Annotated in this window: 52 protein-coding genes and 1 tRNA gene (1 of these 53 only partly in view); 15 read left to right on the forward strand and 38 right to left on the reverse strand. The window is 66.4% G+C overall.

Annotated elements, in window-relative coordinates; translation table 11 throughout:
• Positions 1–3,523: the 3' portion of a PAS domain S-box protein gene (locus tag QX070_RS30140; RefSeq protein ID WP_315740786.1), read on the forward strand. The gene continues 89 nt to the left of window position 1, outside the view; the window shows 3,523 of its 3,612 coding nt (coding positions 90–3,612); the start codon falls outside the window, past its left edge; the stop codon is at positions 3,521–3,523.
• A 99-nt stretch (positions 3,524–3,622) separates the two neighbouring features.
• On the opposite strand, the gene QX070_RS30145 is transcribed toward QX070_RS30140, so the two are convergent.
• From QX070_RS30145 to QX070_RS30190, 10 genes are all read right to left on the reverse strand, one after another.
• Positions 3,623–4,258 carry a response regulator transcription factor gene (locus tag QX070_RS30145; RefSeq protein ID WP_315717165.1) on the reverse strand — a complete coding sequence of 212 codons (636 nt, stop codon included), beginning with the start codon at positions 4,256–4,258 and terminating at the stop codon, positions 3,623–3,625.
• 459 nt (positions 4,259–4,717) lie between these two features.
• Positions 4,718–5,227, reverse strand: coding sequence for a response regulator (locus QX070_RS30150; RefSeq protein WP_315740787.1), 510 nt, complete (start codon positions 5,225–5,227; stop codon positions 4,718–4,720).
• Positions 5,228–5,424: 197 nt separating this feature from the next.
• Positions 5,425–5,748 (reverse strand): PilZ domain-containing protein, encoded by a 324-nt coding sequence (locus QX070_RS30155; RefSeq protein WP_315740788.1) that lies wholly within the window; start codon positions 5,746–5,748, stop codon positions 5,425–5,427.
• Positions 5,749–5,782: 34 nt separating this feature from the next.
• Positions 5,783–6,652 carry a protein-glutamate O-methyltransferase CheR gene (locus QX070_RS30160; RefSeq protein ID WP_315740789.1) on the reverse strand — a complete coding sequence of 290 codons (870 nt, stop codon included), beginning with the start codon at positions 6,650–6,652 and terminating at the stop codon, positions 5,783–5,785.
• A gap of 29 nt (positions 6,653–6,681) precedes the next feature.
• A complete protein-coding gene (locus tag QX070_RS30165; protein WP_315716971.1) occupies positions 6,682–7,071 on the reverse strand; it encodes a response regulator in 390 nt (129 codons plus the stop codon).
• A 30-nt stretch (positions 7,072–7,101) separates the two neighbouring features.
• The gene (locus QX070_RS30170; protein WP_315740790.1) at positions 7,102–7,575 is read right to left on the reverse strand and encodes a chemotaxis protein CheW; all 474 of its coding nucleotides are present in this window, start codon (positions 7,573–7,575) and stop codon (positions 7,102–7,104) included.
• Positions 7,576–7,601: 26 nt separating this feature from the next.
• On the reverse strand, positions 7,602–10,397 hold the full coding sequence (locus QX070_RS30175) for a hybrid sensor histidine kinase/response regulator (protein WP_315734104.1): 2,796 nt from the start codon (positions 10,395–10,397) through the stop codon (positions 7,602–7,604).
• Positions 10,398–10,655: 258 nt separating this feature from the next.
• Positions 10,656–11,051: a flagellar biosynthesis repressor FlbT gene (flbT, locus tag QX070_RS30180; RefSeq protein ID WP_315740791.1), complete on the reverse strand. Its 396-nt coding sequence runs from the start codon at positions 11,049–11,051 to the stop codon at positions 10,656–10,658.
• 226 nt (positions 11,052–11,277) lie between these two features.
• Positions 11,278–12,828 carry a flagellin gene (locus QX070_RS30185; RefSeq protein ID WP_315740792.1) on the reverse strand — a complete coding sequence of 517 codons (1,551 nt, stop codon included), beginning with the start codon at positions 12,826–12,828 and terminating at the stop codon, positions 11,278–11,280.
• A 297-nt stretch (positions 12,829–13,125) separates the two neighbouring features.
• Positions 13,126–13,875 carry a histidine kinase dimerization/phospho-acceptor domain-containing protein gene (locus QX070_RS30190; RefSeq protein ID WP_315740793.1) on the reverse strand — a complete coding sequence of 250 codons (750 nt, stop codon included), beginning with the start codon at positions 13,873–13,875 and terminating at the stop codon, positions 13,126–13,128.
• 652 nt (positions 13,876–14,527) lie between these two features.
• Between QX070_RS30190 and QX070_RS30195 the strand changes: the two genes are divergently transcribed.
• The 5 genes from QX070_RS30195 (at position 14,528) to QX070_RS30215 (ending at position 19,464) form a co-directional block, all read left to right on the forward strand.
• The gene (locus QX070_RS30195; protein WP_315740838.1) at positions 14,528–15,250 is read left to right on the forward strand and encodes a Crp/Fnr family transcriptional regulator; all 723 of its coding nucleotides are present in this window, start codon (positions 14,528–14,530) and stop codon (positions 15,248–15,250) included.
• 244 nt (positions 15,251–15,494) lie between these two features.
• Positions 15,495–15,884, forward strand: a complete 390-nt coding sequence (locus QX070_RS30200) for a response regulator (RefSeq protein WP_008968243.1) — start codon at positions 15,495–15,497, stop codon at positions 15,882–15,884.
• Between the two features lie 223 nt (positions 15,885–16,107).
• Positions 16,108–16,422: a response regulator gene (locus QX070_RS30205; protein WP_315740839.1), complete on the forward strand. Its 315-nt coding sequence runs from the start codon at positions 16,108–16,110 to the stop codon at positions 16,420–16,422.
• A gap of 6 nt (positions 16,423–16,428) precedes the next feature.
• On the forward strand, positions 16,429–18,978 hold the full coding sequence (locus tag QX070_RS30210) for a hybrid sensor histidine kinase/response regulator (protein ID WP_315740794.1): 2,550 nt from the start codon (positions 16,429–16,431) through the stop codon (positions 18,976–18,978).
• Positions 18,979–19,218: 240 nt separating this feature from the next.
• Positions 19,219–19,464 (forward strand): hypothetical protein, encoded by a 246-nt coding sequence (locus tag QX070_RS30215; protein WP_315740795.1) that lies wholly within the window; start codon positions 19,219–19,221, stop codon positions 19,462–19,464.
• Between the two features lie 127 nt (positions 19,465–19,591).
• On the opposite strand, the gene QX070_RS30220 is transcribed toward QX070_RS30215, so the two are convergent.
• Positions 19,592–20,197 (reverse strand): LuxR C-terminal-related transcriptional regulator, encoded by a 606-nt coding sequence (locus QX070_RS30220; protein WP_315740796.1) that lies wholly within the window; start codon positions 20,195–20,197, stop codon positions 19,592–19,594.
• A gap of 315 nt (positions 20,198–20,512) precedes the next feature.
• Here QX070_RS30220 and QX070_RS30225 point away from each other — a divergent pair, with 315 nt between their 5' ends.
• Positions 20,513–21,664: a hypothetical protein gene (locus QX070_RS30225; protein WP_315740797.1), complete on the forward strand. Its 1,152-nt coding sequence runs from the start codon at positions 20,513–20,515 to the stop codon at positions 21,662–21,664.
• Between the two features lie 33 nt (positions 21,665–21,697).
• Here QX070_RS30225 and ipdC read toward each other — a convergent pair whose 3' ends face one another.
• The 4 genes from ipdC to QX070_RS30245 form a co-directional block, all read right to left on the reverse strand.
• Positions 21,698–23,335 (reverse strand): indolepyruvate/phenylpyruvate decarboxylase, encoded by a 1,638-nt coding sequence (gene ipdC / locus QX070_RS30230; RefSeq protein ID WP_315740798.1) that lies wholly within the window; start codon positions 23,333–23,335, stop codon positions 21,698–21,700.
• A gap of 156 nt (positions 23,336–23,491) precedes the next feature.
• Positions 23,492–23,683, reverse strand: a complete 192-nt coding sequence (locus tag QX070_RS30235) for a hypothetical protein (protein ID WP_315740799.1) — start codon at positions 23,681–23,683, stop codon at positions 23,492–23,494.
• 141 nt (positions 23,684–23,824) lie between these two features.
• Positions 23,825–24,736, reverse strand: a complete 912-nt coding sequence (locus tag QX070_RS30240; protein ID WP_315740800.1) for an acyl-CoA acyltransferase — start codon at positions 24,734–24,736, stop codon at positions 23,825–23,827.
• A 197-nt stretch (positions 24,737–24,933) separates the two neighbouring features.
• Positions 24,934–26,154, reverse strand: coding sequence for a hypothetical protein (locus QX070_RS30245; protein WP_315740840.1), 1,221 nt, complete (start codon positions 26,152–26,154; stop codon positions 24,934–24,936).
• Between the two features lie 147 nt (positions 26,155–26,301).
• Here QX070_RS30245 and QX070_RS30250 point away from each other — a divergent pair, with 147 nt between their 5' ends.
• Complete coding sequence (locus tag QX070_RS30250; protein WP_315740801.1) at positions 26,302–27,486, forward strand: glycosyltransferase family 4 protein; 1,185 nt, start codon at positions 26,302–26,304, stop codon at positions 27,484–27,486.
• Here QX070_RS30250 and QX070_RS30255 read toward each other — a convergent pair whose 3' ends face one another.
• From QX070_RS30255 to QX070_RS30295, 9 genes are all read right to left on the reverse strand, one after another.
• Positions 27,487–28,665: a glycosyltransferase gene (locus QX070_RS30255; protein WP_315740802.1), complete on the reverse strand. Its 1,179-nt coding sequence runs from the start codon at positions 28,663–28,665 to the stop codon at positions 27,487–27,489.
• Positions 28,658–29,680 carry a polysaccharide deacetylase family protein gene (locus QX070_RS30260; protein ID WP_315740803.1) on the reverse strand — a complete coding sequence of 341 codons (1,023 nt, stop codon included), beginning with the start codon at positions 29,678–29,680 and terminating at the stop codon, positions 28,658–28,660. Before QX070_RS30260 ends, QX070_RS30255 begins: the two co-directional genes overlap by 8 nt.
• Positions 29,677–31,197 carry a lipid II flippase MurJ gene (locus QX070_RS30265; protein WP_315740804.1) on the reverse strand — a complete coding sequence of 507 codons (1,521 nt, stop codon included), beginning with the start codon at positions 31,195–31,197 and terminating at the stop codon, positions 29,677–29,679. The genes QX070_RS30260 and QX070_RS30265 overlap by 4 nt, the downstream gene beginning before the upstream one ends.
• On the reverse strand, positions 31,194–31,382 hold the full coding sequence (locus QX070_RS30270; RefSeq protein ID WP_315740805.1) for a hypothetical protein: 189 nt from the start codon (positions 31,380–31,382) through the stop codon (positions 31,194–31,196). Before QX070_RS30270 ends, QX070_RS30265 begins: the two co-directional genes overlap by 4 nt.
• A complete protein-coding gene (locus tag QX070_RS30275) occupies positions 31,379–32,536 on the reverse strand; it encodes a glycosyltransferase family 4 protein (RefSeq protein WP_315740806.1) in 1,158 nt (385 codons plus the stop codon). Before QX070_RS30275 ends, QX070_RS30270 begins: the two co-directional genes overlap by 4 nt.
• The gene (locus QX070_RS30280; RefSeq protein ID WP_315740807.1) at positions 32,533–34,797 is read right to left on the reverse strand and encodes an exopolysaccharide transport family protein; all 2,265 of its coding nucleotides are present in this window, start codon (positions 34,795–34,797) and stop codon (positions 32,533–32,535) included. The genes QX070_RS30275 and QX070_RS30280 overlap by 4 nt, the downstream gene beginning before the upstream one ends.
• Before the next feature lie 27 nt (positions 34,798–34,824).
• Positions 34,825–35,979: a glycosyltransferase gene (locus QX070_RS30285; protein WP_315740808.1), complete on the reverse strand. Its 1,155-nt coding sequence runs from the start codon at positions 35,977–35,979 to the stop codon at positions 34,825–34,827.
• A gap of 327 nt (positions 35,980–36,306) precedes the next feature.
• Positions 36,307–36,999, reverse strand: coding sequence for a DUF2848 domain-containing protein (locus tag QX070_RS30290; RefSeq protein ID WP_315740809.1), 693 nt, complete (start codon positions 36,997–36,999; stop codon positions 36,307–36,309).
• 69 nt (positions 37,000–37,068) lie between these two features.
• The gene (locus QX070_RS30295) at positions 37,069–38,394 is read right to left on the reverse strand and encodes a DUF3422 domain-containing protein (RefSeq protein ID WP_315740810.1); all 1,326 of its coding nucleotides are present in this window, start codon (positions 38,392–38,394) and stop codon (positions 37,069–37,071) included.
• 511 nt (positions 38,395–38,905) lie between these two features.
• Between QX070_RS30295 and QX070_RS30300 the strand changes: the two genes are divergently transcribed.
• From QX070_RS30300 to QX070_RS30310, 3 genes are all read left to right on the forward strand, one after another.
• Positions 38,906–39,154: a type II toxin-antitoxin system Phd/YefM family antitoxin gene (locus tag QX070_RS30300; protein ID WP_315740811.1), complete on the forward strand. Its 249-nt coding sequence runs from the start codon at positions 38,906–38,908 to the stop codon at positions 39,152–39,154.
• On the forward strand, positions 39,154–39,582 hold the full coding sequence (locus QX070_RS30305; protein WP_315740812.1) for a type II toxin-antitoxin system VapC family toxin: 429 nt from the start codon (positions 39,154–39,156) through the stop codon (positions 39,580–39,582). Before QX070_RS30300 ends, QX070_RS30305 begins: the two co-directional genes overlap by 1 nt.
• Positions 39,583–39,725: 143 nt before the next feature.
• Positions 39,726–41,027 (forward strand): sorbosone dehydrogenase family protein, encoded by a 1,302-nt coding sequence (locus QX070_RS30310; protein WP_315740813.1) that lies wholly within the window; start codon positions 39,726–39,728, stop codon positions 41,025–41,027.
• 59 nt (positions 41,028–41,086) lie between these two features.
• Here the strand turns inward: QX070_RS30310 and QX070_RS30315 are convergent, their stop codons facing one another.
• A complete protein-coding gene (locus QX070_RS30315; RefSeq protein ID WP_315740814.1) occupies positions 41,087–41,335 on the reverse strand; it encodes a hypothetical protein in 249 nt (82 codons plus the stop codon).
• A 186-nt stretch (positions 41,336–41,521) separates the two neighbouring features.
• Between QX070_RS30315 and QX070_RS30320 the strand changes: the two genes are divergently transcribed.
• A complete protein-coding gene (locus QX070_RS30320) occupies positions 41,522–41,695 on the forward strand; it encodes a hypothetical protein (protein ID WP_315740815.1) in 174 nt (57 codons plus the stop codon).
• A gap of 124 nt (positions 41,696–41,819) precedes the next feature.
• Here the strand turns inward: QX070_RS30320 and QX070_RS30325 are convergent, their stop codons facing one another.
• The 6 genes from QX070_RS30325 to QX070_RS30350 are packed head-to-tail and all read right to left on the reverse strand — an operon-like array spanning position 41,820 to position 47,377.
• Complete coding sequence (locus QX070_RS30325; protein ID WP_315740816.1) at positions 41,820–42,635, reverse strand: NAD-dependent protein deacetylase; 816 nt, start codon at positions 42,633–42,635, stop codon at positions 41,820–41,822.
• Positions 42,636–42,693: 58 nt separating this feature from the next.
• Positions 42,694–43,605, reverse strand: coding sequence for a polysaccharide deacetylase family protein (locus QX070_RS30330; protein ID WP_315740817.1), 912 nt, complete (start codon positions 43,603–43,605; stop codon positions 42,694–42,696).
• Positions 43,606–43,609: 4 nt separating this feature from the next.
• Complete coding sequence (locus QX070_RS30335; protein ID WP_315740818.1) at positions 43,610–44,410, reverse strand: ABC transporter permease; 801 nt, start codon at positions 44,408–44,410, stop codon at positions 43,610–43,612.
• Positions 44,407–45,273, reverse strand: a complete 867-nt coding sequence (locus QX070_RS30340; protein WP_315740819.1) for an ABC transporter permease — start codon at positions 45,271–45,273, stop codon at positions 44,407–44,409. The genes QX070_RS30335 and QX070_RS30340 overlap by 4 nt, the downstream gene beginning before the upstream one ends.
• 2 nt (positions 45,274–45,275) lie before the next feature.
• Positions 45,276–46,346: an ABC transporter ATP-binding protein gene (locus QX070_RS30345; protein WP_315740820.1), complete on the reverse strand. Its 1,071-nt coding sequence runs from the start codon at positions 46,344–46,346 to the stop codon at positions 45,276–45,278.
• A complete protein-coding gene (locus tag QX070_RS30350; protein ID WP_315740821.1) occupies positions 46,343–47,377 on the reverse strand; it encodes an extracellular solute-binding protein in 1,035 nt (344 codons plus the stop codon). The genes QX070_RS30345 and QX070_RS30350 overlap by 4 nt, the downstream gene beginning before the upstream one ends.
• Positions 47,378–47,585: 208 nt before the next feature.
• Here QX070_RS30350 and QX070_RS30355 point away from each other — a divergent pair, with 208 nt between their 5' ends.
• A complete protein-coding gene (locus tag QX070_RS30355; RefSeq protein ID WP_315740822.1) occupies positions 47,586–48,326 on the forward strand; it encodes a GntR family transcriptional regulator in 741 nt (246 codons plus the stop codon).
• A 19-nt stretch (positions 48,327–48,345) separates the two neighbouring features.
• Here the strand turns inward: QX070_RS30355 and QX070_RS30360 are convergent, their stop codons facing one another.
• From QX070_RS30360 to QX070_RS30370, 3 genes are all read right to left on the reverse strand, one after another.
• Complete coding sequence (locus QX070_RS30360) at positions 48,346–49,965, reverse strand: hypothetical protein (RefSeq protein ID WP_315740823.1); 1,620 nt, start codon at positions 49,963–49,965, stop codon at positions 48,346–48,348.
• Positions 49,966–50,116: 151 nt separating this feature from the next.
• Positions 50,117–51,625, reverse strand: a complete 1,509-nt coding sequence (locus QX070_RS30365; protein WP_315740824.1) for a bifunctional class I SAM-dependent methyltransferase/glycosyltransferase family 2 protein — start codon at positions 51,623–51,625, stop codon at positions 50,117–50,119.
• A gap of 365 nt (positions 51,626–51,990) precedes the next feature.
• Positions 51,991–52,488: a YchJ family protein gene (locus tag QX070_RS30370; protein ID WP_315740825.1), complete on the reverse strand. Its 498-nt coding sequence runs from the start codon at positions 52,486–52,488 to the stop codon at positions 51,991–51,993.
• Between the two features lie 502 nt (positions 52,489–52,990).
• On the opposite strand from QX070_RS30370, the gene QX070_RS30375 reads away from it, so the two are divergent.
• Positions 52,991–54,019 carry a hypothetical protein gene (locus QX070_RS30375; RefSeq protein ID WP_315740826.1) on the forward strand — a complete coding sequence of 343 codons (1,029 nt, stop codon included), beginning with the start codon at positions 52,991–52,993 and terminating at the stop codon, positions 54,017–54,019.
• A gap of 41 nt (positions 54,020–54,060) precedes the next feature.
• Here QX070_RS30375 and QX070_RS30380 read toward each other — a convergent pair whose 3' ends face one another.
• Entirely contained in the window at positions 54,061–54,396 is a 336-nt protein-coding gene (locus QX070_RS30380; protein WP_315740827.1) for an MmcQ/YjbR family DNA-binding protein, read from the reverse strand.
• A gap of 190 nt (positions 54,397–54,586) precedes the next feature.
• Between QX070_RS30380 and QX070_RS30385 the strand changes: the two genes are divergently transcribed.
• A complete protein-coding gene (locus QX070_RS30385) occupies positions 54,587–55,195 on the forward strand; it encodes a hypothetical protein (protein WP_315740828.1) in 609 nt (202 codons plus the stop codon).
• A gap of 110 nt (positions 55,196–55,305) precedes the next feature.
• On the opposite strand, the gene QX070_RS30390 is transcribed toward QX070_RS30385, so the two are convergent.
• The 3 genes from QX070_RS30390 to QX070_RS30400 all read right to left on the reverse strand — a co-directional run bounded on the left by QX070_RS30390 (position 55,306) and on the right by QX070_RS30400 (position 57,103).
• Entirely contained in the window at positions 55,306–56,064 is a 759-nt protein-coding gene (locus QX070_RS30390) for a DUF2786 domain-containing protein (RefSeq protein ID WP_315740829.1), read from the reverse strand.
• A gap of 49 nt (positions 56,065–56,113) precedes the next feature.
• Positions 56,114–56,203, reverse strand: a tRNA-Ser gene (locus tag QX070_RS30395).
• A 240-nt stretch (positions 56,204–56,443) separates the two neighbouring features.
• A complete protein-coding gene (locus QX070_RS30400; protein WP_315740830.1) occupies positions 56,444–57,103 on the reverse strand; it encodes an outer membrane protein in 660 nt (219 codons plus the stop codon).
• Positions 57,104–57,368: the final 265 nt, after the last annotated feature.

Below are 57,368 nucleotides of genomic sequence, written 5' to 3' on the forward strand. Positions count from 1 at the left end.
CATCACGCTGACGACGCGACTGGCTGTCGCGATGATCCTGCTGGTCGCGATCGCGGTGTTCGCCGTCGGCTGGCTCGGCTACCGCAGCCTCGAGCGGGCGCTGCTGCCGCGCGCGCTCGATCGAATCGAGTCGCATTCGCGCCTGATGGCGACCGAGCTCGAAAACTATGTCGGCGGCGCCCGCAACGACATCAACGGCTATCGCGCCTCGCCAAATCTGGCAACGTTGATACGCACGCTGAAGACGGGGGCTCCCGATCCCCGCGAAGGGCTGCCGGCGCAGTCGTGGCGCGAGCGGGTCGCAATGCGCTACTTCGCCGAGCTGCAGGCCAAGCAGACCTACGCGATGATCCGCCTTGTCGGGATCGAGAACAATTATCGCGAGCTGCTCCGGGTCGACCGGCTCGGGCCGGGCAACACGGTGCGGATCGTTCCGGAGAACGAGCTGATCACGCGCGGCGAACGCAACTACATCAAGGAGACGCTGAGCCTGCCGCCCGGCGGCATCCGACTCTCGCCGATCATTCTCGACGGCAACACGACGGATCCCAAGACAGGCGTGCCGATGCTGTGCGTCGGCACGCCGGTGTTCGCGCCGGACGGCAAGCCGTACGCGATCCTGATGATCGATCTCGACATGCGCCCGATCTTTGCGCATCTGCGCGCCGCGGCCCGGCCGGGCGCCCAGCTCTACCTGGTGAACGCCCGCGGCGACTATCTCTTCCATCCCGAATCAGACCGGGAATTCGCCTCCAAGCGCGGCCGATCGACGCGATGGCAGGACGATTTTCCGACGCTCGCCGGCGCAACGGGCAGCGCCGAAGGTTTCGCGCAGATCCTGCACGACGAGGCCGATCGTCCCGGCGGCGTCGCCTTTGCTCCGGCGCTGCTCGCGGGACAGGAATGGGTGGCGGTGATCGAGACGATCCCGAACACCGCCTTCATGGCGCCCGCCCTCGCCATCCGCAAGACGGCGATCGAGGTCGGCCTGATCGCGATGCTGTGCGCAGCCGCGCTCGCCTTCGTGGTCGCGCGCTCGCTGACGCGGCCGATCAACCAGCTGACCCAGGCCGTCGAGGGCGTGGGCCGCGGCGAGGCGGTGAACATTCCGCTCGAGGCGGTCGGCGAGACCGGCGTGCTGGCGCGCGCCTTTGCCCGCGTGCTGGACGAGGTTCGCACCAAGACCGCCGAGCTCGAGCGCGAAGTCCAGGAGCATTACCTGACCGAAGCGGCGCGCGACCATTTCGCCGCCCGCGAACGGCTGTACAGTGCAGCGGTGGAATCGTCGAACGACGCGATCGTGACGCTGTCGCTGGACGGCACCATCACTGCGTGGAATCCGGCAGCCGAGGCCATGCTGGGCTACTCCGCCGAGGAGGCCGTGGGCCGCCGTGCGGATTTCCTCGTGCCGCCAGAGCGCATGGCCGAGGCCCAGGACATTCTGGCGCGCATGGCCCGCGGCGAGCGGATCCAGCACTTCGAGACGGTGCGGATCCGCAAGGACGGTGAGCTGGTCCAGGTCTCGCTCAGCGTCTCGCCGATCAAATCACCGACGGGCCAGATCATCGGCGCCTCCAAGATCGCACGCGACGTCACCGAGAGCCGCCGGACCGAGCTGGCGCTGCGCCAGCAGACCGAGGAGCGGCGGCGCATCTTCGAGACGTCGCGGGACCTGATCCTCATCACCGACCGCAATGGCATCCTGGTCCAGGTCTCACCGAGCGTGGAGACGATTCTCGGCTATACGCCGGCCGAGATGATCGGCCGCAGCGGCGCGGATTTCATCCACTCCGGCGATCTGCTCAAAGCACGCGAGGAGCTTCGTGCCTCGCGCCTCGGCCTGCGCGCACGCACCTCCGACTGCCGCTACGTCCACAAGGACGGCCGCGTGGTGACGCTGTCTTGGACCTCGAACTGGTCGGAGCCGGTGCAGCGCCACTTCTTCATCGGGCGCGACATGACCGAGAGCCGGCTGGCGCAGGAGACGCTGCGGGAGAGCGAGCAGCTCGCCCGCAACATCATCGAGACCGCGCTCGATGCCTTCGTCCAGGTCGACGACAACGGCGCCATTCTCAACTGGAACTCCCAGGCCGAGAAGATCTTCGGCTGGTCGCGCGCCGAGATCATCGGCAAGGACGTGTTCGACGTGATCACGGTCGGGGACGTCGGCGAGGAGCTGCGCGAGGCGCTCGGCCGCATCCTGATGACCGGACAAGCGAGCGCGCTCGGGGTTGGCCGTCGGCGCGAGGTCATGGTGAAGCGGCGCGACGGCCGCGAGTTCAAGGCCGAGCTCAGCGTGACCGCGCTGAAGACCCGCAACGGCTTCGTGCTGAACGGCTTCTTCCGCGACCTCACCGACAAGATCGCGACCGAGGAGCGGATCCGCCAGTCCGAGAAGATGGAGGCGATCGGCCAGCTCACCGGCGGCATCGCGCACGACTTCAACAACATCCTCACCGTGATCACCGGCACGATCGAGATTCTCGCCGCGGCCGTGGCCAAGGAGCCGCAGCTCGCCGCGATCACCAGGATGATCGACGAGGCCGCCGCGCGCGGTGCCGATCTCACCCAGCATCTGCTCGCCTTTGCGCGCCGGCAGCCGCTGCAGCCGCGCGAGGTCGACGTCAACACGCTCATGATCGACACGGCCAAGCTGCTGCGGCCGACGCTCGGAGAGCAGATCGAGATCGAGTCCGTCTTCCAGGACGAGACCTGCGTGGCGCATGTCGATCCGAACCAGCTCGCCACGGCGGTCATCAACCTCGCGCTCAATGCCCGCGACGCGATGCTGAATGGCGGCAAGCTCATCCTGGAGACCGGCTGGGCCGACCTCGACGAGAACTACGCAAGTCTCTACGACGACGTGCGGCCCGGTCGCTACGCGATGATCGCGGTGAGCGACAGTGGCAGCGGCATTCCGGCCGCCATCATCGACAAGGTGTTCAATCCGTTCTTCACCTCGAAGGGGCCGGGCAAGGGGACGGGGCTCGGATTGTCGATGGTGTACGGCTTCGTGAAGCAATCGGCCGGACACATCAGGATCTACAGCGAAGAAGGCCACGGCACCACGATCCGGATGTACCTGCCGCCGGGCAGCGAAGAGGCGGTCACGGAGCCATCGGGCGCCGCGCCGGCGATCCAGGGCGGCCAGGAGACGATCCTGGTGGTGGAGGACGATCGGCTGGTGCGCGGCTACGTTCTCGCCCAGCTCCATGCGCTGGGCTATGCGACGCTGGAAGCGGCCAATGCCGCCGAAGCGCTGGCGATCACCAATGCCGGAGAGCCGTTCGATCTGCTCTTCACCGACATCATCATGCCGGGGACGATGAACGGCCGCCAGCTCGCATCCGAGATCCAGCGGATTCGCCCGGCGCAGCGGGTCCTATTCACCTCCGGCTACACCGAAAATGCCGTGGTGCATCACGGTCGGCTCGACGAGGGAATTCTTCTGCTGCCGAAACCGTACCGCAAATCCGAGCTCGCCAAGATGATCCGCAAGGCGCTCGCCGCCACCGAGGCTTGAGCAATGCGGCTTGACCATGCGGCCTGACCAACGCGGCCTGGCGCTTGCGATTGCCGCTGCTCCAGAGCGAGGCCACGTGCGGGCGGCCCGGCCATCGGCTCAATTGGCGCGCGACGCCGTCATCACGATGCGGATCAGATCGGCCGCGTTGCGCGCGCCGAGCTTCTTCATGATGTTCGCGCGGTGATCCTCGATCGTGCGCGGGCTGATGCCCAGCGTGCGCCCCGCCTCCTTGTTCGAGGCCCCCGCCGTGAACTGTTCCAGGACCTCGCGCTCGCGCCGCGTCAGCGGCTCGCGGCCGGGGAAATGCAGCGAGCCGATCTTCGGCGAGGCGTTCTCCTTCTGCCGCCGCGCGAACGCGCCGATCGCCTCGTTCAGACGGGCCACGATCTCACTGCCGCGGAACGGCTTCTCGATGAAGTCGAGCGCCCCGTTCTTGATCGCGTTCACGGCCATCGGGATGTCGCCCTGGCCCGAGATCATGAAGATCGGAGCCGGATAGTCCTCGCCGTGCAGTTCCCTGAGAATGTCGAGACCCGACTTTCCGGGGATGTGCACGTCGAGCAGGATACAGGCCGGTGTCCTGCTCCGCGCCACCGCCAGGAGCGCGGCGCCGTCCGCAAAACAGATCACTTCATACCCACCCGCCGACAAGACCATCGAGAGGGTGTCACGCACGGCTGGATCGTCATCGACGACAAAGATCTCACCGCGGGAAGTTGTTTGTTCGGCCATGGGCGATTGCTCTTGCAAAGGAGAAGAAACAATGAAAGCGCGTCTTATGATACCATACTCGTCGGGTGCTTTGGGCACCCGTATTTGTACGGTTTATGATCCTAACCCACAAGTAGTAGCTGCAGATCGGTGACCGCCTTCACGAGACCACGATCTGGACACGATCTCAAGGCAGCCGTCGTGAGCGGCATGCTGCTTTGCAAAACACATCAACGTCGACAGCGTCATGATCGACATCAAGCTCTGATCGCATCGGCGTTGCCCGCTTGCACCACGCCGAACGGGCATGCTCGGTGCCAGACCAGTGCACGGCTCTTGCCACGAAAATCTGCACGGCATTTGACACAAGACGTGCAGCCGTCAGTCGGCCCTTGCCCTCGTCTTGATCAGAAATCGGCGGTATTTGGACGTTGCACAGGATGTGCACTCTGGACCGCGGCTTGTGCCGATGTAGGTCTCTCAGGACCGATGCTTCGCGGCAACAGTTTCGGCTGCGACGCCGCCCCAGGTGTGGACCACGGGCAGGCCGAGCGCAGTCTTGCCGAGATTGGCAAGGCAGATGCGCAGCGCCGCCAGATCGACCGGCTTCGGCAGACTCTGCAGGTCGATCCCGAGCGAGCGCGCGAGCAGCCGGGCCTCAATTCGCTTCGCCGCATCCATGCCGCTGATTACGATCACGGAACCGGCGAAGCGGGTATCTGCGATGACCTTGAGGACCTCGGTCCCGTCGCCATCCTCGAACATGAGATCGAGCGTCACGCAGTCGAAGCGCTTGTTGCGCACCTCGCGGATCGCGTCGCTGCAGGTGGCCGCGACCGTCACGGCATGGCCGGCCTGCTTGGCCGCCAGCGCGATCAGCGTCCGCTGCGCAGCGTCGTCGTCGACGACCAAGAGCTGCAACGCGCGCCGTCCGCCATCGTCCGCGCGCTCCGGCCGGCTGGGTGCAAGTTCCGAACTCATGACCGGCATTGGTCGTTCCTGGACAATTTGACCGAGGTCATTGTCATACACGCCCGACCCTGCGGCGGCGTAAAGCGGTTCTCCGAAAAAAGGCCCCCGGCCTTAGGACTTGCGCAGGATCCAGGGCGACGCGTCTCCTCGTCGCTTCGCGCGCGGAAGCTTCCCGAGCGGTGGGCGCGCAATGCGCCGCGCTGCCGGAAGACGAATTAGTTGACGGTCGTTTCCTGGCCGGCGGAAGCGTTGCCACGCTTCTTCTTGTTCTTTCCCTTGATGAACTGGATGTCCATCTCCGAGCCGTTGACCCGGACCAACTCGCAGCGGCGGTAGGCGAGCCCCGTCGAGGACAGCAGCAGAAAGAACTCCTTCAGGTTCAATCCCTGGATCGATCCTTCGACCGTCAGCACCGCGTCGTTGTCCGAGATGGCGTTGAGCTGGCAGTCCCTGCGCCAGGTCCCGTCGATGCCCATGATGCAGACATCGTAGCCGCGGCTGAAGGTGACGCGCTCCGTCCCTTTGTTCTCGTCAGACATCTTCGCGTCCTGCTCTGTTGGGCTGCGGGAACATCTAGTTGCCCGCGGCCGCGATCCTGGGCATTCCCGGAGCGGGCGCCTTCGCCGCGGAAGCGATCCCGCTCGGGCGATACAGGCCACGCCGGTCCGCGAGCGGCTTGAACACGTCGGTGAGGCCGACGACGGTCTCCGCAGCACCGAGTACGAGGAAGCCGTCCGGCTCCATCTGCTTGGCGAGCCGGCCGAAGATGTTGATCTTGGTGTCCTGATCGAAATAGATCAGCACGTTGCGGCAGAACACGACGTCGAACGTGCCGAGCTGGGAGAAGTCGTGCAGCAGATTGAGCTGCCGATGCTGGACCATGCCGCGCACGTCGGAATTGATCTGCCAGAGCTCGCCTGCCTGCTTGAAATATTTGACCAGAAGCTGGATCGGCAGCCCGCGCTGCACCTCGAACTGGCTGTAGAGACCCGCTTTCGACTTCTCGAGCACTTCCTGGGAGAGATCGGTGGCGATGATCTCGATGCGCCATCCACTGAGCGCAGATCCCATCTCCTTGAGCGACATCGCCAGCGAATACGGCTCCTGGCCGGTCGAGCACGCGGCGCACCAGATCCGGATCGACTTGCGATTGGCGCGGGCCTTGAGGATCTCCGGCATGATCACGTCACGGAAGTGATCGAACGGGACCTTGTCGCGGAAGAAGAACGTCTCGTTGGTCGTCATCGCTTCGACGACCTGACTGATCAGGGCGCTCGACCCGTCCTTCAGCTTCTGGACGAGATCGCTGATGCTGGCGAGACCGGCCTTGCGCGCGAGCGGAAGCAGGCGGCTCTCGATCAGATATTGCTTGTCGGCAGACAGATCGAGACCCGATTTGTCTCGAAGCAGCTTGCGCAGGAACTCATAATCAGGCTGGTTCACGGACGGCCTCTTCTGGGCAGACGAAGGGATCAGGCGGATTCGGCTGACAGCGCCTGGATGAGACCGACTTCCTGGAATTTGGCGGCGACAATCTCTTTGTCGAACGGCTTCATGATGTATTCGTTGGCGCCAGCGTTCAGCGCGCGCGAAATATGATCGATGTCGTTCTCCGTGGTGCAGAACACCACCTTCGGGCCTTCGCCGCCCGGCAGCCGGCGCAGGCGCCCGAGGAAATCATAGCCGTCCATGACGGGCATGTTCCAGTCGAGCAGAATGGCGTCCGGCAGGCTCTTGGTGCAGATCTCGAGCGCCCGCTCGCCATCCTCCGCCTCGACGACGGAGAAGCCCAGCTCCTCCAGGATACGGCGTGCGATCTTGCGCACGACGCTGGAGTCATCCACGACCAGACAGCTCTTCATTGTTGTCTCCCCTATGGGACGGTTGACGGACTAGGCGGCGATTGCTGCCTTCGGCAGGAGCTCGAGCACGCGATCGACATCGAGGATGACCATCAGCTGACCGTCGAGGCGGTGCACGCCGCCGGCGAGCTTCGCCATGCGCGGGTCGAGATTGACCGGGTTCTCCTCCCGGCTCTCCTCGGGCAGCCGCAGCACCTCGCCGATCTGATCGATCAGGAGACCATAGGACTCGCCACGCAGATCGACGCCGACCGCCATCGGCGGCTTGCCGTCCTCGGCGCGGGCGAGGCCGAGCCGCGCCCGCATGTCGACGACGGTCACGATGCGGCCGCGCAGGTTGAGGACGCCGGCGATCTCCGCCGACGACAGCGGCACCCGCGTCACCCGCTCCGGCATGAACACGTCCTGCACCCGGGAGATGGGCAGGCCGAACAGCTGACCGCCGATCATCGCAGTGACGTATTCGACGGCGGCACCCTCGGTGGTTTCGATCTTGCTGCTCATCGCACGCTACTCCTGTCCGCTTGCTGTCACGCGGCCCGCCGGTTGGCTTCGGCGCGCGCCCGTTCCTCGATCTGTTCCTTCAGCGCCGCGATCAGGCCGGGCCGGTCGAACTTGGCGATGTAGTCGTAGAGCCCGGCCTGGCGGCCGCGCTCGATCGCCGCCGGCGACACCAGCGACGACACCGCGATGACCGGCATCTGGTTCAGGTTCTGGTCGGCGCGGATCGCCTCGGTGAACTCGAAGCCGTTCATCTCCGGCATCTCGATGTCGGTGACGACGATGTCGAAGCTGTGCCCGGAACGCAGCGTGGCGAGGCCCTCGATCGCCGACGCCGCCGTGCGCACCTTGTAGCCGGCCGACTTCAACACCGGCGCCAGCATGTTGCGGAAGAACGGCGAGTCGTCGACCAAGAGCACCGACTGCGTCTGCGACTCGGTCGCCATCTCCTTGCGGATGAACCAGTCGGCGAACGCCATCGGCAGGAAGTGGCCGACGTCGATCACTTCCGTCGCCTGGCCCTTGATCACCGCCGAGCCGAGGATGCCGTCCTTGGCGCCGGAGACCTGGATGTTGAGCCGCTCCTCGACGATGTCGATGATCTCGTCGACCACGAGGCCCATCGCCCGGGTCTCGTCGGCGAACACCAGGATCGGCTGCGAGCCCGACGTCTGCACCGACACGCCTTCCATCTGCACCAAGGGCATCAGCTGGTCGCGGTACTGCACCATGTAGCGGCCGTTGGAGATCTCGATCTTGTCGGCCGCGATCTCCTCCAGGCGCGTGACCAGCGCCAGCGGCACCGCCTTGGGCTGCGCCGTGCCGGCGCGGAACACCAGCAGCGAGGTGAGCTGCTCGCCGCCGATCGCGTGATGCGCGGCGTGCTCGTCGGATACCGCCTGCGAGGCCGAACCGGCGGCGCCGAGCGCTTTCGCGATGCCGTTCGGATCGATGATCATGATCACGGCGCCGTCGCCCAGGATGGTGTTGCCCGAGAACATGTCGATGTGACGCAGCTTGGTCGACATCGGCTTGACCACGATTTCCTCGGTGTGGAACACGCAGTCGACCACGATGCCGAAGGTCTGGTTGCCGACCTGCGTCACCACGATGAAGCCGTTCTCCGGATCGGTCGACGAGCCGTCGTCGATCTTCAAGAGCTTCTTCAGATGCATCAGCGGCAGCAGCTTGTTGCGCAAGCGCAGCACCGCGGTGTCCTTGATGCGCTCGATGCGGTGCTCGGAGTTGGCGCGCGCGCGCACCAGCTCGACGACCGACAATTGCGGGATCGCGAAGCGGTCGCCACCGGCTTCGACGATCAGCGCCGAGACGATCGCGAGCGTCAGCGGGATCTTGATGGTGACCGAGGTGCCCTCGCCGAGCACCGACTTGATGTCGATGGTGCCGCCGATCTGGTCGATGTTGGTGCGCACCACGTCCATGCCGACGCCGCGGCCCGAGACCGAGGTGACGGCGGCCGCGGTCGAGAAGCCCGGCTCGAAGATGAACTTGTGGATCTGCGCTTCCGTCATCTTCTCGAGCTCGGCCTCGGTGACGAGGCCGTTCGCCAAGGCCTTGGCCTTGATGCGCTCGGTGTTGAGGCCGCGGCCGTTGTCGGCGATGCAGATGATGATATGGCCGCCTTCATGATAGGCGGACAGCCGGATGGTGCCCTGCTCGGCCTTGCCGGCCGCGGCGCGCTCGGCCATCGTCTCCAGGCCGTGATCGGCGGAGTTGCGCACCATGTGGGTGAGCGGGTCCTTGATCAGGTCGAGCACCTGGCGGTCGAGTTCGGTGTCGGCGCCGTGCATCTCGAGCTCGATCTGCTTGCCGAGCTCGGTGGCGAGGTCGCGGACGATGCGCGGCAGCTTCTGCCAGGCATTGCCGATCGGCTGCATGCGCGTCTTCATGACGCCCTCCTGCAGCTCGGCGGTGACGTTGGACAGCCGCTGCAGCGGCACCTTGAACTCGGTGTCCTCGTTGCGGCGGGCGATCTCGAGCAGCTGGTTGCGCGTCAGCACCAGCTCCGAGACCATCGTCATCAGATGTTCGAGCGTGTCGACGTTGACGCGGATCGACTGGTTGGCGACCTTGTCGTTCTCGTGCACCTCGCCATCGGCATTGGCCTTGGCGCGCGCCGCCTTCTTCGGCGCCTCGGCCCTGGCCTCTGCTTCCGCCTTGGCAGGCCCGGCCTTGGCGACCGGCGCCGGGGCAGCGGCCTTGGGCTCAGGCGCCTTCTCATGCGCGGGCGGCAACTCGATCGCGGTCTCGCGGAAGGCCCGCTCGAGCTCGTCGAGCGATACTTCGCCCGGACGCAGCGGACGCTCCAGCGTCTGGTCGATCAGCGAGCCGTGCGTGACCGCGGGCGCGGCCGGCGCTGCAGGCGCAAGCGGTGGCGCGGTCTCGCCGGCCATCGCGATCGGCTCCGCCGACGCGGCCATTGCCGCCATGCCACGCTCGACCATGGCTTCGAGCTCGCTGATGAGGTCGCGGTCCTCGCCCTCGGGCTCGGCCTCGTTGGCCTCGAGCTGTCCGAGGATGTCCTTGATGCGGTCGATGGTGGTGAGGATCAGCGTCACGGCCTCGCCGGTGACCGGCATGCCGTCGCGGAACTTGCCCATCAGGGTCTCGGCGGCATGCGCCAGCGCTTCGAGCCGCGGCAGGCCGAGGAAGCCGCAGGTCCCCTTGATCGTGTGCACCAGCCGGAAGATGTTATCGAGGATCTTGGCGTTGTTCGGCTCCTGCTCGAACCGCACCAATTGATTATCGACGGTGTCCAGGCTCTCGCTGGTCTCCGTCAGAAACTCACGCAACAGGTCATCCATGAAACTGGCCTTCCAAGAATTGGCGCCGCGGTCACGGGGCGACCGCTGATCCCTGTCAGAGCAACGGTCGGTCCCAGCCTTCACCAGCCGCGCGGATCGATACCCGGCCCTCGCTGACTGGGCTGAACAGACTTTCTGTCCGTGCCATCGTTAGGTGGGGCTTTTATCCGTCCCGTTAATTTTATTGTCCGTGCTAATACGGACGTAGCATCAACCTCTCAGGCTGCGGCGAGCCCGGCCCCTTCGGCGGCCGGAATGTCAAGGCATCGCTTCGGCCGGCGCGACTGCGCGATCCTCTCGCTCGATCAGCGCCCTGATCTCCTTCAGCGCCTTGTACAGCGCTCCTTCCGTGACATGGCGATCCACCGTCTCGGCTTGGCCGGCGGCTTCCGGAATCGCCCTGCGCAACTCGTTCATGCAGGCGAGATAGGACGCGCGATAGCGGATCGCGTCGTTCTTCAGGTACATTGTCTGGACGCAGAGATAGAGGCGCTTGGCCGGCGTATCGGCGGTCTCGGCGGTGACGGTGTCACGTTCGCGGAGTATAGGCGCGTCGCCTTCGACGATGAAGCGGGCGCGCGTGTTCGAATTCACGATGACGCTGTCGCCGATCACGATGCGCTCGAAAGGCTTCAGCTCGACCCGCAGGGGCATGGCCCAACTCTCCTCTCAGAAGGCTCCTCTCGGGAGTCTCCTCTCGGGAGCGGCGTCGTCGGCAGGCTGCATTCGCGTCGACACGACGTTGCTCTCGTGCTCACTGTCCGGCTGATCCGGCGCCGCAGACGCCGAAGCCGAGCGACGTCAATCTTCGAATATTCTAGAGCCGAAAACGGCGGGGCAAGCCCCGCCGCCTCCGATATTCGTGGGTGCCGCCCGCGCCTTAACGCAGGAGCTGCAGCACGCTCGCCTGCGACTGGTTGGCGAGCGACAGCGCGGACACCGCGATCGACTGGCGGGTCGACAGCGCCTGGCTGTTGGCCGCTTCCTCGTTGGTGTCGGCCAGCGTCAGGTTCGACGAGCCGGTCTGCAGCACGTTGATCAGGTTCTTGTTGAAGTCCTGACGAACCTGCACGACCGAGAGGTTCGAACCCAGCGTCGAGGCCTCGTTGCGCAGCGTGGAGCTCGCGGTGGTGAGCACGCCGATGACCTTGTTCGCCGAGCTGTTGTCGAGGAAGTCGGTGCCCGAGGTCAACGTCGAGAGGCCGAGGCCCGCCGAGTTGAACGTGACACCAGTGATCGACAGCGTCGACTTGCCGGTTTCGTTGAAGGTCAGCTTCAGCGTGTCGCCGTTCAGCAGGTTGATGCCGTTGAACGAAGCGTCAGCAGCGGTCGTGTTGATCTGCGCCAGCACGTTGTTGTACTGCGAGACCAGGCTCGCGCGCTGCGTCTGCGCGGTCGCATCCGCCACCGGAGCCGCCGCCGTCAGACCATTGAAGGCCTGGCTGGCCGCAGCCGACGTACCACCGATCGCGCCGATCGTGGCCGAAGCCGCGTCGTTGGTCGTGGTGATCGAGATCTTGCCGGTGGACGAGTCGACCGTGGCCTGCAGGTTGTTGGCTGCGAGCTTGGCGTTGAGATCGTTCAGCGACTTGACCTGTCCTGTCCCTAGACCGAACGTGATGCTGGTCGCGGTGCCACCTCCTGTGGCGCCGACCGTCAAGGTCTGACCTGACAAGCCATCGCCGACGGCAGTCAGCCCGAGCTTGCCCAAGGTGCCGGTGCTGCCCGAGAGCGTCAATCCCGCCGCCGGAGGCGTCAGGGTGATCGCACCCGCGGTGATCGACGCGGTCACGCCGGTCTGGGTCTGGATCGCCGACAGCAGGTTGCTGACGCTGTCGCCGATGCCGATGTTGGTGCCGGACGAGGACGTGCCGGTGACGAAGGTGAAGGTGGTGCCGTTGACGACCAGCGTCTCACCGGAGGTGATGCCGGTGGCGAGGTTGTTCGACGCGGTGCCCGCCGTGCCCGACAGCTTGGTCGAGCCGGTGATCGCCACCGCGCTCGAGGTATTGTCGTTGTTCACGACCGAGCCGGTCACAGCCGTCGAGCTGGAGCCGAGCAGGTCGGTGGCGGTCGCGCCGGTCAGAGCCGCCGAGGTCACGCTCGACTTGGTGGAGTAACCCACCGCGCTCTGCAGAACCTGGTTGGCGATCGACTTGGCGCTGTCGACGAGCTTCTGCAGCGAGGTGATGCCGGTATTGGCGGCCTGCAGCACCTGCACGCCGTTGCCGATGCCGTCGAGCAGATTGGAGATGTCGGAAGCGCGGTTGTCGAGACCCTGGGCGGTGAAGAAGTTGGTCGGATTGTCGAGCGCCGAGTTGACCTTCTTGCCCGTGGAGAGGTTGTTCTGCGTGGTCGCGAGGAGCTGAGCCGTCGACTGGAGCGAGAGCAGGTTCTGGCGAACCGACGCGGAGAGGACGATACCTGACATTGTCATTCCCTTCTGGATGAACATGAGTAAACATCGCCGCACCGTTCTGTCGGCGATGGCGCAGACTGGTCCGCGGAATCCTACCCGTTCGTTAAATTGATCCCGGAACGGCCGCGCGCGGCGTCCGCCACCGCCGTTAATCCTAATTGGCCGCTAATCAGTTCGATCAAATGCGCGCAGACCGCAGAGACTCGCGGTAAAATGGCGCGCTGACACGGCATCGCGGTTGGCGTGCGCCGATGCGCGGCGTGACCGTTAAGGCAGCGCTAACTATGAGCTTTGCGGAAGAGCGGCCGACTACGAGGGGACGCGGTCGGCGCGCGGGAGGACGATCTCGACGCCGGCGGTCCGGCCGCGCGGCTCCTTGAGCTCCAGACGTCCGTTCGAACGCCTGACGAAATCCTCGACCATGCGGATCTCCGAGAAGGCGGGATCGGCCGGAGAGGCATCCGCCGCGCTCACTGACGCCGTCAACACGATCAGCACGTCGGAGGAAATGCCGTCGGCACCCGAGGCGTCCGCACGCATGCGCCTTGCCTCGATGTCGATGCGGCCGCCATGCTCCAATCGATGTCGGGCCCCGATCGCAAGACACAGCAGTGCCGCCATCAGTTGTCCCGGATCGGCGAAGACGGCCGGCACGTCCGCGCCCACCGATGTCGTCACCTCGACCTCGGTGCCCAATGTCGGACGAAGCAGACGAGCGACGTCGATCAGGAGCTCGTTCAACTCCACCGCACATGGCAGCGGCGGCCGGCCTCTTGCGAACGACAGAAGCTGCGAGGTCAATCGAGCGCCACGAGTCGCAGCCTCGTCGATCAGACGCGCGACGGCCGCCAGTTCGGGCTTGTCCTCGACCGCTTCGGCGAGAATGTCGATGGTCCCCGTGATCACGGTGAGAATGTTGTTGAAGTCGTGCAGTAGCCCACCGGCAACCTGACCGACGATCGCCATTCCTGGGTGGATGTCCGGCGTCGCTGCGGCCGGAATGTCTACGCCCGCGCTCGGCAACGACTGGTTGGACCGCTGGTAGGTGGAAGAGGCCATGAATCCTGCATTACCTGTTGGGGGGGGAGGACGGCGGGGCTATCGGGACGCAAACGAACGGACGCCGCTGCAACGTTCAGCTTCGTCTTGGCGCTCAGTCTCATCGCTGACCATCGATCGCGCTCCAGCTGGATGCAGCATCAGGCGGACTCCTGCTCCTGCAATGACGACAACCTCGTCACCGCCAGTCGCAAAGCACCGGCCGATGCCTCCACTCGCGACGAGGGTTGCATCCGACAGAAAAAGATCCGTCAACGAATCAGCGCGCTTATTAGCGATTTTGGCTTCAAGATGTCCGCTGTCAATGCGGCCGCATGCTACGTGGTGTCCGTGCCCGCCGGAGCTGCGGCGGCCGGAGCAAGAAGGAGGCCCGCCGCAAGCGCGTTGCGCTGCTTTCACCAGCCGAGGCCGATGCGTGCCGACTGTATACAACAGCGCGCTATCAGATCAGCACATCGCACACATGTTGATGGCCAAATGCGCAACCGCGCATCCGCGCCCGTCTGCACGACAACGAGCACAGCAGGAACGAATGGCCTTTACTGGGAATATTACCCGTGATTCTTCTTGTCAGCGGATAGGACGCAGTTCTATGGAACCATGAGTGCATTGAGATCTGCGAGGCTCCGTTACTGCAATGCAGGAGATGGCTTTGGACCCCAGCTTGCGTTCTCCGAACGGCTTCCTGTCGTCACTGACCGACGATGACTTCGAGCTGATCCGACCCTATCTGCGGACCGTGGATCTGGTGCAGGACTCCATTCTCGCCGAGGTCGGCGAAAAGCTTTCGCGCATCTACTTTCCTCATCGCGGCGTCATCTCGCTGGTCGTGAACCTCGCGCGCGGAGAGCGTGTTCAGGTGGCGATGATCGGTCGCGATAGTCTCTTCGGAAGCATGTCCCTGCTCGCGGGCGGCGATCCGGTGGTGCTGAACAGCGCGGCGGTCCTCGTTCCCGGTGCTGCATCGGTCGTCGACATCGACAAGGTACGGGCGGCCGCCGAACAGAGCCCCTCGTTTCGCGCGCTGATGTTGCGCCACGCACTCGCCATCTACGTGCAGAGCCAGCAGACCGCCGGTTGCAACGCCGCCCACACCGTCGAGTCACGTCTCGCCCGTTGCCTGCTGCAGACGCATGACCTTTCAGGCGGCAACAAGCTCTACATCACCCAGGAGGCCCTGGCGCAGATGATCGGCGCCCGGCGCAACAGCGTCTCGCTGGTGGCGAGCACGCTGCAGCAGGCGGACTTCATCCACTATAGCCGCGGCCATATCGAGATCATCGATCTGGACGGGCTGAAGAAGACGGCGTGCGAGTGCTACGGTACGGTGAAGGCCCACTACGAGAATCTGGTCCGGCCACGCAGCGTGCCGTGAGCAGGCGTCGTTCCGGCCCTCGCTCGTCGCGCGCCGTTGCCTCGCCGAGCGCCCTTGCCTCCGTACAACTACGGCCCGTGGCATGATCCCCATCGTCGGCACCGCTGGAATTAACGCGCTGTTCAACGGGCGCTGATAATTGTCGACGTGCTGACGAGCGCGAGTTCCAAGAGGCGTCGAATAATCTTCGTGCTGATATACCTCGCCCGTGTTCGGCTTTTGACCAAACGCGCGGAGTAATGACATGGCCTTTGATCTGTCGATGCCGATCCTGGTGGTCGATGACTACGCCACTATGATCCGGATCATCCGCAACCTGCTGAAGCAGCTCGGATTTGAGAACGTCGACGACGCCAGCGACGGATCGGCCGCGCTCTCGAAGATGCAGGCGAAGAAGTACGGTCTGGTGATCTCCGACTGGAACATGGAACCGATGACCGGCTACGACCTGCTCCGGGAGGTGCGCGCCAGCCCGGAGCTGTCGAAGACCCCGTTCATCATGATCACAGCCGAGTCGAAGACCGAAAACGTCATCGCCGCCAAGAAGGCCGGCGTGAGCAACTACATCGTCAAGCCGTTCAATGCGGCGACGCTCAAGACCAAGATGGAAGCCGTGTTCGGCCCGGCCGAATAGCCGAGCTCCCTGGGAATGTCCTGCGCGGCGGCCGGACCGGTGTTCGGCCGCTTTCTCTTTGGCGGGCGAACTCCGCGTGGTTGACGACGGCAGGACGCATACATCGCCGTGCCCTCCCCGTAGTCGTACGGAAACCAAAATTTACGAGGGGGTCAGAGCCGGCCGATAGACATAATCCTGCTTGCCGATGACCGCGTCAGGGTGGCAACGGGACAGGGAATTCATGCGCAACGACCTCCTCGTGATCGAAGATGCCGCCGTGCATCTGTCCATCTTGCGAAAGATCGCAGCACAGGCCGGCTTCAACACGACGGACGTGAGCCCGGTCGACGCAGCCTCGATCGTCCTGCAGAAGAGGAACTTGGACTGCGTCATGCCGGACCTCTCGCTGGACAACCGCCCCGGCACCGAGGTTCTCGAGCTGAACATAGATCCTCCCTTCTCGAAGCCGATCGATCTGATGCGGCTCCGGCAGACTCTGAAGCAGATCGCGCAGGAGACCGATTGCCGGCGGCTGGTCAGAGCGGCGGGCTGGTAGCAGGCGATGAGCAACAAGAAACGCTTTCTGGGAGCGCCTGCAGCGATCGCGCTGATCCTCATCTGCGTCATTGCCGGCAGCAACCTGTTCTTCCTCACCAATCTGCGCGAGAACGCGCTTCAGCACGCCGAGGAAGATCTCAGCCGCCATAGCCTCACGCTTGCAGAGAACGCCGACCGCTCGGTGAAATCGGTCGACCTCGTGCTCACCAGCGTGCGCGACTACCTGGTGCGCGGCGGCGCCATCGACGCTGCGGCGTTTCGCAAGGTCGCGTCAGACCATCAGACCCACCTCCTGCTCAAGGAGAAAATCGCAGGACTGCCGCAGATCGATGCGGTGACGCTGATCGACGCACAAGGCGGGCTCCTGAACTTCTCGCGCTACTGGCCGATCCCGGACGTCAACATCGCCGACCGCGACTATTTCAAGGCGCTGAAGGCCGACCCTGCACTGCGGACCTTCCTCAGCACGCCGGTTCAGAATCGCGGCGACGGCACCTGGAACATCTATTTTGCCCGCCGGCTCGACGATTCCAATGGCGAGTTCATGGGCATGATGCTCGGCGCCATGTCCGTGCCCTATCTGGAGAACTTCTTCGGCTCCACCGCGCAGGGTCTCGATGCCGCGGTGTCGCTGATCCGCGAGGACGGTACGCTGCTCGCGCATTTTCCGCCCACGAGCGAGATCGGCAAGCCGACCTCCGGCTTCGGTCAGCGCGCACTGTCGGCCGGCGGCGTGCTGCGCGAACCCTCCGCACGAACCGGCGAGATGCGCCTGCGGGCGGCAAAGATGCTGCCGAACTATCCCGCGATGATCGTGGTGTCGGTGTTCGAGCACGACGTCCTGAAGGCCTGGCGCGACATGGCGACGCTTCTGGTCATCGTGTCCCTGGTGAGCGCGATGGCCGTGTTCGCGGCCGCCGTCCTGATCTCCCGCTGGTGGGAACGCCACGAGCACCTGATCGAGGCCGCCGAGGCCGCGAACGCGGCGAAGTCCACTTTCGTCGCGATGATGAGCCACGAGATCCGCACGCCGATGAACGCGGTGCTCGGCCTCGCCACGACGCTGCTGGAGACCAATCTCGATCCCGAGCAGCGCCGCTCGGTGGTGGCGATCCACAATGCCGGCGACAATCTGCTCGAGATCCTCAACGACATTCTCGACTTCTCCAAGCTCGAATCCGGCCAGCTCTCGCTCGAGGACATCGCGTTCTCCGCCGAGGCCCTGGTCCACAACACGCTGAGCATCATCGGTCCGCGGGCTTCCGCCAAGGACCTGAAGCTGAGGAGCGTCAGCGACCCGGCCGTGCCGCCGGCGCTGGTCGGCGACGCCGGCCGCATTCGCCAGATCCTGCTCAACCTGGTGTCCAACGCGGTCAAGTTCACCTCGTCCGGCGAAGTGGTCGCCACGACGCGCTGCATCGAGAAGGATGACGAGAAGGCGACGGTGGAATGGACGGTGACCGACACCGGCATCGGCATTGCCGCCGACAAGATCGGCTCGCTGTTCGCGAACTTCGTCCAGGCCGACAATTCGATCAGCCGCCGGTTCGGCGGCTCCGGACTCGGGCTGGCGATCTGCAAGCGCCTGATCGAGCAGATGGGGGGTGACATCAAGGTCACCTCGACGCTGGGCAGCGGATCCACCTTCTCGTTCCGCCTGACGCTGCCGATTGCCGAGACCATCGCGGTGCCAGAGCAGAACGACGACGGCATCTACACCTCGCTGCAGAACCGGATCGCGGCGTTCGGCCGGCCGCTGCGCGTTCTCGTGGTCGACGACAATCCGACCAATCGCCTGGTCGCGACCAAGATGCTCAAGGATTTCGACATCCAGACCGACACGGCCTGCGACGGCGCCGAGGCCGTCACCGCCGCCAGCCGCTTCAACTACGACCTGATCCTGATGGACGTCCGCATGCCGGAGATGGACGGCTTCCAGGCAACCCGGACCATTCGCGCGCGAGGCGAGCGCCGTTCCAACGTGCCGATCATCGCCTTCACGGCGAACGCCTTCATGGAGGATATTCGGGCCTGCCGGGAAGCCGGGATGAACGACTTCGTCGTCAAGCCGGCCCGCAAGAAAGCGCTCGTGGAAGCCATCCTGCGCGTGCTGCCCCTGCCCGTGCCGGTGCTGGACACCGTGGCGTCAGACGCCCCGCTGGTGCCGGCCCAGCCGGATGCCAGGGCCGCCGACATTGCCGCCGACACCGAAATTGCTCCCGAAGCCGCGCTCGACCGCGAAGCCTATGCCGAGCTGGTCGGCGAGATCGGAGACGAGGCCGCGGAGGAGATCCGCGACGTGTTCTTCAGCGAGACGGATGCGCGGCTGAAGCAGCTCCGCCAGCTGACGCTCGGCGGCGAGCGCATCAAGATCGGCCGCGAGGCGCATTCGCTGAAGAGCGCAGCCGGAACCTTCGGGTACCGCCGGCTTGCGGCCTACGCGCTCGCGCTGGAGAAGAGCGCGCCACGCCTGTCCGCCAAGGAGTATGCCGAGCTGCTCGACAACATCGAGGCCGCCTACGCCGCCGCCCGCGCCCAGGAGCTGCAATATTGAAGCGAGGGAGGCCGCAGGCCTCCATGGCGCAATCCGATCTGCGCGGCGTCTCGCACGCCGCACCGCCGCGACGGGCTCGGACGACCGAGATGGCAAACGAGACCTTCACGACGCGGATTCGCTGAACCTGATCTTCATATTCCCTTACAATAAGTTGACGCCGTACTTCTACGGCTCACGATTTTCACAATCAACTAATCATGAGCTGCGAGACTCGGGGTCACATAGGAGATGTGTCCCATGTTTACTTTTGAAACCGCCGACCAGAAGGAAGTCAGGCGTTTCCGAATTGCGCAGTTCAACGGCCGGACCGCGACCGTGAAATCCGGCGGATCGACGATCACCGGCCACGTCCGTTCAGTCATGGAGAACGAAGCGAGCGTACCGCCGCGCTGGACCATTACGATCGTGCCGGCACCGCCCAAGGCGCAGGCGCCGCTGCGCCCGACCTCCCGGGTTCGCCCCTTCGCCGAGGATTATTTCTGACAGCACGGACGTCCGCGTCCCGCTCAGCGCGTTCGACCGAGCCGGTCGGACGCCGATCTTCATTGCCTGCAGCGCGGGGCACCGCGGGGGTCGAAAGCGCGAGCGCGGCATTCGCGCTCGTCCGCCGTCATCCGATCTGGTTGAGAAGTGCTGCGCGAACGAGTTCGGCTGTGTTGCGCGCGCCAACCTTGCGCATGGCCTCGGCGCGATGGCTCTCGAAGGTGCGGGGGCTGATGCCCATGCGCAAGGCGCCCTCCTTGTTCGAATGCCCCTCACTGATCAGCTTGAGGACCTCGTGTTCGCGCGGGGTCAGCGACTTGCTGGCCCGGCCGGGTGGTCGTGCGGGCGCCGTGCCCTGCTCGTGAGCCGGCACCGTCCGCGACAGCGGTCTTAACTGCCCGTGCGCGCCGGACATCTGGTTGACCAGGGCGCAGATCCGCTCGGTCTGCAGCAACGCGTTGTCGACGACCACCTGAACATGCCGGCGCTCGCCGGGCGTCCTGGCGATCTCGTCGCTGCGCTGCTTGATTTCCTCCATGTAGAGCATCAGGGCGGTGAGCGAACCGTTCAGCTGACGCGCCAAAGCGAGCGTGCCCTGGTCGTCGTGACGTGCCATCGCGAGCGGCGCAGATGTGCCGGAACGGGTCGCCAGGAGGTCCGGGTCGTTAACTCCTTGGCCGCCCGGAGCAGGTGCGGCGTGAGCGTCGGAAAGGCTGTTGTTCAGCTGTGCCATGCCTCATTCTGACGCGGCGGCAACTTTAACATGGTTAATTATACCGTCCGTAGCAATACGGGATTTTTCCCGGCAACTCGCGCAACCGCCGCTAATTTTCCCAAAAGTTACAATCTGAAATGGTTAAGCCGGGCGTGATGCCGTGCTTCGGGAGACCCGTCCCCGGCGCGTGCCGCGACGCCTGTCCACGATGTCGTGCAATGCTACGATTGTTTACTGACATTAATTTCGCACCAACTGTTTCGTGCTTCGATGAGCTCCGTGCTCGTCCGTGGAGACGAGCGACCTTGACATATAGCTGACAGCCTGACGCCAATGGGACCGGTCGACCGGATCTGGGAATTCCTGCAGCGGTTGTCACCGCTGACACGAAGCTGTCTGCTCAGCGAGCTCGAACGGCTGGAGCTGAGCGGCGTCGACATGCCGGGATCCGCCGACCTCCAGGCCCGGCTGCGCGCCGAGATCCGCAACAACAATGGCGCCGGCGGCCACCGCACCATCAATCCTTCGCGCTACTTCTTCATGCCCGTCGAGCAGCTTCTCATCGACGGTTCGCCGGAGCACGCCAATGAGGGCCGCATTGCCCGCGGCTCCCTCACGCCGATCTGGGAATGGATCTCGCGCGATTTGCTGCCGACCATGGCGCGAGACTACAACGCGCAGATGAAGGACCTGATCGCCGGGGACAAGCAGCGCGAGATCCGCCAGGTCGCGAGCGCGTTCCAGACCAAGGTGACGAAGTCGCTGGAAGGCACGTTGGCGCGCGCCGAGGGCATCGAGCAGGTCCGCAGCAAGCTGAAGGCCTATACGGCCTCGCCGTCGGTGTTCGACGACGTCGTCAAGCTGTTGAAGGCGCTGCGCGCCCGCGAGGAACTCGCTAAGTTCGCCGATTCGCTGCCGGACCGGATCGTTGAGTTCGACGATCCGCAGGTGAAGAAGATGGTGCTGCTGCTCGATGCGCTGCGCAAGAGGCAGCCGGAAGCCGTGCCCTTTGCGTTGACGCTGGTCGCCAAGCGTCTGAAGGAGCCCTGGCAGGTGTTGCGGCTGGCGACCAAGGCGGCGCGCTCGAAGAACGTCGCGGATGTCATCGCGGCGCCCTACGCCATGACCGTGCCGATGGTGCTCGATCAGCTCGAGGACAAGCGGCTCGCGCTTCGTGTCGCGTTGAAGAACAACCGCGTCGTGACCGCCAAGGAAATCCTCACCAGCATCTATGACATCGAGTATGCGATCCAGGTCCGCATCGATCGCATCGACGAGTCCGAGTGGGGCACGCGCCTGAACGCCATCATGGCCAATACCGACAGAATGGTGCAGGCCGAGGTCAAGCGCTTCCCCGCAGAAGTTGGGCACGTGCTCGGCTCCAACAGGCTGCGCAGCCATCGCTCGTTCGGCGGCCGCCTCACCTATTTCGCCTGGAAGGGCCGTGACGCGATCAAGACGGTGCTGCGGTCGGCAACCGGTTGACGGCCGTGCGTTCAGAGCGCCCTTCCGGCCATCCTAGCCCTGAGCCATGCGCTCGCGCGCCGACTTGAATCCTGCCACGAAGCGCGCCAGCGTGTCCGAGGTCTTGCCGCGCGGCAGCATCACTTCGATCAGCGAGAAGCGTCCGCGCCGATGCACCGCGCGCTCCAACGCAGCGACGAGCTCGCTCCGGGTGGCGACGCGCTCGCCGGTGCCGCCGATGGAATTGGCGATGTCAGCATAGTGCCAGTCATCGAGATCGTTGAACCGCGACTCCGGCTGGAACACGCGCAGCATTTCCCAACTGCAATTGTTGAACAGCACGACGATCGGATCGAGGCCGTAGCGGCGACAGTTGCCGAGCTCCCATCCGGTCATCTGGAATGCGCCGTCGCCAACCAGGATCAGCGGACGAAGGCCGGTCGCGGCCACGCCGATGCCGGCCGGCACGCCGAAGCCCATCCCTGCGTAGTAGCCCGGCGCAGCCAGCGCCGTATTGTCGATCTCCATCGCGGTGAACAGGCAGTCGCCGATATCGGAAGTCATCGGCATCCGGCCATGGCGATCGAACATGTCGTTGATCGCGGTCGCGATGTCCGAAGGCGCGATCGGCGCGCCATCGGCCGCGAGACCGCGCGGATAGGCCGAGCGCTGCCGCGGCAGGCCGGACGCCGCGGCCCGCGGCGTCGCACGCTCGTCGAGCGCATCGATCAGATCGCCGAGCGGCATGTCGCGATAGGCGTGATGGCCGATCTGGACCTCACGGCTGGCGGCCAGGATCATGCGGCGCGGGTCCGGCGCCCGGTTGGACAGCGCGAAATTGGTGTCCGACAGGATGACGCCCAGCATCAGCACGAGATCAGCATTCTCGACCAGCTCCGTGATCGCCGGGTTGCCCGCGGCGCCAAGATAGGTGCCGGCGACGACATCGTCGGCCCTGTCGAGCAGGCCGCGGCCCATGAAGGTCGTCACCAGCGGCAGGCCCAGCTTGCGCGCGAGCGCGGCGATCCTGTCCTCGACGCCGTAGCGCCGGATTTCGACGTCGACGACGATCACGGGACGCTCCGCCTGCGCGATGCGGGCGAGGATCTCCTCGACGCATTCGTCGAGCGCCTCGCGGCTGGCCCGCCGCGGCGGCAGCGGCACCACCGGCTCGACCTCGGCATCGACCATGTCGCGCGGAAATTCGAGATAGACCGGCAGCGACATCTCCTTCGCGCTGCGCAGCACGCGCGCAATCTGGGCCGGCGCGGTGGCCGGATCGGTCAGCACCGCCTGATCGCAGGTGATCTCCTTGAACACCGCGAGCTGCGTGTCGACGGTGCGGGCCTGGTGGTGTAGCAGAAAACCGGAGACGCGCTCACGCGCGCCGGGCGCGCCCGCGATCACCACGACCGGCGAGCGTTCGGCATAGGCGCCGGCGACCGCGTTCACGACGTTGAAGGCGCCGGCGCCATAGGTGACGACGGCGACGCCGAGGCCGCCATGATAGCGTGCGGCCGCATCCGCGGCGAAGCCGACCGCCGGCTCATGGCTCAGCGTGACGCTCGGCAGGATGTTGCTCTCCTCGATGACCTTGAACAGCGGCAGCACGAAGTCGCCGGGAATGCCAAAGATCTCGCGGGCGCCGTGGTCCTTCAGGGCGGCAAGCAGCGCATGGGCAAGAGCAGGCATCCGGATCCCCTGAGCGTGGCGTGACGTTCAGCCGGTGCTACACGATGAGGGGCGGACTGCCAACCGCCGGCCGTTCGGTCTGCGAGCCGTACCGTCCGGATTGCCCCGTCCAAACTTCATGCTGGAGCGGCAAGGCCCGAGCTCACCCGCGCCACATCAGTTCGCCGTCAGCCGCAGAACCTGGGCGGAGGGTGCAACGCCATGCGGGACGGCAAGCGTAACCGTGAACAGGATGGCGACTGCCATGATCATGCAGAGCTTCATCATGACCGTCCTGCGATCGGTGATCGGCAGGAACAGGAAGAACAGCAGCATCGCCGCCAGCGCGAGTTCGAAAATGTAAGACATGGATGACCACCTCCGTTGCCAGGAGGATGGCGCAGGCCGGAAGCCCAGACTGTGCGTGCCGTCACATCGGTCCCATAGACCACGCGAGCCAGTATCCCGGCCGCCGCAGCGGGACCATGCAACCCAATCGATTGCCACCTCTCAGCCGTCGAACAGCGCGGCCTCGGTAAAGGCGAGATCGCCGAGACGCGGCGGATGCGGACCCTTGGCATATTTGCGTCCGCGCTTGTCCGAGTACCAGCCGGCCAGCCCGGCAACGGGCTCGTTCGCATCGAGCCGCACCAGCAGGCCGCCCCGCCGCAGCAGGAACCGGCCGATGTTGCCGGCCAAGCGCACGAGGTCGGCGACATCCCGGCAATACAGCAGGCGATACACCGGCAGCGCGTTCATCACCCGGTGCTTCTGAAACACGAACGGATACGCCGCATCGGCCTCGCGCGCGACGAGACTGAGACACCCCCATTGCGCATGCTGCCGCAACAGATCGGCCGCGTCGGGAGAGAGCCCATGCACATGGTCCTCGGAGAATTCTTCGATACGGACATCCGAGCGCGATCGCGACAGGGCCAGCGCGGCGTAGACCTGTCCCTTGCAGTAGACCGAAAAGCCCTGAGCCTCGACCTGTGGCCAAGTGTGCGGGGCCGGCGTGATGTTGAAATAAGTCACCGTCTTGTCGCGCGTCGCCGCGCGCACCAGCATCGAGCTGAAGGCACGGAACGCCGGCTCGACATACCAGCTCGAGACATTGGCCCTGACGATCGGCTTACCGCCGCTGTGGAGCTCGGAGAACAGCAGCAGGATCACGCCGACGGGAACGCCGCCATGGTCGAGACAATAGCCGAATGCCGGAAAGCCGGCCGGCCGCGGGCGCGCCGCGTGACGTTCGAGTCCGCGCAGCCAATAGGCCTCGCTGCGGAAGGCGAATCCGCGCGTCAGCAGCGCAGCGACCGCCGGCAGATCCGCCGTGCGGATCTCTCGGATGCGAACCCCGGTCACGGCCTGCGCCGGCACCGGCTTGTCGTTCGCAATCTCGGCCTTTTTGATCGGCTGCATTCCAGCATCACCCGAGAGAGGTCCAGCGCGTCACCCGTCGCGCGGCGGGATTGTCGTGGCTGCAATTATCGTAAAAAGGTCAGGTGGCAGTGAACCACGTCGCGCTGGCCTTACTTTTCAGTTAACGGGATTCGCGAACCACATCGAGATGTTGTCACTCGCCCCCTCACGGGGACCTTCGCGACTGGCGTCGTCACTCACGGCCGCGGCACGCGAAACATGTAGGTTTCATCGGCATTGAGGCCGTCGACGAAGAAACGTCCGGGCTTTGCCTCGATCTGGCGCCGCAGCCCATCCCAGCCCCAGACCTCGAGGCTGCGCGTCCATGCGGGCAGCTCGAGCTCGACCGCGCGGCCGGGCCGGTCGGTCCAGCCGGCAATGTTCTGCCACACGATCAAATCGGCATCCGGTCCGCGCAGCGTGTACAGCGCCAGCCGCCGGTCGATGGACACGATCCTCATGTGACCGGCGAGCTGCAGCACCGTCTTCACCACGAGGCTGCGCGCCTCCGGGGTCCAGGGATCCTTGCCCGTCGCCATTGCATAGGCCACACCGTCGACATCGGGCGTGTCGCCGAGATTCCAAGGAAACGCCAGCATGGACACCGGCATGCTGCCATCCTTGCCGACCACCGCAAGCTGGTCCCAGATCGCATTGAGAAACAGTCTCGCCGCGTCCGGCTCGCTATCCCATGCGCCGGCCCGCGCGACGTTGAACTCGGTTGCGTAGAAGTTGATGTCGCGGCTCAGCCCCATCGCCTGCTTGATGCGGTCGAAGCAGGTCTGCACCGAGAACTCGCGGCCGCGGGTCATCGGATACCATTTATCATGGTAGTAGGTATGCAGGTCGATGCCATCGAGACGGCCGTCCTCGAGCAGATCGGCGATCACCGGACCGTAGCCGCGCAACGTCGCATCGCCATGCGAGTTGCAGGTGGCAAAGCCGCCGGGAACGACCCGCAGCTTGGGGTCGACGCTGTGAACACCGTCGGCAAGCCCGGCTAGCGCGTCGTGATAGTCCCGGCGCGGGATCGTGGCCTGCACGTCGGGCTCGTTGATCGCGCTGAAGACGGTTGCGCCCCAATCGGGAAAGCCGTTCTCGCGGCCCCAATCGCCATCGGGACGGAAACGTCTCGCCATCGCCTGCCCGGCGGCGAACCAGTCCTGATAGGATCCGATCGGCTGCGGCGGATCCAACCTCTGATAGCTGCCTTCGTACTCCAGCAGGATCAGCGGCATGATACCGTTCTTGTGCGCCTCCAGCATGGCGGCATCGAAGTCGTGCGGCGTGGGCACCCGCGCCAGCGTCCGCCAGCCGTAGGAGTCCATTCGTCCCATCCTGGCACCGACGCCGTGCAGCGCCTGATAGATCTGCGTGCTCTTGCCGGCCAGATGCGTGACCAGATTGCCGCCGCCGATGCGCTCGTCGATCCGCAACGCCGAGGCGTTCGTATCGTTGGCGCGAACGGCGCTCGACCATGGCGACGTGACAAACGTTAACAGGGCTGTGCTAATGACCAGCAGATTGGAACGAAGTCGCAATGTCTGATCCCGTAGATTTCCGTTATGACGTTTGAGATTGTCCAGATCGTTCAAGAGATAAGCAATGCCGGCGGCGTGGAAACCGTTGCTATCGAGCTGGCGCGCGTTTTCGGCCGGAATGGTTTATCGAACGTCGTGCTCGCGAGCGCCGTCGCGGACAATCTCGAACACACGATAAGGGTCGAGCGCGTTGCGCCATGGCTGGCGCGGATTCCGACTCGCGGACTGTTTCGGCACATCGGCCGCGCCGTGGTCGTGCCGCTGTTCACGCTCGCCGCGACACGGGCGCTGGCGCGGCACCCCGATGCCGTCGTCGTCAGCCACGGCGATAGTCTCAAGGGCGACGTGCTGATCGTGCATGCGGTCAATGCGCAGAGCCTGGCCGAGAAGCGCGCCGCCGGCAGCTGGCGCTGGATGCTCAACCCGATGCATCTGTGGGTCGCGCTGCGCGACCGATTCATGATCGGAGGCCTGCGGTATCAGGCGTTCGTGGCGGTGTCCTCCCGCGTCACCGCGGAGCTGCAGCGCTTCTTCCGCGTGCCGGCCGCCCGCATCCATGTCATCTCCAACGGCATCGATCTCGCGCGCTTCAAGCGCGACGCCGTCGGCGGCCAGGCCATCCGGCGCGAGTTCGGCATCCCGGAGAACGCGCGCCTGCTGCTGTTCGTCGGCCACGAATTCAACCGCAAGGGACTGGCGCATGCGATCGGCGCGCTCGATCGGCTCGGCAACGACGTCTGGCTGCTGGTCGTCGGCTCGGACAATCCCGCGCCCTACCGCAGACTGGCGCGTAACGCCCAGCAACGACTGATCTTCGCCGGCCCACGCTCGGACCTGCCGGCGCTGTACTCGGCGGCCGATGCCTTCGTGCTCCCCACGAGCTATGAGACCTTCTCGCTCGTCTGCATGGAGGCCATGGCCTGCGCGGTGCCGGTGTTCGCAACGCCGGTCGGCGGAATCGAGGATTATCTGCACGACGGCGTCAACGGCTTCCGCATCGCGGCCGACGCCGACGACATCGCCGCCAAGCTCGCGGCGGTCTTCGCCGATCCCGCACTGATGCGCCGGCTGCAGGACGGCGCCCATGCGACCGCGCAGACCTATGGCTGGGACCAGATCGGGCTGCAATACATCGAGCTGCTCAAGCAGATCGATGCCGCCAAGCGACAGCCTGGCCGCGCAGCGATTGCACTGCCGCTGAAGGCCTAGCTAATTCGTCTGCAGCCGCTGTGGGCGGGCGAGGCGGGATGCGGTTCTCGACTGATGGGCCGCACGGCATGCCGTTTCAATCGCCGCCGCGACCGCATCATAGGTGAAGCGCCGGAGCACGTTTGCGCGGGCCGCCTCACTGCGAACGGCGAGCTCCGCCCACTGGCCGCTGAGCTCATCGATGAGCCGACACAGGCTGCCGGGATCCTGCTCCGGCACGATCCAGCCGCCGTCGCCGACGACATCCGGAATCGCTCCGCAGGTTGATCCGATCACCGGAATGGCGCAGGCCTGGGCCTCGATGATCACCCGGCCGAACTGCTCGCGCACCGCGTCCGTGGTTCGCGTCAGCAGCAGCAATGCGTCCAGGCCGCGCAGGAAGGCCGCGACCGCGGCGGGTGAAGCCCAGCCCTGGATCGTGACGCGCCCGTTCAAGCCGAGTTCGGCCACGCGCCGGCGCAGATGCGGCTCGTGCGGACCTTCACCCATGATGCTCAGCGTGGCCGCCGACTTGCTCCGTGCGAGCGCATCGAGCGCATCGTCGAGACCCTTCTCGGCCACCAGCCGGCCGACATAGCCGAGCCGCAGCGGCGAGCCGGTCGTCGCATTCGACGGATCATCTGCCGGCATGAAGGTCGCGAGATCGACACCATAGCCGATCGGGGTCACCGGACCCGTGTAGCCACGCGCCCTCACGACCTCAGTCGCATCGGGACTGCGCGACAGGATGTGAGCGGTGTGGCCGAGGACGAATTTGCGGATCGCCTCAAACGGCGGCGGCAGCCGTTTCAGGATGTTCTGGTCGACCTCGAGCACGAGCGCCGCACGACCGCGCAGCATCTGCGCCTGCAGCGCGACGATGCTCCAGGGCTCCTCCCAAAGATGAATCACGTCCGGATCGAGCTCGCGCAGCAGGCGGCGCAGCGCCGGATAGAAGTGCAGGTACCATTTCATCGGCCCGGCGTTCGGCAGCCGGATCGGAAGCCGATGGACGGGAAACCCTTCGTTGGAGTGAGGCGCGGTAATGGTGCGGCCGAATTCCTTCCACACTTCGGGCATCACAAGATGCAGATCGACGTCGGGCCGGGAGGCGAGATGGCGGTAGCGCAGCCGGCCGGCCTCGCTGCTGGTGGCAGGATGCGCAATCGAGACGATCCGCAAGCGGCCCCTGCTAGACACGGCCCATCACCTTCGCTGCAGTCCCGCTGAAGCCGGTGAGATGCAGCTCCATCGCCGCCAGCGTGCGATGCGCGCCGTTCATGGTGTTGCGCGGAATCGAAAACGCATCCTGCCCGGCTTTGACAAGGCCCTTGCGCGTGGTCGCAGCACTGGCGAATCCGGCCTGCCGCGCCAGCGCAAAGTCCCGCGGCCCGCAATCGGCGGCGCGCCCGTAAGGAAACGCGAAGTGCCGGACGTCGATGCCGAGCCGCTCGTTCAATCGCAGCCGCGCGCCGGCCAGCTCGCGCAGGGCGGCTTCCGGAGGCAGCGACGAGATGCGCGCATGCGAGACGGTGTGGGCTCCGATCTCGATGAGGGGATCCCCCGCCAGCGCTTCCAGCATGTCCCAGGAGATCGCATGTTTCCAATGCATTGCATCGATGTCGATGGCGTTGGCGGCACAGAACGCGGCGTAACGATCCGCGGCCTGCGGGCCATCCCAGCGCGAGGCGACCTGCGCAAACACCGCGCGGCGCTGCTCGGCGCTCGACAGCGCGATCCGCTCATCGTCGACCGTGACGTGGTCCCTGTGCAGCAGCGCATCCTCCAAGCCAGCGGCCCACAGCGGCAAAGTGCCGTCGGGAATGCCGGTCGTCACGAACAGCGTCACCGGCACCTTGTGCCTGCGGAACACCGGCACCAGCAGCTCGCACGTATCGCGGTAGCAATCATCGATCGAGAAGTTGACGTAGCGGCCGGGCGGCTCGGCGCTTGCCGGCCGGCGCAGCGCCTCGCTGATCGTCACGACATCCCAACCCTGGTCGAGGACATAGCCGAGGAAACGATCGAGAAAGTCGGCATCGACGTAGAAGTCGCGATTGGGCAGACGCTCCCATTGCTCCGCGGGCGCGGTGCGGTGGAAGGTCAGGCAGCAGCCGCGCGGGCCGAGCACACGATCGGCGGCCTTGGCGAGCGGAAGGACGAAGGCACCGGATGCCATCATGGCCTTGGCGGCAGCGAGGGCCAACAGGGTCAACTCAGCTCTCCCTTCATCTTGAACGTACGACGAACATGGCGGAGCGCCGTGCCCACCACGGCCGGCAGCAGGATGCCGATCGCGAAGGCCAGGCAGAGCATATAGGCCAATCCGCCGGCGAACAGGCGCGGCAGCAGGCCCGGCACGGAGGTCTGAATCATCAGGCCGAGCACGGCCATCAGTGCGGTCGGCAGCAGGGCCAAGCCGATCACGAGCAGGAGCTTTCGCGCATCGCCGAGCACGAACACCACGCCCGACAGCAGCACGAGGCTGCGGATCGCTTCGCCAACTCCGAGCAACTGCATGCCGGCCGCCGGCGACGGATCGAACAGCGGCATCAGCAGGTTGAAACCCATGTTGGCGAGATAGGCAGAGACGATGATCAGCGCGGCGACGCCGTTGCGCCCGGCGCCGTTGAGCAGGCGGATCAGGATCCAGCCGAGGGTCGCGGCCCAGACGCCGCAGGCGATGCCCTTGAGCGCATGCGAGGTCAGCAGCAGGGCCTCGTCGCCGAACGCGCCGCGGAAATAGATCAGGCGGACGATGTCGGTCGAGAAGACCAGCAGGAACGCCGAGGCCGGCAAAGTCAGTGCGAGCAGCGGCCGCAGCAGCGCCTCGGTCTGCGCGCGCGGATCGTGCGGGGCGTGCTGCGACAGCACGGCCATGCCGAGCGGCTGGCTGATCAGCAGCAGCGCGCTCTCGGTCAGCGAGCGCGCGTAGTCCAGCGAGGCGACGGCGCCCGTCGTCAGCCGCGACGCCGTGAAGCGCTCGATCCAGACATTGCCCTGCTCGGCCAGCGGCAGCGCAAGCAGGACGCGCAGCCGGCGGAAGAATTCGACACCCTTGTCGACCACCATGCCGGCGGTCAGGCCGGAGACGCTCAGCGCGCCCTCGCGCCACAGCGAGACCAGGCCCCAGGCGGCGAGGCCATTGAAAGCGACGGTGAAGGCGCAGGCGAGCATGTAGGCGTCGCCGGTCAGCACCAGCAGGCCGATTCCGCCGATCACTGCGACGTTGAGCAGGCTGGCGCGGACATTGGTCAGCCGCGTGCGCCCGAGCGCGATCTCGCCGGCCGCCAGAACGTTGAGGACCGCGGACGCCGGCATGCCGAACGCCATCATGCGCACGAAATGCAAAGTGAGCTCACGCCCCTCCGCCGAGAAGCCGCCGACGACGGCGTTCACCCAGAGCTCGCCCAGCAGCAGGATGATCGCGGTCACTGCGCTCGACACGATGGCAATGACGATCGTCAGCGCACCGAGGCTGCGCGCGGCATCCGGCCGCTGCAGCGCCTCGCGATGCATCGGGATCATGATCGCCGGCACGCTCTCGTTCTGCAGGAATGCGAGCGGGATGAGCACGGCCGCCATCGCGGCGCGAAAGCCGTCGGCGATGAGCGAGGCACCCAACACATGCGCCATCAGCACCTCGCGGCCGAAGCCGAGCATCTTGCTCGCCAGCGCACCGCTGATCAGCAGCGCGCTGAAGCGCTTGAGCGAAGGACCGGAGGCGCTCATGCGGCTTCCTCCGACACGGCCGGCGGCCCTTTCCATCGCGCAGAGACTTGTCCGTCCTCGAGCAGTTTCGGCCACGACAGCACCGGCGCGAGAATGGCGAACAGCGGGCCGAGCGGATCGTAGTCCGCGACGAGATCGACCATACGCCGCTCGGAGGACGGGGCAGGTGTGACGATCGTGCTCACACCGCCGCTCCCGCACCGACATTGCGGATCAGAAGCCCGATCGAGTCCAGCATGCGGGCAAGACTGTAATGGGTGCGCGCGCGGCGCGACGCGTAGTCGAGCTGTGGCGCGAGGATCTCGGGTTGAGCCAGCACCGCGTCCAAAGCCTCGGACAGCGCACGCGCATCACCAGGCGGCACGAGCAGGCCGGCCCGGCCATGTTCGAGGATGTCCGGCGCAGCGCCAGCGTCAGTGGCAATCACCGGCACGCCGGCGAGCATCGCTTCGACCAGGGTGCGGCCGAACGGCTCGGGATCGATCGACGGATGCACCATCGCGTCCACCGCCTGCATCAGCAGCGGCACGTCGCTGCGATGCCCAAGGAAGTGAACGCGATCGCCGAGGCCCAGCTCCGCGACCAGCCGTCTCAGGTCAGCCGCGTAGTCCTGCTCGCCGAACAGGGCATCTCCGACGATGATGCCGTGAACACCCGACAGTTTGGCCAGCGCTTCGATCAGGACGTGCTGGCCCTTCCACTGGGCGAGCCGGCTGAAGACGCCGACCAGAGGTGCGGACGGCAGGCCGAGTCGCTGCCGCAGCTCCTGCCGCGATGCGGGCACGGGTTCGACGGCGAGGCCATTGGGCACGATCTCGACGAGAGAGCGTCGACCTCCGGCCTCGATGAAGGCGGCTGCGGCGGCTTCGGAGGGGACGACGACCTTCGCCGCGAAGCGGTTGGCGAGAAAGATCTGCATGCGACGCTGCAGCGCGCCGAAGTGAGCCGGGCTGATGATGTCGTGCAGATGCCAGATCAACGGCCGCCGTGCCGCGATGTTGGCGATGGCCGACAGGACAAAGGCCTTCTGCGAATTGGCATAGAAGACGTCATGCTTGCGTGCGACATGCGCGAGCTCCGCGGTGATTGCCGCGAGTCGACCGAACAGCGGCAGCGCCTTGAGCCACGAACTGTCGCGTCTGAACTGCCCCAGGCCGCGGCCCCAGCGCGACGTGATGACCGACATCCCGCGCTCAGCCAGCACTTGGCCGAGCGGGCCCGGCTCGAACAGGAACACCGATGAATTCTTGCGGCCCTGGACGACATCGAGCAGGATCAACTCGGCGCCGCCGATCTGCCCGGTGTGATCGACGAACAGGACACGCTCGGTCGACATCACCCGGCTCCGGCGTAGGCTGCCACGGGCGCGGTCTGGACCACAGGCGTGCTGCGGTGCTCGACGTCGGTCATGGTGACGACGATGCCGACATCGCGGGCTCCGAGTGCCCTGCTCCTGTTCACCGTCACGACCGCCGGCTCGATCAACGACCGGTCACTGCGGACACAGACGATCGCCCAGTCCGTACCGGCAAGGAAGTCGTTCCGTTGCGACGGCAACGGCGTGTCGACGATCACGGCATCATAGCCATCGAGACCAGCGAGGAGACCGTCGAGGCTGATCGCGTCGAGAATGTCGCCGACCGGACCGGTCGTCGCACCAATCGGCAGCACGTCGAGCGAGGGATGCGCGGTCGGCAGAATCATGTCCCGGAGCGGCGTCCCGCGCTCCAGCGCGCCGAGCCATCCGGGGCTTGCCGGCAGGGCCATGATCTCGGCAAAGGCGGGATGCGAGACGTCGCACTCGACGACCAGCACGCGCCGGCCTGCGGCCGCGAGGTGCTCTGCCAGCGCACAGGCCGTGGTCGTCTTGCCATCTCCTGCATCGGGAGAGGTCACGACGATGCGCTGCGATCGCGCGGACCGCTTCAAACCGAGTTCGTGGACGAGATCATGCAGCGCATGCTGAAAATCGGTGTCCTCGGAGGCGAGGCGCAAGACGCGCGGGATCGCCAGCGGTTGATGGCCTTGCAGGATCGCGCCGAGCGCCGACATCTCGCGCAGGCTCTTCAGGCGCGGCAAGCAGGCCAGGATCGAAACGTCGGCGACGCTCGGGAGATGAGAGCTTCGTTCGGGCGGTGGCGTCGCCGTCTCCGGTGCGGTCGCACTCTCGGCCAATTCAGGGACGATGGCCGGAGCTTCGTCGACAGCGGGCGCCTCGACCTGCTGGGCCGGCGCTTCCGGAGTGACGGGCACGGGCAGGCTGATCAGGCGCGCGCCGAGCTGATCGGCGAGCAGCGCAGCACCGACGCCGAAGATCAATGCGAGCGTCATGCCGGCGGCGAGGAATGGGATCTTCTTCGGGAAAAACGGCTTGCTCGGCAGCTCGGCAAGGCTGACGAGACGCGTGCTGCCGCGCAGGACGCGCCGCTCGGTCTCGAGCTCGCTCGCCTTCTTGTAGAGCTCGGCATATTGCTGGCGCTTGATCTCGGTGTCGCGCACCATGCTCTCGATGGAGGCCTCATCCAGCGTGGCCGAGCCGGCCTCCGCCTTGGCGGTCTCCATCTGCTTCTTGAGCGAATTGACCAGCGCGGTGTTGGCATCGAACGCCTTCTGCGCGCTGGCCGCGATCGACTGCATCTCCTCGACGAGACGTTGCTGGATGCTCGCCTGCTCGCGGGTCAGCGCCAGGATCGACGGGTGTTTCGGACCGAGCACGCCGGCGGCGCTCGCGAGCTGCGCGCTCACTGTCGTGAGCTGCTGCTTGAGGTCGGCGATGGTCCGGCTCTGCAGCACCGAAGGCGCATCGGTCGGGCCGCGCTCCTGCTCCGACTTGATCTCCTGCAGCCGCGCCGCAGCCTCGGCCCGCGCGGCCTCCGCCTGCGACAATTGCTGGCCGATGCTCGTCAGCCGCTCCGAGGAGATCGGCGCGTTGGCGCCGCGCATCAGCCCCTTGGTGCGGCGGAACTTCTGGATCTTGTCATCGGCCTCGCGCAGCTGCTGATCGAGCTGCTTCAGCTCCTGCCACAGCCAGGAGCTCGCGACCTCGCGGCTGTTGGCGCCTTCGGTACGCTGATCCTCGAGAAACGTCTGCGTCAGTGCGTTGGCGAGCGTCTGCGCGACGTCGGGGAGACCCGACTGATAGGAGATGTTGATGACGCGCGAGCGGCCGGCGGAGGCGACGCTGAAACGGCTCTCGACGTGGTCGATGAACGCGCCGACATCCGTCTTGAGACGCTGGCACGCATCCGTCGAGCCGAGCAGGCGGCCGCGCTCGCATTCGCTGACGACCGCGTCGGCAACACCCGGCGACGAGATGATCTGCCGCAGCAGGCGCGGCGAGCGGATCACGAGCAGCTGGCTTTCCATGTCGGCGGGGTCGCCGACCTTCTGCGCCCACGCCGCCGAGGTGTTGGCGCCGGGCTCCTGCTCGGCGATGATCACCGAGGCGGTGGCGAGATAGCGCACCGGCAATACGACGAGGGCGATCACCGCAATCGCGAGGACGGCGCCGGCCACGATGGCGAACACGCCGCGACGGCGCCAGATCCGCCCCAACGCGTCGAGGCCGGACAAGGCTTCCGTAAGACCCGCCTGCCTCATGATCTGCACCCGCACCACATCCGAACGTTACGCAATCAGCCGTGTCGCGCGGCCCTGATGTCCCGCACGGAAATGCTCGAGCTCCTCGTTGACCGCCGCGACGAACTGGCTGCGGAAGCGCTCGGCCGAGAAGAAGCCGGCGCGCTGGCGGCAATCGAGACGCGAGATCGACTTCTCCTTGGCCACGAACGATCGCACGCAGGCCGCGATCGCCGCAGGCTCGGGCGAGCCGAAGAACATGCCGGTCGGCCGCGGCCCCGTGGTGAGGATCGACTCGCGCGCACCGCCGCGGCCCAAGGCCAGCACCGGCGCACCTTCCGACTGCGCCTCGACCGGGATGATGCCGAAATCCTCTTCCGCGGCGAACACGAAGGCGCGGGCGGTGGTCATGATGTCACGCAGCTGCTTGTCGGGCACGAAGCCGGCGAACTTGACGTTCGGCCCCGCGATCGCCTTCAGACGCGCGGCCTCCGGGCCGTCGCCGGCCACGACCAGCTCGAGGTCCGGCATGGTGTTGAAGGCGCGCACGATCGGCTCGATGCGCTTGTAGGGCACCAGCCGGCTGGCGGCGAGGAAGTGGTTGCCGACCGGCAGGATCGCATCGCGCTGCGCGATGGTCACCGGCGGATAGATCACCTTGGCATCGCGGCCGTAGATCTTCTTGATGCGGCGGGCGACGAACTGCGAATTGGTGAAGATGGCGTCGGGACCGTGCGCGGTGCGCGCATCCCAGATCCGCATCTTGTGCAGCAACGCGCGGGCGATGAGGCCCTTGATGCCGGTGGCGTAGCCGCTCTCCTGAAGATACTGGTGCTGCAGGTCCCAGGCGTAGCGCATCGGCGAATGCACATAGGCGACGTGAACCTGCTCCGGCCCGGTCAGCACGCCCTTCGCCACCGCGCAGCTCGAGGAGATCACGAGATCGTAGCTCGACAGGTCGAGCTGCTCGATCGCGAGCGGCATCAGCGGCAGGTAGGAGCGGTGATACTTCCGCAACAACGGCATCTTCTGCAGGAAGGTGGTGTGCGACTTTTCGAATCCCAGCTTGGCGCGGTCCTCGGGACGCAGCAGGTCGAACAGCGTGAAGACGTCGGCGCCGGGATAGCAGCGCAAGATCTCCTGCAGGACCTTCTCGGCGCCGCCGAGAACGTAAAGCCAATCGTGGACGATCGCCACGCGCATCGCACTCTCCCAATTCCCGGGGTATTTAATAAAACCCTTAAGGGAGGTATCCACGCGCACAACCAATTCCTAAACTTCTAGTTAATCGCCCTTGTCCTCCGACCCGTCGAATGAGCCATGATCAGGTAGGGATCGGTTAAGGATTTGCCAGCCGCTCCGCGTCTCATGTCGCGACAGGATCGTGCCGGACGCGAACGCCTGATGCGCGGCGGTCCCGCTTCGGCACACTCCAACACCCTAGGCCGTCTTGCTTAACAGGCCCTTGCCGTAGCGGACGCTCACCCGGTCCACCCTCGCCGCACACGATCGTGATCGCGCGCGTCCCGATCAGCCGGCGATGGCGAGCTGCGCGATCGCGTAGCCATGGCGGATCACGCGGTTCAGCACGGGATCGGCGAGCTCGAACTCGAAGCGGTCGGCGGGGCGGATGCCGCCCTTGGCGGCAAACGTGCCGCCGAACATCGCGGTGCCCTCGGGCAGGCCGGCCTCGCCGTAGCGGCGCGCGATCAGGTCGAGAGGCGCCAGCATGCCGCTCAGCGCGCCCTCCTGGTACAGCACCCGCTCGCCGCCGATGGTCGCGAACGCGCGCAGCATCAACTGGTCCCAATGCGCGGCGACGTCGTCGACCAGCCACAGCTCCGGCGCCACCGGCTTGTCGCACATCTGCTTGGAGACGGTGATGTTGTAGGTCTCGACCTTGCGGTCGGTATGGTCGGAGCCGACGCCGACCAGCAGTTTGCCGCGCGATTTCACCAGCACGAACTCGACCTCGCCGGAGGACTCCCCGCCGCTGACCTCGATGCTGTCGGATGTGGTCAGCCGGCTGGCCGCGGCCTCGTAATAGATCGGCGTCGTCGCCGGCCGGGGAATGCCGAGCTCTTCCAATTCGGCGATGTGCTTGTCGCGCGCGACCGGATCGCGCCCGGTCCAGCCGGCGATGACGAGGCGGCTCAGCGTGATCTGCTGCCGCGTCGCCCCGCCGCCTGCGTGAACCAGGAATTCGATTGTCGTGCCGCTCATCGTCTCATCGCCTCTGTCCCGTCAGACCGCCGCTTAGCCGCCTCGCCGCGCGCTGGCAAGCGCCGCGCGTCACTCGTGCTCGGTCTTCTCCGCCTCGTGGTCCTCCTTCAGATGCCGCTTGCGGATCTGGTGGGTCGTGAACCAGATCAGCGCGATGGCGACCGGCACGAAGGCGGCGGTGGCGAGCGTCGGTTCGACCGGCAGGCCGCTGTCATGTGCGCCCTTGGCGAGATAGCCGAACAGGCTGACGACGTAATAGCCGATCGCGGCCACCGACAGGCCTTCGACCGTGCTCTGCAGGCGCAACTGCAGCTTGGTGCGCTCGTTCATCGAGCGCAGGAGGTCGCGGTTCTGCTGCTCCAGCTCGACATTGACGCGGGTGCGCAGCAGATCGGCGGCGCGCGCGAGCTTGAGCGACAGGTTCGACTGCCGGCCCTCCAGCGCGTTGCAGGTGCGCATCGCCGGCGCAGTGCGCCGCGCCAGGAATGACGACCAGCTCGAATACGGCGCGACCGGCTCGCCCTCGATCACCGACAGGCGCGCCTGCACCAGGTCGTAATAGGCGCGGCTCGCGCCGAACCGGAACAGGCTGCCGGTGGCGCCGCGCTCCAGCAGCGCTTCGAGCTCGGTCAGCTCGCGGAGCAGGTGGTTGTTGAGCTTGAACGATTGCGCGCCCTGCATCTCCGCGAGCACCTCGACCAGACGGCGCTCGATGCGGTCGACGTCCGGCGCCAGCGCCAGCGCCGCCGGCAGGCCGAGCAGCGCCAGGGTGCGGTAGGTCTCGAGCTCCAGCACGCGCTGCACCAGCGCACCGAGCCGCTCCGGCGTCGGGCCATCGGCGCAGACCAGGATGCGGGTGAAGCCGTCGTCGTCGAGGCGGAAGTCGGAGGCGACCGCGCCGGCGCTGCCCTTGATCGCAACGATGGCGAGGCTGCTCTTGTCGAAGATCTCCTCGGCGCGCGCCACCGGATCGGCCGCATTCTCGACCTCGAGCTTGACCGCGACCAGCAGTTCGCCGGCCTGCGGCAGCGCCGCGATCAGCGCCTGCAGCTCGGGCGCGATGGCGCCGAAGCGGCGCGGGCCTGAGTCCGCGGGCGGGCTCCAGATCCAGGTCAGCGTGGCGAATTCCGAATGCTGCTCGAAGCGCAGCCTGACCGGGCCGAGATCGATCTGGTGATGCTTCACGCCCGGCTCCGGCGGCAGCGCACCATGCTGCGCGCAGAACGCGGCGAGGCTGGCGCGGTCGGTCGCCGCGCTGGCGCCTTTGGCCATGAAGGCGAAGCGGATCACCAGCACCGGCTGCGTCAGCGGCGTGAACGGCCGCGCATGCACCTCGTTCAGCACGCTCTCGCGCAGCGCGTGCGGCGTGAAGGCGGACTTGTCGAGCGACGTCATCGGCAGAGCCCACGCGTGAGAGCGACACCTGACGCAGACGATTGCGCTGCGCCTGAATTGATCACCCCCATCATGCCGTGCATCCCCCTGACTTCCATTGTCGCCCGCCGCCGACGCGCCGGCAGCATGTGACACCACTGTAGTGCAATTCAATGACGGCGCCACGGCTGCGGCGATGTCGTGCGTGTTGGCGGCTTTCTCAGCGCGCCCCCCTCCGCCGCAATCACCGATGCGATGTTGCACGATGAGGAGCGGGCATTCATTCGATCGATCATGACCAGCGCACGGCTGGGCTACCCCCACCCCCGACCGCTCACCGCAAGGGGGAGGGGCGCATCGGCTTCGCGGTGAGAGGTCGAATCCGACGGCGGATGTCCGGATGCGACCGGCGGTGGGCGGCGTGAGCAACACGCCCGTCGCCAGTCGCCGTCACCATCGCGCTTGAATGTAGTAACGTCTCTACATATGCTCTGCCGTCAGAGGGATAACGACCACTGCCAGGAGGCCGGCCATGACCACGCTGACCAGCCGCGAGTTCAACCAGGACACTGGCCGCGCCAAGAAAGAAGCGGCCAACGGGCCGGTGTTCATCACCGACCGCGGGCGGCCGGCGCATGTGCTGCTGACCATCGAAGACTATCTCCGCCTGGCCGGCGGCGGCATGAGCCTCGCCGACGCGCTGGCGCAGCCGGGGGCCGATTTCGAGTTCGAGCCGCCACGCATTGCCGGGCCGATCGGCCGGCCCGCCGACCTCGACTGATGTTCCTGCTCGACACCAACGTCGTCTCCGAGCTCCGACGCCGCGACAAGGCGGACCGCAACGTCGTCGCCTGGGCGGCGGCGCGTCCGGCCGCGAGCGTCTTCCTCTCCGCGATCTCGATCCTCGAGATCGAGTTGGGCGCGCAGCGCGTTGCGCGCAGAGACCCGACCCAGGGAGCTGCGCTGCGGGCCTGGATCGACCAGCACATCCTGACGCATTTCGACGGCCGTATCCTCGCCATCGACACCGCGGTGGCGCAGCACTGCGCGCGCCTGCATGTGCCCGACCCGCGGCCCGAGCGCGACGCGCTGATCGCCGCGACAGCGCTGGTTCACGGGCTGACCGTCGTCACCCGCAACACCACAGATTTCGCCGCCACCGGCGTCGCGCTCCTCAACCCGTGGAGCGATGCAGACGGGGCGCCCTGAGCCACGCCCGGAGCACCGCGCATGCAGGGCACGCAGGCCAACCGCGCCTGCTCCGCAGAATCGTCACATCAGCCGCGACGGCGAGATGTATTATGGATCTCGACCATCACACCCTGCCTCTGTCTCATCCCACAGGACGTTTCATGACCCTCTCCTCCATCGTTGCGCGCGGTGTCGCGCTGGTTGGCAATGCGGCGCTGCAGTGGCGCAAGCTGCAGGGAGAGACGCCGCAGCCGGCGTGGGGCGCGCAGCCGCAGATCCCGGTGGCGAAGCCGCAGGGCCTGCTGCCGACCCTGAAGATGCCGACGGCGCGGGGCTGGCGCGACGGCGAAAAGCCGGTGGCGGCGGCGGGGCTGAAGGTGAATGCGTTCGCGACCGGACTCGACCATCCGCGCTGGATCTACGTGATGCCGGACAGATCGGTGCTGATCGCGGAGGCGACGCAGATTCCGAGCCCGGTGCGCAACATGTTCAGCTATGCGATGCAGGCGACGATGCGCCGCGCCGCAGCCCTCGGTGTCAGCGCCAATCGCATCACGCGGCTGGTCGATGCTGACGGCGACGGCACCGCCGAGCGCCGCAATGCTTTCATGGAGAATCTCAGCCAGCCGTTCGGCATGGCGCTGGTCGGCGACACCTTCTATGTCGGCAACACCGACGGCATCGTCGCCTTCCCCTACACTGCGGGCGCCGAGCGCATCACCGCGCAGGGCCAGCGGCTGACGACGTTCAAGCCGGGCGGACACTGGACGCGCAGCCTTTTGGTCAGCCCTGACGGCACCAAGCTCTATGCCGGCGTCGGCTCGCTCACCAACATCGCCGAGCAGGGCTTCGAGGTCGAGGAGGGCCGCGCCTGCATCTATGAGCTGGACATCGCCAGCGGTGCGAGCCGCATCTTCGCGGCGGGCCTGCGCAACGCGGTGGGGCTGGCGTTCGAGCCACAGACGCGGGCGCTGTGGACCGTCGTCAACGAGCGCGACGGGCTCGGCGACGAGACGCCGCCGGACTACCTGACCTCGGTGCGCGAGGGCGGCTTCTATGGCTGGCCCTATTGCTACTGGGGCAGGACGGTTGACGACCGGGTGCCGCAGGACGCGAGCCTGGTCGCGACCGCGCTGACGCCGGACTACGCGCTCGGCGGCCACACCGCCTCGCTCGGCCTGTGCTGGCTGCCGGCGGGCACCCTGCCCGGCTTCCCCGAGGGCATGGTGATCGGCCAGCACGGCTCGTGGAATCGCAGCAAGCTGTCCGGCTACAAGGTCGTGTTCATTCCGTTCGAGAACGGCAAGCCGTCGGGCCCGGCGCGCGACATCCTCTCCGGCTTCCTGGCGCCGGACGAGAGCTTCTCCTATGGGCGGCCGGTCGGCGTGACGCTCGGCCCGGACGGCTCGCTGCTGGTGGCCGACGACGTCGGCAACTGCATCTGGCGCGTGACGGGGGCGTGAGGCAGCAGGCCGCGACGATCGAGGCGGCGCGGCCTCGATCGTGCCTGCAGCTGTCATCCTCAATCGTGGCCGTAGTACTGGCGATTGCAGTAGCGGCGGCCCGCTTCGTGCTTGGCCGCGCGCTGGGCCGGGGTGGCGTTTGCCGGGATCAGGAAGTTGCCGCTCGCAAACAGCTGCAGGCAGTTGATGTAGTTCTTGTTGCCCAGCCATTCCCAGCCGGCAGACGCCGGCGATGTCGATGCTGACGCGAGCAGGCCCGCGCCCGCGACGATGGCGGCGGCGGCGAAAAGACGAATGCTGGACGTCATGACCTTGTCCCTCGTTGCTTGAGGCTGCCCCTGCAGCCCATGCGAGGATCATGACGGTCAGGGCGCGCTGCTTCCGTGACGGTCCGCACAGAGAGAGATGATGCCGCATGGACGGGGCCGCGGCGCTCAGCCGCGGAACAAGCATCACGCCCGCGACGTTGTCCGGCACAGCGACAGGAGAGTTCCATGGCCGACAATGTCAATCCCGATCGGAAGCAGCCGGGCGAGCATCGCGAAGGCAAGTTCCACTACAATCCAGGCAACCAGGCCGGCAAGACGGTCGAGGTCGGCAAGCCGGAGAACGAGCAGGTCAACAACAAGGACCGCATCGAGAACCGCGAGAAGCCGCAGTCGCGGTGAGGCGGACAACATTTTAGGTTCTCGTCATGCCCGGGCTTGACCCGGGCATTCATTTCTACCGCGCCAAAACAGCTGGATGGCCGGGGCGAGCCCGGCCATGACGGCGGAGAGAGGACTGTCCGCCCTATCCTTCGAGCAGGAACGCCAGCGCCTCGTCGCAAGGCGCTTCCACCTTTAGCGACAACAGATCATCCGCGCGGGTGCGGCCGAGATTGACGGCGGCGATCGGGATGGCGCGGTCGGCGGCGGCGCGGACGAAGCGGAAACCCGAATAGACCATCAGCGAGGTGCCGACCACGAGCATCGCGTCGGCCTGATCGACATGTTCGCGCGCCGTGGCGACGACCTCGCGCGGCACGGTCTCGCCGAAGAATACGACGTCGGGCTTGAGGATGCCGCCGCAGGCGCGACAGGCCGGAACGGAGAACCCGGCGAAATCGACCCCGTCGAGATCGGCATCGCCATCGGGCGCGGCGGCGGCATCATGCGCCAGCCAGCGCGGATTGGCGCCCGCCAGCTCGTCCTGAAACGCGGCCCGCGACAGCGTGGCGCCGCAGCCCATGCAGCGGACGCGGTCGAGCCGGCCGTGCAGATCGATGACATTGCTGGTGCCTGCGGCCTGGTGCAGCCGGTCGACATTCTGCGTCACCAGCAGCGCGCAGCGGCCCTGCGCCTCGAGCCGCGCCAGCGCGTGGTGTGCGCCGTTCGGCTGGGCGCGGCCGAAGCGCCGCCAGCCGACCATGCTGCGCGCCCAGTAGCGACGGCGCGTCTCGTCGCTGCCCATGAAGGCCTGATAGGTCACCGGCGGGGTGCGCTTCCACTGCCCGTCATTGTCGCGATAATCGGGGATGCCCGAATTGGTGCTGCAGCCGGCGCCGGTGAGCACGACGATCCGGTGGTGGCTGTCGATGAAGGATTTTAGCGCGAGAGGATCGATCATGGCGCAGATGTAGGCGGCCAGGCCGGGCCGCGCCAGTCCGTCACCAGGCCAAGGTCCGTCAGGTCGTGCCGGGTGGCGGCACGGTCGCCAGCCAGTGCCGGGCGATGTCGGCGCGCGGCGCGATCCAGGCCACGCCGCTGCCGGTGACGTGGGACAGGATGCGGTCGAGCGCGCCGATCCGGCCGGGGCGGCCGATCATGCGCAGATGCAGACCGATCGACAGCATCTTCGGCGTCGTCGCGCCCTCACGCGCGAGCCAGTCGAAGGCGTCGATGACGTAGTCGGCGAAGTCGGCGCCGCGGAAGCGCGAGCCGTTGTAGAATTGCATGTCGTTGCTGTCGAAGGCATAGGGCAGCACCAGATGCGGGCGGCCGGCGACATCGACGTAGTACGGCAGGTCGTCATTGTAGGCATCGCTGTCGTAGAGGAAGCCGCCCTGCTCGACCAGCAGCCGCCGCGTGTTCGCGGACGCCGCCGAGCGCGTATGCCAGCCGAGCGGATGCTGGCCGGTGACGCGCTGGATCGTCTCGACCGTGCGCGCGATCACGCGGCGCTCCTCGGTCTCGCCCATCCCGGCATGGCTCTGCCAGCGCCAGCCATGCGCCGACACCTCGTGGCCGCGCGCCACGGCATCACGGGCGAGCTCCGGCGAGCGCTCGACGGCGCGGCCGCAGGCGCTGACGGTGACCTTGACGCCGTGGGCGTCGAACAGGTCCATGATGCGCCACCACGCCGCGCGCGTGCCGTATTCGAAATGGCTGTCGATACAGGGGTCGGGGCCGTCCAGCCGATGCACGACCTCGTAGATCGCCTCGTTGCTCGGATCGCCGTCGCACACCGAGAATTCCGAGCCCTCCTCGAAATTCACCACCAGCGACACCGCGACGCGTGCGTCGTCGGGCCAGCGCGGATGCGGCGGCCTGCCGGCATAGCCCGTGAGATCGCGGCGGAAAACAGGCCGTGGGGTCATCGTGTCAATCCGCGGTTCCAGCCATGCGGTGCAGGCCGACCAGGCGGTCGCTGATCAGCAGCAGCACCAGGGTGCCGGCGAGAATGAGGGTGGACAGCGCCGCGAGCGTCGGATCGGGCGCCTCCTCGATATATTGCAGCATGCGGATCGGCAGCGTTTTCGAGCGCACGTCGGCGAGAAAGATCGAGACGGGATAGTTGTCGAACGAGGCCAACAGGCTGAACAGGCCGGAGATCAGGAACGACGGCGCCAGCGCCGGCACCATCACGCGCAGCACGCTGCCGGAATAGGTGCAGCCGAGCGTGCGCGCGGCTTCGATGAGGGTGAAGTCGAAGCGCGAGAGGCCTGCGATCATCGTGCGGGCGACATAGGGCAAGGTCACCACGAGATGGGCCACCAGCAGCGCGCTCCAGGTCGCGGTGAAACCGATCATGCGGAAATACTGCAACAGCGCGATGCCGAGCACGAGACCCGGCATCATCAAAGGCGATACGAGCAGCGTCCCGATCGCGGTTGCACCCGGCAGTCTGCCCCGGGCGATCGCGATCGCGGCAAGCGTGCCGGCGACCAGCGAGAGCGCGGTCGACAGCACGGCGATCTGCAGCGACAGAGATAGCGACGGCCAGAAACCGTCGAGCCGCCCGATGCGGCCGTACCAGCGCAGCGAGGCGCCCGACAGCGGCAGGTCGAACACGGGCGTCGGCGAGAATGACGCGGCCGCGATCACCACAAGCGGCAGCACCAGGAACAGCGCGAGGCCCATCGCGAGCAGCCAGCAGATGATGATGGCGACGCGCGTCGTCATTTCGGCTCCCGCGACGGCAGCGTGCTGAGCGCGACGACGATGACCGCAATCACCAACAGCACGACGCCGGCGGCGGCGCCGAAGCCGGGCTCGCGCGCCAGCAGATAGGCCTTGGCGATGGTGGTGGCGAGCGTCGGATATTTCTCGCCGATCAGAAGCGTCGGCACCACATAGGCCGACACCGACAGCGAGAACACCAGCGCCACGCCAGCAATGATGCCGGGCAAGGTCAGCGGCAGGATGACACGGAAGAACACCACGAGCGGCGAGGCGCCGAGCGTCGCCGCGGCTTCCGCGTAGCGGCCATCGAGCTGCGCGACGACTGCGTAGATCGGCAGCACCATGAACGGCAGGAAGATGTTGACGGCACCGATGATCAGCGCGGTCTGGGTGAAGATCATGCGGATCGGATCCTCGATGATCCCGAGCGCGATCAGCACGGTGTTGATGGGGCCGTCGCTGCGCAACAGGATGGTCCAGGCGAACGCCTTGACGATGACGGAGGCTGCGAGCGGCAGGAACAGGGTCGCCAGCAGGACCGAGCGCAACGCGCCGCGGGCGCGGGCGAGCGCGAAGGCGGCTGGATAAGAGATGAGGAAGGCGATCAGCGTCGTCAGCAGGCCGAGCCGCAGCGAATTCCAGATGATTCCGAGATAATAGGGCGTACCGAGCAGCCGCGTGTAGTTCGCCGACGTGATGCCGCCTTTGCCATCGAGCACGCTGACGCCGAGCAGCAGCGCCAAGGGCAGCACGAACGCCAGCGCGATGATCAGCGCCGATGGCGCGACGAAGCCGAACGCGGCGAGCCGCTCGCGATCGGGCGCGGGCTCAATGATCGGTGCTGGCAACACGGCGTCGGTCATGGTCAAGCCTCGGCGGCGAAGGCGAAGGTCTCCGACACCGGCCAGGCGAAGCGGACTTCGTCATTGACGCATGGCACCTCGGCCTCGCGTCCCGATAGCTCGGCGAGCAGATTGGCGCCGGCACCGGCATCGACGTCGACCAGCGTCCGCGAGCCCTGGAACACGACCGAGCGCACGCGGCCGGCGGCCGAGTTGGCGCCATCCATCGCGCCGAGACGCAATTGCTCCGGCCGCGTCGCGACGATCACCGACGCGCCGGGCTGAAACGCGCCGCGCGCCGACAGACGGCCGACCGGCGTCACGACGTCCACCGTGCCGTCATGCGCGCCGACCACCTGGCCCGCGATGCGCGTCGACAGTCCGACGAAGTTGAGCGCGAACAAGCTCGCAGGCCGGGCATAGAGCTCGCGCGGCTCGGCGAGCTGCTCGATGCGGCCCCTGTTCATGACCGCGACGCGGTCCGACATGGTCAGCGCCTCGTCCTGGTCATGGGTGACGAAGATCGCGGTCGCCTTGACCTCCTGCAGCAGACGGCGCAGCTCGACCTGCATCTCCTCGCGCAGCTTGCGATCGAGCGCCGACAGCGCCTCATCGAACAGCAGCACGTCGGGCTCGACCGCGATCGCGCGCGCCAGCGCCACGCGCTGCTGCTGGCCGCCGGACAGCGCCGAGATGCGGCGGCCGCCGAGATGGCCGAGCTTGACCAGCGAAAGCGCGCGCTCCACCGCGCGATCGATCTCGGCCTTCGGCGTGCCGCGCACCTTCAGGCCGAAAGCAACGTTGCCGGCGACGGTGAGATGCGGGAACAACGCGTAGCTCTGGAACACGACGCCGACATTGCGTCGATGCGGCGGCACATGGGTGACGTCGCGCCCGGCGAGCGAAATCGTGCCGGTGTCCGGTGGCGCCAGGCCGGCGATGGCACGCAGCAAGGTGGTCTTGCCGCAGCCTGAGGGCCCAAGCAGGGTGACCAGCTCGCCGCGGCAGATGGTGAGATCGACGCGATCGAGCACGGTCGCCGCACCGAAGCGCTTGGAGACTCCGCTGATGACGAGATGCGGCGCGGCGGTCATGTCATCTCCTTGCTCCAGCGATCGACCCAGCCGGCGCGGTTCTTGGCGATGAAGGCCCAGTCGGGCGCGAACAGCGAGGCCGGATCCGGATAGCCGGCCGGCAGCGGCGTCGCCTTGCTGGTCGGTGCGATGAAGGCCGTCTTGGCCAGGATGGTCTGCGCCTCCGGGCTGAGATAGAAGTCGATCACGGCGTCGGCGAGATCGCCGGCTGGCGCGCCGCTCACCTTGGCGATGCCCGACGGCATCGAGAAGCCGCCATCCCTGGGGATCGCGAGATCGACCGGCGAGCCGTCCGCTTTCCGGATCAGCGTGTAGGCCGAGAACTGGCCGCCGATCATCCAGGCCTCGCCCTGCTCCAGCAGATTGATGGCCTGCGGTGCGTTCGTATAGACGTTCAGCAGATTGGCCTTCAGGCTCTTGATCTTCTTGAATCCGGCATCGATCTCGTATTGCGCTTCCTTGTAGGGCTTGCCGGTCTCGAGATGCGCGGCGGCGAGCAGCGTCCAGAATCCTTCGGTGTTGGACAACGACGGCACGACGATCTTGGAGTCGTATTTCGCATCCCACAGCTCGGCCCAGCTGCCAGGTGCCGTCTTCATGCGCCTGGTGGAATAGGCGATGCCGACCCACGGCTTCTGGTAGTTGGCCCACATCCCGTCCTGGTGCACGGCGTCGTCGACGAGCTTGCCGAGATTGGGAATCGCCGACGACGACATCCTGGTGATCAGCCCTTCGGCCGCGGCCGGCAGCATCACCGGATCGTCCATGATCACGACGGAGATCTTCGGGCTGGCCTTGTCGGCCTGCATCTTCTGCAGATTGGTCAGCGAGTTCGTCCCCTCGTAGAGCACCTTGCAGTCGAGCTTCTTCTCCAGCACCGGAAACAGATCGGCGTTGAAATATTTGGCGGCACCGGCGGGGCCGCCGATCACGATCTCTTTGGGGGCGGCGCGCACCAGCGCGGGCGCGGCAAGGGTGGCGGCGAAGGCCGCACCGGTTTTCAGGAGGCTGCGGCGGGAGAAGGGGTGCATGAGAGGATCCCGTGTGAGCTGTCGCGTGACGTGTCACGAGGATCAGCAAGCGCCGTGCCAAATGTGCACATTTTTGGATTCATCAACGAGATCATTGCTCTGAGCTCTTCCTCGATCCGCTTCTCGACCGACCTCCTCCCCGGCCGCGAGCATAATGTGCACATTTTTTGGAGGTGACCTGCCGCGGCTTTGGGCCTAGCTACGGAGCATGGCGATGCGAGCGCAGCGAATCGGGAAGGCCAATCCCGCCGAGGACGAGGCGGTGTATCAGGCCATTCTGCGCGCGCTGCTGGAAGGCAAGCTCAAGGCCGGCACCAAGCTCGCCGAGACGCCGCTGGCCGCGGTCTTCGGCGTGTCGCGCGAGCGCATCCGCAAGGTGCTGCACCGGCTCGGCGCCGAGCGGCGGCTGGAGATGATTCCGAACCGCGGCGCGCGGGTGCCGCGGCCGACGCTTGATAATATCAGACGAGTCTATGAGGCGCATCGCGTGCTCGAGGCCGGCGTGCTCAGCCAGCTGGTGCTGCGGGTCGATGATCTCCTGCTCGCCCGGCTCGATGCGCATCTGGCAGAGGAGCACGCGGCGGCGCGGCGCGGTGATCGCGCGACCTCGGTGCGGCTGTCCGGCGCCTTTCATGTCCACCTGGTCGACGCGCTCGGCAATCCGGAATTGTCGCGCATGCTCGGCGACCTGCTCAGCCGCTCCTCGGTGATGGTGTCGGTGTACGAGCCGGCGGCGCAGTCGATCTGCGCGGTCGACGAGCACGGCGCGATCGTCGCGGCGCTACGCGACCGCGACCTGATGCGCGCGATCGCGGTGTCGCGCGAGCACTTCCTGCATGTCGAGGGCCGGCTGCGGCTCGACGAGTGCCCGGCGCCCGACGGCGCGGATCTCGCGGCGATCTTTGCGCCGGTCAAGCCACGCCGCAGGGTGCGATCAGGATCGTCTTGACGCTCCTGAGCGTCGGCCGTCACGTCCTCGGCGGGCTGTTCGGCGGCGCGCACCAGGGCAGCGCCATCCGTGGCATGTAGTGGCCGCTCCACGCGCAGACCTCCTCAGGCCCCCTGCGCTTGAGCGCCATCTTGACCGGCTCGGCCTGGCTGATGCCGACATGGAGCGCGAGCAGCGCCGCGCCGATCGGATAGGCGAAGCGGGAGAAGCGCAGGTCCGCCAGATGATCGAGCAGGACCATGCCGGCAATGATGATCAGGGGATCGGTGAAGACGAAGTACTCGACCTTCAGCCCGCGGCGGACGCCGAGCGTGTCGATGCCGATGGCCGCCAGCATCAGGAGGACGGCTTGGATGGCCGCCTGCCGCTCACCGCGGCGCCAGGCCATGACGATGCCCGGGATGATCAGCCAGGTCAGGAACACCGTGGGCCGCGCCGAAGTTTGCAGCACGAAGGTGTAGCGCCTGATGACCCCGAACAGCCCGGACAACAACAGCCCGATCGCACCGCTCAGGCTACCGGCGGCATCTGGCGCGTCGACAAAGGTGATCATCTTCTCCAGCGGATTGAGCACGACGACGACATCGTTGACGTCGTAGCTCAGATCCAGCGCGAGCAGGCCGATGGCGGCGCCGGCGACCATCGCCAGTAGCGCCGCAACAGTTTCGGCCGCGCTCACGCGCCACAGCCACGCGAAGACGACCATGCAGGCCGCGATCAGGCCGAGCAGCGCGAGCTGATAGACGCCGAAGCGGCCCAACAGCATGGGTTTGAGGCCGGCAGCCGTTGCGTTGACAGGATCGAAGCCGGCGACGATCAGGGGCCAGGCAGCGCTCAGGGCGAGCAGCGCAGCGATCCCGGCGACCAGCACGGCCGCCCAGGCGCGCGGCGATTGCCAGAACGCAACGCTTCGGCTCGTCGCCGTGCCGAACGGCAGCACCAGCACGGGGATCGCGGCGATCAACAGGATCGCATGGACCTTGTTCTCCAGACCGAGCGTGCAGAGCGTGGCGGCGAGCCCGATCGCAAGCGGACGCGCGAGGCTGGCGCGGCGCGCCGCCACGATCAGGATCATCAGCGCGAGAATGCAGAACGACGCCGCCATCATCTCGCTGCGCAGGATGCGCAGATGCATCTGCACGCCGCCGGAAAATACGAAGGCCGTGACGGCGAGCATGGCGATGCGCCAATCGGACACCAGCCGGCGCGCCAGCCAGGCAAAGGCCAGGATGAGGCCCGCCGCCGTCAGCAGCGCGGCGACGCGTCCGGCATGGACGGCGCCGGTCATCGCGACATCGAAGGCAGCGTGATCGGCGGGGATCGCCGACAATGTCCAGGCGTCGAGCAGGCCGAGCCGATGCAGCAACGCGAACCAGGTCTCGACCGACAGGATGGTGAGATAGGCCGGGTGATCGAAGAAGGCCTGCGCGCCGCCATCGTTGATCGCGAGCGCGTTGTAGATCACCATGAAGTCCATGTCGGCATTGCGCCAATAGACGGTGAAATAGCCGACGGCCAGGAACGACACGAGCGACAGCAGCAGCGCGACCGCGACGCCGCCGTGCCAGCCGAAGCGCGTCAGGCGATCGAAGGCGTCACGAGGCGGATTCGATGTTTTCGTAATCGTTTTCTTCGTCATGCGCGGGCTTGTCCCGCGCATCCACGTCGTCCTTCCTCGGCGAAAGAAGGCATGGGAGGCCGGGTCAAGCCCGGCCTTGACGACGTAGGTCGATTGGCGAACGATCGGCGCAGCCTCCTCTGAGGCTGGACACCGCGAACTCCCGTCATCCTCAGATCGCCTTGATCTTGAAGAACGCGAACACGACCATCTTGAGCAGCATCCAGCCGTGGCGGAAGCGGGAGATCTGGGTCTCGCCATAGCTGCGCGCGGCGTAGCGGATCGGCAGGTCGATCGATTTCAGGTTCAGCTTGGAGGCGCCGAAGATCAGGTCGAAATCGCCGAACGGATCGAAATCGCCGAAATAGGCCTTACCGGCCTTGAGCCTGACATAGTCGCTGCGGCGGAGCACCTTGGTGCCGCAGAGCGTATCGGTGTAGCGCTGGTTCAAGAGCCACGAGAACAGATAGGAGAAGGTCTTGTTGGCGATGAGGTTGAGGAAGCGCATCGCGCCCTCGTCCATCGGATAGACCAGGCGCGAGCCGTTGATGAACTCGCCCTTGCCCGAGCGCAGCGCCTCGAAGAACTTCGGCAACTGCTCCGGCGGCATGGTGAGGTCGGCGTCCAGAATCATCAGCACGTCGCCGCGTGCCGCGTCGAAGGCCGTGAACACCGCGTCGGCCTTGCCCTTGCCGGGCTGCCGCATCAGCTTGATGTCGTGGTCCGGGAACGCCTGGCGCACCCGCTCCATCTCCTCATAGGTGCCGTCCCTGCTGTGGCCCTCGATGAAGATGATCTCGATGTCCGGGCAGAACGCGGCGATGCGCTGCACCGCGGGCTCGATGTTGCCGCGCTCGTTGCGCGCGGGGATCACGACGGTCGCCGAGCGGACGTCGTCGCTCACGCAGCGGAGCGAGCGCGACACCAGATAGTGCCGCAGCGACAAGGCGCGCAGAATCGGGAGCACGCTGAGGAAGCGGTTGGCGAAGCGGCCGAGGCCGTAGAGCCGCAGCGGCGACAGCACGCGCTGCTCGGATTTCACCGGATCGAAATCGGCAAGCTGCGCGAGATTGCGCAGGTCGGCCGGCGACAGCACGTTCTGCTCCGGCTGCGGCATCCGCAGGCCCAGTGCCTCCGCAGCCTTCAGCAGCGGATACCAGAGGTGCGAGAAGTAGCCGATGACGAGGCGCGTCTCGCGCGTGCACAAGGGGTGCAACTGCTCGATGAACTGCTGGCAGTCGTCGAGCGAACCGATGGTGTCGAGCACCAGAATGACGTCGAACGGGCCGGTGGCGGCGGCGAGCGTGGCCGGATCCTCCGCGTCGCCCAGAATGAAGGTCAGCTCAGGATGCCGGCTGCGGGCGATCTTGATCTGCTTTTCGCTGAAGTCGATGCCGACGCCGTAGGACGGCGCGAGCGATGCCAGGGTGTCGCCGAGGCCGCAGCCGATCTCGAGCACGCGACTGCCCGGCGGGATCAGGAAGCGCAGATAGCACGCGTCCTCGCTGTGAAAGAACGCCGCCTTGTCGCGCCAGCCGGCGCGCGCATCGGCGAAATCGTTGGCATGGTCGAGGATGGCTGCCTTGCGCGGTGACAGCGCCTTCGTTGCCGGCGACAGGGTTGCGGCAACCTGCGACCGCTCGCGTTCGTCCTGCCGGACCTGCTCGTCCAACTCCGCCACCTGATACCACCCCTGTTAGGAACTACGTCCTTCTAGGCCAGCCCGGTTGGGCGGAGTCAAGGCGGCGGCAGAGAAGTCCTGCGCTCTGTTGGCATCGTGGCGCCCCCGCTCTGACGCGCGACGGAAACGAGCAGACATCGGCCAGCCACATTGAGGCCGCCGCGATCGTTCGCGCCGCATACCTCCGATCTTTGCATCTCATTCGCGCTCGCAACTAAGCGGGCGCGGGAAGACCGGTGACGCTGGACCGTCGTTGCCAGGTTGGCGCCGGCACCAACGGCTTGAGCGCCCGCGCGCCTGCCTTCGCGGGGCACGGAAGCACCTAACGAGCCCGCAGTCGCGCCCCCTCCTATCAACAGCTGCGCTCACCGTCCGCAGCAGAATTTGTATTTCTTGCCGCTACCGCACGGGCATGGATCATTGCGGCCGACCTTCGCGGTGACGGCCGCCCGCTTCGGCTGAGTGACGACGGCTCGCGCGTCACCCTCGACGAAGCGCCAGGCGCCGTCGTCGTCGCGGCGAAACTGTGAGACCTCGTGGTGCTCGATGGTCTTGCCGGCCTCGCGATAGGTTGCGACGAAGCTGACGACGCCGTCGGCGTCGCCGGGCTGGCCGCGGACCGACGAGACGATGCGCAGGCCGAGCCATGTCGCGCGCGTCGCCCAGGTTCTCGCCACGGCGGCATCGAACGCGCTGCGACGGTCGGCGGCGAGCGTCGATTCGATGTAGCCGATGTCGCCGCGCGTATAGGCCGTATAGCGCGAGCGCATCAGAGCTTCGGCCGTCGGCGGGCGATCATCACCTTGGAGATAGCGACCGCAACAACGATCGTAGGGAAAGCCTGAGCCGCAGGGACATTGCATGAGACGACGACGGAGCTCCACATTCGAGGTCCTACCATAGCGCGCCGCGAGGCCGAGGCCCCGAGCGTTCGTCCATTGAACAAGAAGGGCGTCACTTGCGGTTGTGACTGCAAAGACGCAGTTCTCGGTTGGCGATCATCCGATATGTGAACGAGGACCCGGCACCGTTTCGAAACCGGCGAATCCGTGTTAACCATTGGTTAAGAACAAGGGTGTTGGGCGCACGGCTGACCGGCCCGGCCCCGCGCGGACCAGAACCTTCCGGGCGCCGCCTCATTACGTGGCGCTTGTGACCGCAAGCCCTCCGCATCATCGGCGGATCAGGGCGCGTGAGACGCCAACGATTTCTTCGCGCGACGCCAGCCCGGCCGCAAGAACGAAAGCCCGCCTCGAGGCGGGCCGCTGCTCGATTCCCGATCAAACGTGCACCCGATGCGCGGCGCGAGACGCGCTGCGTGCAAACGCAGCGTCGCGCCCATCACCACCGATTGGAGCAGCCCCGATGGCTGATGAGTCCGTAGTCGCATCCATCATTCCCTGGCAGCAGCCGAAGACGGCCAAGCCGCGTCCGAAGCGGGCAAAGGTGGTCAAGCCGCGTCCGCGTCCCCGAGCCGACAAGGCGGAGAAGGCCAAGACGGCGGCGCTCGACGACGAGATGCTGGCCTCCGAGACGCTGATCATGCCGGACTTCCTGGAGTTCGTGAACGAGCCGGCGAAGAGCCGGGCGGCGGCCGAGCCGGCACGGACGGAGGCCGCCGCGAGCGCGGCCGCCGCGGCGATCCCCGCAGCAACCGCGCCGACGACAATGACACCGCGGGAAGCGGTGATCGAGGGCGAGGTCGTTCCGGCCGCCGCGCCGGTCACTCCGGCCAAGGTCGCACGCGGGCGCCTCACCGCTTCGTCGATCCTGCTGCAACTCGCCGCGCTGGCGCTGGCCGCGGTCGGCATGGCCATGAACGGCTGGTTCGCGCATTCGCTCGGCTCGAACAGCACGGCCGGCTGGATGTTTCTCGCGGTCGGCGTGACCGCCGACCTCGTCGCGCTGGTGATGCCGAGCTGCGCCGCGCGGCTGTGGCAGGGGCGCCATCGCGCCTCGGCACTGACCGGCTGGACGGTGTGGCTGATGACCTTCGTGTTCGCGGTCACCGCCGGCATCGGCTTCGCCTCGACCAACATCAGCGACGTCACCTTGGCGCGCGCCTCGCGGGTGACGCCCGCGGTGCAGGCCGCACAGACGGCGCTTGCGGATGCCATGACCGCGCGCGACCGCGAGTGCAAGGGCGGCGTCGGCAAGTTCTGTCGGGAGCGCGAGGCCGCCGTCGCCGAGCGCCGGCTGGCGCTGGACGCGGCGATGTCCACGGTCAGCCAGACCGCCGATCCGCAAACCGAGGCCGCGATCAAGCTGGTGGCCTGGGTGTCGCGCGGCGTGGTGAAGCCCTCCGCCGAGGACTTCATCATGCTCCGCCTGATCCTGCTGGCGCTGCTGCCGCAGATCGGCGGCATCCTGCTGATGGTCGGGCGGAGGGTGTGAGAACCTTTTTCGCCACCTGCGAATTTCGTTGCGGGGGCGGCTCAGCGCCTGTTGCGGCCGCGTGACCCCTGCGCACGATGCGCGGCGCGCCACGCGCTCTCGAGCACGGGGCGCAGGCAAGCGGCGTCGACATCGGCCAGCGACACGGTGGTCCAGCCCTGATCACCCCATTTGTTCGGGACCCGGCGAAACACGCCGGGCAGCAGACCGGCATAGTGCTCCTGCTCGTCGGGGGTGAGCAGGACGTTGGCGGATGCGCCATCGGCGGCCAAGGTCGCAAATGTCCGGTGCAGCTTGAATGCGGTGCGATCGAAGTGAGGCGCCTCGGTCGTTCCGGCGAGCGACAAAGCGAGAGCACGAAATTCGTCACCGGTCATCTCGACGCGCCTCGTGCGATCATATTCGAACGATAGGACTAGCACCGGCCATGGCGGCCCGCCATGCGGGGCGCACTGCCGCCCTGCACGCGAACGTGATGCCCGGCACCCCGGGGCCTTGATGCATGTCAAAACTATACGACGCCGTTTCTATATGGCTTGCCGCAGGATGGATCAGAGGAGAGCGGCCATGCCGGCACAGAGCACGATGCAGGTCTACCTGAACTGGGCCAGGGAGCGCCTCCACGAGATGGATGCCGCGCTGGCTTCGCTCGAAATCAAGGCGACCGAGGCCGAAGCGGCATCGAAGGCCAAGGCGCAGGAGATCATGGCGGACCTGAAGAAGCGCCGCGGCGATCTCGAGGCCCTGCTCAAGACGCAAGCCGAAGCCGGCGAAGCCGCGATGGCCAGCGCGAAGACCGAGCTGGACGCGCACTGGGCCGGATTCGAGGCGCAGATGAAGGCCTATTTCGACGCCGCCGGCAAGCAGGCCGCGCAGCAGCAGGCGACCTTCAAGGACATCGCCGCCGCGCAGGCAAAGGCGTGGCGGGAGTCGGCCGACAGGTTTCGCGAGGCGGCGGCCAAGGTGACGACGGTCGGCACCACCGATCTCGACGCCGTGCTGAAGCAGCTCAAATCCGACGCGGCGGAGGCCGGCGCCCATCTCGAGAAGCTGAAGCAGACCGGCAGCGAATCCTGGTCGGTGCTCAGCGCCGCCCTGAGCGAATCCCGCAAGGCGTTCGACCAGGCCAACCAGGCGGCCTGGAATGCGTTGAAGGGGCCGGGCGCGAAGAGCTGAGGGCATGCGCTACCGACGATTGCTGCAGCCAACGCTGGTGGCCTGCCCCATCAGCGGCCGATCGGGTCGGACATGCCAGCGATAAGGGCAACGACCGTTAGGGACTGAGTTCAGCTCCCTTTCGGTCCATTTCGTTGCGGCGCTCCGCTGACGCCCGGACTGATCGCGAGCGTGGTGCCCGCGGCACCTCCCGCTTCATAGGCCGTCGTCGACACCATCCGGCTCGTGCTGCGCGCCGACCGCAGCTTCAGATCGAGCTTGCCGAATTCGGCATCGACCACCGAGGTCTTGAGCACGACCAGGCCGCGACCGCTGCTCTGGTTGACTTGGTCCCGGGCCGCCTTCATCGCCACCAGTCGGTCGGCGATCGACACCACCATGCCGAGCGCGAAGGAGGCGTTGGCGAGATGCCGGTCCTGGTGCCGGAACCGGCGGTACTCGGCCGAGGCCTTGTAGCGGCCGAGCTCGGCGCGCACGGCGTTGTCGATCAATTCCGCCAGATAATGCGCAACCTCGACATCCGCGGGGAGACCGAAGAACACATAGCTCGCCTCGCCGGCCGGGTTCTTCTCGCGCCAGACCCGGCAATCGCAGAAATGCGCGATCGCGCCGATGCAGTCGTCGAGCGGAATGCGCTTCTTGCGATGGGTCTCGTAGACCTTGCGCTCGCACGCCGATGCCCGCAGCTCGAGGTCCGACAGCGACAGGTCGTGGCGATCGAGCAGCTCGGCGACCTTGGCGGCCGCGGACAGCGCCTCGTCCTCGGTGCAGCCATTGGCGATTGTCTTCGCGCGCAAAGCCTGAATGCGGGATTTCAGCTTGTCGAGCGCAACAGGATCGGAGGCGGCAGGATCGAACGTCTGGCTCACCGCTCAAGGCCCATGACAAGCCCCGCCGGGAGGTGGCCGAGGGAGGAACTGGCGGAGAGGGAGGGATTCGAACCCCCGATAGGCTTGCACCTATGCCGCATTTCGAGTGCGGTGCATTCAACCACTCTGCCACCTCTCCAGGCGCAAATCAGGGGCGAGCCCCCGGGTCGGGCGTCGTTCTAGGGCACGATGCAGGGGGTGACAAGGCAGCCGGCCGAATTTTTCCCCGGACCGTCGCGCGGCGCGCGCAGGCCGGTTGCGGTCCGCTCGGGGAAGCGAACCGCTCGCGCGGGTCAGTCGGCTATACCGCCCGACCCGCGCGTCCCGAAGGCCCGAGACTGACGCGTGGGCCCTTCGAACACCGTCGACACTGGTGCAGTCAGCGGAACAGGTCGAAATGGTAGTTCACGCCGGCCCGCACCGTGTGGATCTTGGCTGCCCGCCAGTCCAGCAGACCGTCGTGCTTGAGGTCGGTGTAGAGATATTCGAGCTTGGCCGACCATTTCGGCAGGAACGCCCATTCGGCACCGCCGCCCGCGGTCCATCCCATCTTCACCTTGTGGATCGGACCGTCCTTCAGCTCGCCGGCCGCGAGGCCCGCAGTGCCGTACAGAAACAGCCGCTGGTCGAGCAGCGCGACGCCGGCGCGGGCGCGGCCGGAGGTCAGCCAGGGCGCACTGATGGCGGGATTGACCAGGTCGCCCTTGCGCGACAGGCCGGTGAAGCCGAGGTCGTTCTCGATGCCGACCACGACGAGCGGCGAGAGCTGGTAGTTGTAGCCGGCCTGCAGACCGCCAATGACCCCGGACAGCTTGCCGCCATTGCCGCTCGCAGCATTGGCGAACCCATCATTGCCGGTGAAGGCACCGCCGACATTGGCGCCGGCATAGAAGCCGGTCCAGGAGAACGGCGCCGGCGCAGCCGCATAGGCCGGCGCCTTGTACGCGGTCGCCGGCAGGTCCGCCGCCCGCGCCCCGCCGCAGGCCAGCGCGGTCACCGCCAGGGCGGCCAGCCAAGATCTCGCGCCTCTGATCGTCATCTGTACATACTCCGTTGGGCGCGAGCGCGCCGTCAAAATCCCACCCCATTTGGGATGTCTTCTTATAAACCGACTAGACGGTTTGTAAATATGGACTGGCATCATGCCGAGGATTTTTTGGTCGTTGCAGGCCGCGATGGCTGGCGGAGGTCGAAAAGGACAAAGGACAAGCAAGAGGGTGGGACCGCCGTACGCTGACACATACCGGCGGTCCCGTGTCGCTACATCTTGGGGAAACCGACGGAAGAGACGGGGGTCAATCCGG

It is taken from the genome of Bradyrhizobium sp. SZCCHNR1093 (assembly GCF_032381175.1).
Classification (GTDB): Bacteria; Pseudomonadota; Alphaproteobacteria; order Rhizobiales; family Xanthobacteraceae; genus Bradyrhizobium.

Bases quoted from the DNA above. Each gene is read 5' to 3' on its own strand.
- QX070_RS30145 (WP_315717165.1), bottom strand. From the start codon at position 4,258: ATGGCCGAACAAACAACTTCCCGCGGTGAGATCTTTGTCGTCGATGAC.
- QX070_RS30150 (WP_315740787.1), bottom strand. From the start codon at position 5,227: ATGCCGGTCATGAGTTCGGAACTTGCACCCAGCCGGCCGGAGCGCGCG.
- QX070_RS30155 (WP_315740788.1), bottom strand. From the start codon at position 5,748: ATGTCTGACGAGAACAAAGGGACGGAGCGCGTCACCTTCAGCCGCGGC.
- QX070_RS30165 (WP_315716971.1), bottom strand. From the start codon at position 7,071: ATGAAGAGCTGTCTGGTCGTGGATGACTCCAGCGTCGTGCGCAAGATC.
- QX070_RS30170 (WP_315740790.1), bottom strand. From the start codon at position 7,575: ATGAGCAGCAAGATCGAAACCACCGAGGGTGCCGCCGTCGAATACGTC.
- QX070_RS30175 (WP_315734104.1), bottom strand. From the start codon at position 10,397: ATGGATGACCTGTTGCGTGAGTTTCTGACGGAGACCAGCGAGAGCCTG.
- flbT (WP_315740791.1), bottom strand. From the start codon at position 11,051: ATGCCCCTGCGGGTCGAGCTGAAGCCTTTCGAGCGCATCGTGATCGGC.
- QX070_RS30185 (WP_315740792.1), bottom strand. From the start codon at position 12,828: ATGTCAGGTATCGTCCTCTCCGCGTCGGTTCGCCAGAACCTGCTCTCG.
- QX070_RS30190 (WP_315740793.1), bottom strand. From the start codon at position 13,875: ATGGCCTCTTCCACCTACCAGCGGTCCAACCAGTCGTTGCCGAGCGCG.
- QX070_RS30200 (WP_008968243.1), top strand. From the start codon at position 15,495: ATGGCCTTTGATCTGTCGATGCCGATCCTGGTGGTCGATGACTACGCC.
- QX070_RS30205 (WP_315740839.1), top strand. From the start codon at position 16,108: ATGCGCAACGACCTCCTCGTGATCGAAGATGCCGCCGTGCATCTGTCC.
- QX070_RS30210 (WP_315740794.1), top strand. From the start codon at position 16,429: ATGAGCAACAAGAAACGCTTTCTGGGAGCGCCTGCAGCGATCGCGCTG.
- QX070_RS30215 (WP_315740795.1), top strand. From the start codon at position 19,219: ATGTTTACTTTTGAAACCGCCGACCAGAAGGAAGTCAGGCGTTTCCGA.
- QX070_RS30220 (WP_315740796.1), bottom strand. From the start codon at position 20,197: ATGGCACAGCTGAACAACAGCCTTTCCGACGCTCACGCCGCACCTGCT.
- QX070_RS30225 (WP_315740797.1), top strand. From the start codon at position 20,513: ATGGGACCGGTCGACCGGATCTGGGAATTCCTGCAGCGGTTGTCACCG.
- ipdC (WP_315740798.1), bottom strand. From the start codon at position 23,335: ATGCCTGCTCTTGCCCATGCGCTGCTTGCCGCCCTGAAGGACCACGGC.
- QX070_RS30235 (WP_315740799.1), bottom strand. From the start codon at position 23,683: ATGTCTTACATTTTCGAACTCGCGCTGGCGGCGATGCTGCTGTTCTTC.
- QX070_RS30240 (WP_315740800.1), bottom strand. From the start codon at position 24,736: ATGCAGCCGATCAAAAAGGCCGAGATTGCGAACGACAAGCCGGTGCCG.
- QX070_RS30250 (WP_315740801.1), top strand. From the start codon at position 26,302: ATGACGTTTGAGATTGTCCAGATCGTTCAAGAGATAAGCAATGCCGGC.
- QX070_RS30265 (WP_315740804.1), bottom strand. From the start codon at position 31,197: ATGAGCGCCTCCGGTCCTTCGCTCAAGCGCTTCAGCGCGCTGCTGATC.
- QX070_RS30280 (WP_315740807.1), bottom strand. From the start codon at position 34,797: ATGAGGCAGGCGGGTCTTACGGAAGCCTTGTCCGGCCTCGACGCGTTG.
- QX070_RS30285 (WP_315740808.1), bottom strand. From the start codon at position 35,979: ATGCGCGTGGCGATCGTCCACGATTGGCTTTACGTTCTCGGCGGCGCC.
- QX070_RS30290 (WP_315740809.1), bottom strand. From the start codon at position 36,999: ATGAGCGGCACGACAATCGAATTCCTGGTTCACGCAGGCGGCGGGGCG.
- QX070_RS30295 (WP_315740810.1), bottom strand. From the start codon at position 38,394: ATGACGTCGCTCGACAAGTCCGCCTTCACGCCGCACGCGCTGCGCGAG.
- QX070_RS30300 (WP_315740811.1), top strand. From the start codon at position 38,906: ATGACCACGCTGACCAGCCGCGAGTTCAACCAGGACACTGGCCGCGCC.
- QX070_RS30305 (WP_315740812.1), top strand. From the start codon at position 39,154: ATGTTCCTGCTCGACACCAACGTCGTCTCCGAGCTCCGACGCCGCGAC.
- QX070_RS30310 (WP_315740813.1), top strand. From the start codon at position 39,726: ATGACCCTCTCCTCCATCGTTGCGCGCGGTGTCGCGCTGGTTGGCAAT.
- QX070_RS30315 (WP_315740814.1), bottom strand. From the start codon at position 41,335: ATGACGTCCAGCATTCGTCTTTTCGCCGCCGCCGCCATCGTCGCGGGC.
- QX070_RS30320 (WP_315740815.1), top strand. From the start codon at position 41,522: ATGGCCGACAATGTCAATCCCGATCGGAAGCAGCCGGGCGAGCATCGC.
- QX070_RS30325 (WP_315740816.1), bottom strand. From the start codon at position 42,635: ATGATCGATCCTCTCGCGCTAAAATCCTTCATCGACAGCCACCACCGG.
- QX070_RS30330 (WP_315740817.1), bottom strand. From the start codon at position 43,605: ATGACCCCACGGCCTGTTTTCCGCCGCGATCTCACGGGCTATGCCGGC.
- QX070_RS30335 (WP_315740818.1), bottom strand. From the start codon at position 44,410: ATGACGACGCGCGTCGCCATCATCATCTGCTGGCTGCTCGCGATGGGC.
- QX070_RS30340 (WP_315740819.1), bottom strand. From the start codon at position 45,273: ATGACCGACGCCGTGTTGCCAGCACCGATCATTGAGCCCGCGCCCGAT.
- QX070_RS30345 (WP_315740820.1), bottom strand. From the start codon at position 46,346: ATGACCGCCGCGCCGCATCTCGTCATCAGCGGAGTCTCCAAGCGCTTC.
- QX070_RS30350 (WP_315740821.1), bottom strand. From the start codon at position 47,377: ATGCACCCCTTCTCCCGCCGCAGCCTCCTGAAAACCGGTGCGGCCTTC.
- QX070_RS30355 (WP_315740822.1), top strand. From the start codon at position 47,586: ATGGCGATGCGAGCGCAGCGAATCGGGAAGGCCAATCCCGCCGAGGAC.
- QX070_RS30360 (WP_315740823.1), bottom strand. From the start codon at position 49,965: ATGACGAAGAAAACGATTACGAAAACATCGAATCCGCCTCGTGACGCC.
- QX070_RS30370 (WP_315740825.1), bottom strand. From the start codon at position 52,488: ATGCAATGTCCCTGCGGCTCAGGCTTTCCCTACGATCGTTGTTGCGGT.
- QX070_RS30375 (WP_315740826.1), top strand. From the start codon at position 52,991: ATGGCTGATGAGTCCGTAGTCGCATCCATCATTCCCTGGCAGCAGCCG.
- QX070_RS30380 (WP_315740827.1), bottom strand. From the start codon at position 54,396: ATGACCGGTGACGAATTTCGTGCTCTCGCTTTGTCGCTCGCCGGAACG.
- QX070_RS30385 (WP_315740828.1), top strand. From the start codon at position 54,587: ATGCCGGCACAGAGCACGATGCAGGTCTACCTGAACTGGGCCAGGGAG.
- QX070_RS30400 (WP_315740830.1), bottom strand. From the start codon at position 57,103: ATGACGATCAGAGGCGCGAGATCTTGGCTGGCCGCCCTGGCGGTGACC.